The 56,817-nt window shown below is 63.5% G+C and carries 53 protein-coding genes, 1 rRNA gene and 1 pseudogene (1 of these 55 running past the window's edge); 34 read left to right on the forward strand and 21 right to left on the reverse strand.

The window, feature by feature from the left end; genetic code table 11:
* Window positions 1-647: the 3' portion of a right-handed parallel beta-helix repeat-containing protein gene (locus L6D64_RS23275; RefSeq protein WP_176508616.1), read on the forward strand. It extends 808 nt beyond the left edge of the window; only the last 647 of its 1,455 coding nucleotides appear in the window; the start codon falls outside the window, past its left edge; it ends in the stop codon at window positions 645-647.
* Between the two features lie 126 nt (window positions 648-773).
* Here L6D64_RS23275 and L6D64_RS23280 read toward each other — a convergent pair whose 3' ends face one another.
* Together L6D64_RS23280 and L6D64_RS23285 are read right to left on the reverse strand one after the other, a co-directional pair.
* Window positions 774-1,205, reverse strand: a complete 432-nt coding sequence (locus L6D64_RS23280) for a GNAT family N-acetyltransferase (RefSeq protein ID WP_176508617.1) — start codon at window positions 1,203-1,205, stop codon at window positions 774-776.
* Window positions 1,195-1,581 (reverse strand): DUF488 domain-containing protein, encoded by a 387-nt coding sequence (locus L6D64_RS23285; RefSeq protein WP_176508618.1) that lies wholly within the window; start codon window positions 1,579-1,581, stop codon window positions 1,195-1,197. The genes L6D64_RS23280 and L6D64_RS23285 overlap by 11 nt, the downstream gene beginning before the upstream one ends.
* 121 nt (window positions 1,582-1,702) lie before the next feature.
* Here L6D64_RS23285 and L6D64_RS23290 point away from each other — a divergent pair, with 121 nt between their 5' ends.
* A complete protein-coding gene (locus tag L6D64_RS23290; protein ID WP_176508619.1) occupies window positions 1,703-3,319 on the forward strand; it encodes an inorganic phosphate transporter in 1,617 nt (538 codons plus the stop codon).
* Here the strand turns inward: L6D64_RS23290 and L6D64_RS23295 are convergent, their stop codons facing one another.
* A complete protein-coding gene (locus tag L6D64_RS23295; RefSeq protein WP_176508620.1) occupies window positions 3,320-4,015 on the reverse strand; it encodes a glutathione S-transferase N-terminal domain-containing protein in 696 nt (231 codons plus the stop codon).
* Between the two features lie 163 nt (window positions 4,016-4,178).
* On the opposite strand from L6D64_RS23295, the gene L6D64_RS23300 reads away from it, so the two are divergent.
* Window positions 4,179-4,604, forward strand: a complete 426-nt coding sequence (locus tag L6D64_RS23300) for a hypothetical protein (RefSeq protein ID WP_176508621.1) — start codon at window positions 4,179-4,181, stop codon at window positions 4,602-4,604.
* Here the strand turns inward: L6D64_RS23300 and L6D64_RS23305 are convergent.
* Entirely contained in the window at window positions 4,582-5,079 is a 498-nt protein-coding gene (locus tag L6D64_RS23305; protein WP_176508622.1) for a PaaI family thioesterase, read from the reverse strand. The two genes, L6D64_RS23300 and L6D64_RS23305, sit on opposite strands and share 23 nt — an antisense overlap.
* Window positions 5,080-5,137: 58 nt before the next feature.
* Entirely contained in the window at window positions 5,138-6,520 is a 1,383-nt protein-coding gene (locus L6D64_RS23310; protein WP_176508623.1) for an amino acid permease, read from the reverse strand.
* A 269-nt stretch (window positions 6,521-6,789) separates the two neighbouring features.
* Between L6D64_RS23310 and gcvA the strand changes: the two genes are divergently transcribed.
* Both gcvA and L6D64_RS23320 read left to right on the forward strand, forming a co-directional pair.
* Window positions 6,790-7,686, forward strand: a complete 897-nt coding sequence (gcvA, locus tag L6D64_RS23315) for a transcriptional regulator GcvA (RefSeq protein WP_176508624.1) — start codon at window positions 6,790-6,792, stop codon at window positions 7,684-7,686.
* Between the two features lie 127 nt (window positions 7,687-7,813).
* Complete coding sequence (locus L6D64_RS23320; protein ID WP_176508625.1) at window positions 7,814-9,064, forward strand: 2-aminoadipate transaminase; 1,251 nt, start codon at window positions 7,814-7,816, stop codon at window positions 9,062-9,064.
* Window positions 9,065-9,067: 3 nt separating this feature from the next.
* On the opposite strand, the gene L6D64_RS23325 is transcribed toward L6D64_RS23320, so the two are convergent.
* Window positions 9,068-9,370: a hypothetical protein gene (locus L6D64_RS23325; RefSeq protein ID WP_176508626.1), complete on the reverse strand. Its 303-nt coding sequence runs from the start codon at window positions 9,368-9,370 to the stop codon at window positions 9,068-9,070.
* A gap of 131 nt (window positions 9,371-9,501) precedes the next feature.
* Here L6D64_RS23325 and L6D64_RS23330 point away from each other — a divergent pair, with 131 nt between their 5' ends.
* Both L6D64_RS23330 and fusA read left to right on the forward strand, forming a co-directional pair.
* On the forward strand, window positions 9,502-9,927 hold the full coding sequence (locus tag L6D64_RS23330) for a hypothetical protein (RefSeq protein ID WP_176508627.1): 426 nt from the start codon (window positions 9,502-9,504) through the stop codon (window positions 9,925-9,927).
* Between the two features lie 73 nt (window positions 9,928-10,000).
* Window positions 10,001-12,112, forward strand: a complete 2,112-nt coding sequence (gene fusA, locus L6D64_RS23335) for an elongation factor G (RefSeq protein ID WP_176508628.1) — start codon at window positions 10,001-10,003, stop codon at window positions 12,110-12,112.
* Window positions 12,113-12,223: 111 nt separating this feature from the next.
* Here the strand turns inward: fusA and L6D64_RS23340 are convergent, their stop codons facing one another.
* On the reverse strand, window positions 12,224-13,666 hold the full coding sequence (locus L6D64_RS23340) for a SulP family inorganic anion transporter (protein WP_176508629.1): 1,443 nt from the start codon (window positions 13,664-13,666) through the stop codon (window positions 12,224-12,226).
* A 93-nt stretch (window positions 13,667-13,759) separates the two neighbouring features.
* Complete coding sequence (locus L6D64_RS23345; protein WP_176508630.1) at window positions 13,760-14,920, reverse strand: ATP-binding protein; 1,161 nt, start codon at window positions 14,918-14,920, stop codon at window positions 13,760-13,762.
* Between the two features lie 143 nt (window positions 14,921-15,063).
* Between L6D64_RS23345 and L6D64_RS23350 the strand changes: the two genes are divergently transcribed.
* The 17 genes from L6D64_RS23350 to L6D64_RS23430 all read left to right on the forward strand — a co-directional run bounded on the left by L6D64_RS23350 (window position 15,064) and on the right by L6D64_RS23430 (window position 36,048).
* Entirely contained in the window at window positions 15,064-15,828 is a 765-nt protein-coding gene (locus L6D64_RS23350) for a secretin N-terminal domain-containing protein (protein ID WP_176508631.1), read from the forward strand.
* Between the two features lie 490 nt (window positions 15,829-16,318).
* The gene (aceA, locus tag L6D64_RS23355) at window positions 16,319-17,644 is read left to right on the forward strand and encodes an isocitrate lyase (RefSeq protein ID WP_176508632.1); all 1,326 of its coding nucleotides are present in this window, start codon (window positions 16,319-16,321) and stop codon (window positions 17,642-17,644) included.
* Window positions 17,645-17,857: 213 nt separating this feature from the next.
* A complete protein-coding gene (locus L6D64_RS23360) occupies window positions 17,858-18,520 on the forward strand; it encodes a lysoplasmalogenase (RefSeq protein ID WP_176508633.1) in 663 nt (220 codons plus the stop codon).
* 381 nt (window positions 18,521-18,901) lie between these two features.
* Window positions 18,902-19,315 carry an NADH-quinone oxidoreductase subunit A gene (locus L6D64_RS23365; RefSeq protein WP_011534614.1) on the forward strand — a complete coding sequence of 138 codons (414 nt, stop codon included), beginning with the start codon at window positions 18,902-18,904 and terminating at the stop codon, window positions 19,313-19,315.
* A gap of 10 nt (window positions 19,316-19,325) precedes the next feature.
* Entirely contained in the window at window positions 19,326-20,003 is a 678-nt protein-coding gene (locus L6D64_RS23370) for a NuoB/complex I 20 kDa subunit family protein (protein ID WP_027920598.1), read from the forward strand.
* A 79-nt stretch (window positions 20,004-20,082) separates the two neighbouring features.
* The gene (gene nuoC / locus L6D64_RS23375) at window positions 20,083-21,864 is read left to right on the forward strand and encodes an NADH-quinone oxidoreductase subunit C/D (protein ID WP_054884885.1); all 1,782 of its coding nucleotides are present in this window, start codon (window positions 20,083-20,085) and stop codon (window positions 21,862-21,864) included.
* A 2-nt stretch (window positions 21,865-21,866) separates the two neighbouring features.
* Window positions 21,867-22,364, forward strand: coding sequence for an NADH-quinone oxidoreductase subunit NuoE (gene nuoE, locus L6D64_RS23380; protein WP_003251433.1), 498 nt, complete (start codon window positions 21,867-21,869; stop codon window positions 22,362-22,364).
* Window positions 22,361-23,725, forward strand: coding sequence for an NADH-quinone oxidoreductase subunit NuoF (gene nuoF, locus L6D64_RS23385; RefSeq protein WP_176508634.1), 1,365 nt, complete (start codon window positions 22,361-22,363; stop codon window positions 23,723-23,725). Before nuoE ends, nuoF begins: the two co-directional genes overlap by 4 nt.
* 129 nt (window positions 23,726-23,854) lie before the next feature.
* The gene (gene nuoG, locus L6D64_RS23390) at window positions 23,855-26,569 is read left to right on the forward strand and encodes an NADH-quinone oxidoreductase subunit NuoG (RefSeq protein ID WP_176508635.1); all 2,715 of its coding nucleotides are present in this window, start codon (window positions 23,855-23,857) and stop codon (window positions 26,567-26,569) included.
* A complete protein-coding gene (nuoH, locus tag L6D64_RS23395) occupies window positions 26,566-27,573 on the forward strand; it encodes an NADH-quinone oxidoreductase subunit NuoH (protein WP_176508636.1) in 1,008 nt (335 codons plus the stop codon). Before nuoG ends, nuoH begins: the two co-directional genes overlap by 4 nt.
* Window positions 27,574-27,584: 11 nt before the next feature.
* Window positions 27,585-28,133 carry an NADH-quinone oxidoreductase subunit NuoI gene (nuoI, locus tag L6D64_RS23400; RefSeq protein ID WP_016488223.1) on the forward strand — a complete coding sequence of 183 codons (549 nt, stop codon included), beginning with the start codon at window positions 27,585-27,587 and terminating at the stop codon, window positions 28,131-28,133.
* A gap of 10 nt (window positions 28,134-28,143) precedes the next feature.
* Entirely contained in the window at window positions 28,144-28,644 is a 501-nt protein-coding gene (nuoJ, locus tag L6D64_RS23405) for an NADH-quinone oxidoreductase subunit J (RefSeq protein WP_176508637.1), read from the forward strand.
* A gap of 3 nt (window positions 28,645-28,647) precedes the next feature.
* Complete coding sequence (gene nuoK / locus L6D64_RS23410; RefSeq protein WP_008096201.1) at window positions 28,648-28,956, forward strand: NADH-quinone oxidoreductase subunit NuoK; 309 nt, start codon at window positions 28,648-28,650, stop codon at window positions 28,954-28,956.
* Window positions 28,953-30,806, forward strand: coding sequence for an NADH-quinone oxidoreductase subunit L (nuoL, locus tag L6D64_RS23415; protein ID WP_099815219.1), 1,854 nt, complete (start codon window positions 28,953-28,955; stop codon window positions 30,804-30,806). The genes nuoK and nuoL overlap by 4 nt, the downstream gene beginning before the upstream one ends.
* Before the next feature lie 49 nt (window positions 30,807-30,855).
* Complete coding sequence (nuoM, locus tag L6D64_RS23420) at window positions 30,856-32,388, forward strand: NADH-quinone oxidoreductase subunit M (protein WP_176508638.1); 1,533 nt, start codon at window positions 30,856-30,858, stop codon at window positions 32,386-32,388.
* 7 nt (window positions 32,389-32,395) lie between these two features.
* The gene (nuoN, locus tag L6D64_RS23425; RefSeq protein WP_176508639.1) at window positions 32,396-33,865 is read left to right on the forward strand and encodes an NADH-quinone oxidoreductase subunit NuoN; all 1,470 of its coding nucleotides are present in this window, start codon (window positions 32,396-32,398) and stop codon (window positions 33,863-33,865) included.
* Between the two features lie 125 nt (window positions 33,866-33,990).
* Window positions 33,991-36,048 carry a TonB-dependent receptor family protein gene (locus L6D64_RS23430; protein WP_176508640.1) on the forward strand — a complete coding sequence of 686 codons (2,058 nt, stop codon included), beginning with the start codon at window positions 33,991-33,993 and terminating at the stop codon, window positions 36,046-36,048.
* A 7-nt stretch (window positions 36,049-36,055) separates the two neighbouring features.
* Here the strand turns inward: L6D64_RS23430 and L6D64_RS23435 are convergent, their stop codons facing one another.
* Window positions 36,056-37,120 carry an AI-2E family transporter gene (locus tag L6D64_RS23435; protein ID WP_176508641.1) on the reverse strand — a complete coding sequence of 355 codons (1,065 nt, stop codon included), beginning with the start codon at window positions 37,118-37,120 and terminating at the stop codon, window positions 36,056-36,058.
* Between the two features lie 129 nt (window positions 37,121-37,249).
* Here L6D64_RS23435 and trhP point away from each other — a divergent pair, with 129 nt between their 5' ends.
* The 6 genes from trhP to L6D64_RS23465 all read left to right on the forward strand — a co-directional run bounded on the left by trhP (window position 37,250) and on the right by L6D64_RS23465 (window position 43,168).
* The gene (gene trhP / locus L6D64_RS23440) at window positions 37,250-38,584 is read left to right on the forward strand and encodes a prephenate-dependent tRNA uridine(34) hydroxylase TrhP (protein ID WP_176508642.1); all 1,335 of its coding nucleotides are present in this window, start codon (window positions 37,250-37,252) and stop codon (window positions 38,582-38,584) included.
* A 79-nt stretch (window positions 38,585-38,663) separates the two neighbouring features.
* The gene (locus L6D64_RS23445; RefSeq protein WP_176508643.1) at window positions 38,664-40,355 is read left to right on the forward strand and encodes a copper resistance system multicopper oxidase; all 1,692 of its coding nucleotides are present in this window, start codon (window positions 38,664-38,666) and stop codon (window positions 40,353-40,355) included.
* A complete protein-coding gene (locus L6D64_RS23450; protein ID WP_176508644.1) occupies window positions 40,348-41,214 on the forward strand; it encodes a copper resistance protein B in 867 nt (288 codons plus the stop codon). The genes L6D64_RS23445 and L6D64_RS23450 overlap by 8 nt, the downstream gene beginning before the upstream one ends.
* 14 nt (window positions 41,215-41,228) lie before the next feature.
* Window positions 41,229-41,657 carry a DUF411 domain-containing protein gene (locus L6D64_RS23455; protein WP_176508645.1) on the forward strand — a complete coding sequence of 143 codons (429 nt, stop codon included), beginning with the start codon at window positions 41,229-41,231 and terminating at the stop codon, window positions 41,655-41,657.
* Complete coding sequence (locus L6D64_RS23460; RefSeq protein ID WP_176508646.1) at window positions 41,657-42,094, forward strand: YqaA family protein; 438 nt, start codon at window positions 41,657-41,659, stop codon at window positions 42,092-42,094. Before L6D64_RS23455 ends, L6D64_RS23460 begins: the two co-directional genes overlap by 1 nt.
* Window positions 42,095-42,169: 75 nt before the next feature.
* Window positions 42,170-43,168: an alpha/beta fold hydrolase gene (locus L6D64_RS23465; RefSeq protein WP_176508647.1), complete on the forward strand. Its 999-nt coding sequence runs from the start codon at window positions 42,170-42,172 to the stop codon at window positions 43,166-43,168.
* Here L6D64_RS23465 and L6D64_RS23470 read toward each other — a convergent pair.
* From L6D64_RS23470 to L6D64_RS23495, 6 genes are all read right to left on the reverse strand, one after another.
* On the reverse strand, window positions 43,165-43,746 hold the full coding sequence (locus L6D64_RS23470; protein WP_176508648.1) for a DinB family protein: 582 nt from the start codon (window positions 43,744-43,746) through the stop codon (window positions 43,165-43,167). The genes L6D64_RS23465 and L6D64_RS23470 overlap by 4 nt on opposite strands.
* Before the next feature lie 12 nt (window positions 43,747-43,758).
* Window positions 43,759-44,868, reverse strand: coding sequence for a cell division protein ZapE (zapE, locus tag L6D64_RS23475; RefSeq protein WP_176508649.1), 1,110 nt, complete (start codon window positions 44,866-44,868; stop codon window positions 43,759-43,761).
* A 91-nt stretch (window positions 44,869-44,959) separates the two neighbouring features.
* A complete protein-coding gene (locus tag L6D64_RS23480) occupies window positions 44,960-46,108 on the reverse strand; it encodes a PQQ-dependent sugar dehydrogenase (RefSeq protein WP_176508650.1) in 1,149 nt (382 codons plus the stop codon).
* 32 nt (window positions 46,109-46,140) lie between these two features.
* Window positions 46,141-46,458 (reverse strand): hypothetical protein, encoded by a 318-nt coding sequence (locus L6D64_RS23485; protein ID WP_176508651.1) that lies wholly within the window; start codon window positions 46,456-46,458, stop codon window positions 46,141-46,143.
* 135 nt (window positions 46,459-46,593) lie between these two features.
* Window positions 46,594-47,556 carry an agmatinase gene (gene speB / locus L6D64_RS23490; RefSeq protein WP_176508652.1) on the reverse strand — a complete coding sequence of 321 codons (963 nt, stop codon included), beginning with the start codon at window positions 47,554-47,556 and terminating at the stop codon, window positions 46,594-46,596.
* 25 nt (window positions 47,557-47,581) lie between these two features.
* Complete coding sequence (locus L6D64_RS23495) at window positions 47,582-48,661, reverse strand: polyamine ABC transporter substrate-binding protein (protein WP_176508653.1); 1,080 nt, start codon at window positions 48,659-48,661, stop codon at window positions 47,582-47,584.
* Window positions 48,662-48,763: 102 nt separating this feature from the next.
* Here L6D64_RS23495 and L6D64_RS23500 point away from each other — a divergent pair, with 102 nt between their 5' ends.
* Window positions 48,764-49,654: a LysR family transcriptional regulator gene (locus tag L6D64_RS23500; RefSeq protein WP_176508654.1), complete on the forward strand. Its 891-nt coding sequence runs from the start codon at window positions 48,764-48,766 to the stop codon at window positions 49,652-49,654.
* A gap of 96 nt (window positions 49,655-49,750) precedes the next feature.
* On the opposite strand, the gene L6D64_RS23505 is transcribed toward L6D64_RS23500, so the two are convergent.
* The 3 genes and pseudogenes from L6D64_RS23505 to L6D64_RS23515 form a co-directional block, all read right to left on the reverse strand.
* Entirely contained in the window at window positions 49,751-52,174 is a 2,424-nt protein-coding gene (locus tag L6D64_RS23505) for a TonB-dependent receptor (protein WP_176508660.1), read from the reverse strand.
* Between the two features lie 129 nt (window positions 52,175-52,303).
* Window positions 52,304-53,179, reverse strand: a complete 876-nt coding sequence (locus L6D64_RS23510; RefSeq protein WP_236192592.1) for a FecR family protein — start codon at window positions 53,177-53,179, stop codon at window positions 52,304-52,306.
* 4 nt (window positions 53,180-53,183) lie between these two features.
* A pseudogene (locus L6D64_RS23515) lies at window positions 53,184-53,690 on the reverse strand (RNA polymerase sigma factor); the annotation flags it as partial.
* A gap of 133 nt (window positions 53,691-53,823) precedes the next feature.
* On the opposite strand from L6D64_RS23515, the gene L6D64_RS23520 reads away from it, so the two are divergent.
* The gene (locus tag L6D64_RS23520) at window positions 53,824-54,309 is read left to right on the forward strand and encodes an LEA/WHy family protein (protein ID WP_176508656.1); all 486 of its coding nucleotides are present in this window, start codon (window positions 53,824-53,826) and stop codon (window positions 54,307-54,309) included.
* Window positions 54,310-54,321: 12 nt separating this feature from the next.
* On the opposite strand, the gene L6D64_RS23525 is transcribed toward L6D64_RS23520, so the two are convergent.
* A complete protein-coding gene (locus tag L6D64_RS23525) occupies window positions 54,322-54,585 on the reverse strand; it encodes a hypothetical protein (protein ID WP_054884860.1) in 264 nt (87 codons plus the stop codon).
* 129 nt (window positions 54,586-54,714) lie between these two features.
* Here L6D64_RS23525 and L6D64_RS23530 point away from each other — a divergent pair, with 129 nt between their 5' ends.
* Window positions 54,715-55,035 carry an ElaB/YgaM/YqjD family protein gene (locus L6D64_RS23530; RefSeq protein WP_176508657.1) on the forward strand — a complete coding sequence of 107 codons (321 nt, stop codon included), beginning with the start codon at window positions 54,715-54,717 and terminating at the stop codon, window positions 55,033-55,035.
* Between the two features lie 3 nt (window positions 55,036-55,038).
* Here L6D64_RS23530 and L6D64_RS23535 read toward each other — a convergent pair whose 3' ends face one another.
* Entirely contained in the window at window positions 55,039-55,656 is a 618-nt protein-coding gene (locus L6D64_RS23535) for a MiaE family protein (RefSeq protein WP_054884858.1), read from the reverse strand.
* 154 nt (window positions 55,657-55,810) lie between these two features.
* On the opposite strand from L6D64_RS23535, the gene L6D64_RS23540 reads away from it, so the two are divergent.
* A complete protein-coding gene (locus L6D64_RS23540) occupies window positions 55,811-56,674 on the forward strand; it encodes a universal stress protein (RefSeq protein ID WP_176508658.1) in 864 nt (287 codons plus the stop codon).
* A gap of 66 nt (window positions 56,675-56,740) precedes the next feature.
* Here the strand turns inward: L6D64_RS23540 and rrf are convergent.
* Window positions 56,741-56,817, reverse strand: a 5S ribosomal RNA gene (rrf, locus tag L6D64_RS28660); the annotation flags it as partial.

Consider the following 56,817-nt stretch of genomic DNA (forward strand, 5'->3'; position numbering starts at 1 on the left):
CCATCACCGGCAGCCAGTTCGGGCAGTCGCAGCAGTACGCCATCGACGTGCAGAACAGCCAGGTCAGGCTGCAGGGCAACCAGCTGCGCGGCATCGACAACAACAGTGGCGTGCGCCTGCGTGGCCAGACCCGCGCCCTGGTCGAAGGCAACCTGATCCTCGGCGCGACCAAGGCCGCCATCGAAGTCAGCGAGCAACAAGGCGCAGTGCTGCTGGCCGGCAACCGCATCGGTGACAGCCGGGGCAATGCCATCCAGCTGCGCAACCTGGCACCCACCGTGGCGGCGCCGCTGGTGATCGACGACAACCTGCTGGCCAGCAGCCAGGGCAGCGCGGTGGATGCCAGCGAGGTCGGCGCGGTGGCGCTGCTCGACAACCGCATCGGTAATACCGCGGAATATGCCATCAGCCTGCGCAATGCCACGCCGCTGGCCGGGCCCTTGCTGCTCAGCGGCAATCGCCTGGGCCGGGTCGGCAAGGCGCTGGTGCGGGTGGAGGGAATGCGCGATGTGGTGCTCGGAGGCAACCGCTTCGAGGGCAAGCCGTTGCTGCAGAACCTGTTGATCGGGGATTTGTTGCCGTTGCAGGGCCAGTTGCTCGAGGCCACAGTTCGCCAGGGTGAGACTGTGCGGGTGAGGCAGCAATGATCCAGCATTTGCTTTAACTGCACCGGCCTCCTCGCGGGTAAACCCGCTCCCACATGAACCTCACAGCATTCAAACCTGTGGTGAACCCTGTGGGAGCGGGTTTACCCGCGAAGAGGCCGGCACAGGTCAACCGATCACCCGCTGCATCCTCACAAAACAGTCATCCTCACCCATCTCGACGAACCCATGGTGCAGGTAGAGCTGCCGCGCCGGGTTGCTCTTGAACACCATCAGCCTCAACAGCGGCAGCCGCCGCTGCGCCGCCCAGTCAGCCAGCGTCTCCAGCACCTGACTGCCCACCCCGCGCCCCCGATGTTCCGGCACCAGGTGCAACTCACGAATGAACAACGCCTGCCGGTCCTGGCTGAGGCTGCAGAATCCCAGCACGGTCTCCCCTTCCATCACCAGCCACTGCTCGCGCCAGCCCCAGGCTTCGTCGAACGCTTCCTCGATCCACAGCAGACTGAACTCGCGGTAATAGGGCAGCATCGCCCGCCGCGTGAGGTCGCGGGCAAAGGTGCGCCAAGCGTCGCTCGCGGCGATTAGCTCAACGGGCATAACACACCGGCGAGCTGCCCGGGCCACGCCGCTCCAGTTCGTCTTCCAGCCAGGCCGCGAGCACCTGGGCATTGTTGTGCTCGCTGTCCTTGCCGGCATACAGCAAGGTCAGGTTGCCTTTGCCCGCAAGATCGAGCAGCGGGTACCAGTGCTCCGGGTGTGCCGCCAGCTCCTGCCGATAACGCTCGGTAAACCCGGCGAAATCCACCTCGCCCTGGTGGAACGCTTTGCGCAATTGCGTGGATGGCGCCACGTCGCGGAACCACTCGCCATGCAGTTCGTCCTTGCGCTTGTTGCGCGGCCACAGGCGGTCGACCAGCACGCGCTGGCCATCTTCCGTCTCTGGCGCGTCGTAGACGCGCTTGCAGCGAATCATAGGGTTCTCCTGCCATGACCGTCTGTCTTGAGCCTAGGTAATTCATTGACCGAGGTCACGCCCAGCCGGGGAATTGTTTCTATGCTCAGAGCCACCCTCGCCGACGCCAATCGGAGCCCCCATGGCAACCCCGTCCCTGGCCAGCCAGCCGCCACTGGCCCACCGCGACTCTCGCCCGCAACTTTCCCATAAACCCGGGCGCGCCACCCCTTTACTGTTCTTCGGCTTGCTGCTGGCCGGCATCGCCTATACCGCCTGGAGCCTCAAGCAGGACGTGACTGCCAGTGGTACGGCGATCACTACCGTCACGCCGTTCCTGCTGCTCGGCCTGGCGCTGCTGATTGCCCTGGGCTTCGAATTCGTCAACGGTTTCCATGACACCGCCAACGCGGTGGCCACGGTGATCTACACCCACTCGCTGCCGGCACCGGTGGCGGTGGTCTGGTCCGGCTTGTGCAACTTTCTCGGCGTGTTGCTTTCCAGTGGCGCGGTGGCGTTCGGCATCATCGCCCTGTTGCCGGCAGAGCTGATTCTACAGGTTGGTTCCTCGGCTGGCTTCGCCATGGTCTTTGCCTTGCTGCTGGCGGCGATCATCTGGAACCTCGGCACCTGGTGGCTGGGGCTGCCGGCGTCCTCTTCGCACACACTGATCGGCTCGATCATCGGCGTCGGCGTGGCCAACGCGCTGATGCATGGGCGTGACGGCACCAGCGGGGTCGACTGGGTGCAGGCCAGCAAGGTCGGCTATGCCCTGCTGTTCTCGCCGCTGATCGGCTTTGCCTGTGCTGCCGTGCTGCTGCTGGCACTGCGCGCGCTGGTCAAGCGCAAGGCGTTGTACCAGGCGCCGGAAGGCCGCACGCCGCCACCGTGGTGGATCCGCGGGGTGCTGATCCTGACGTGCACCGGCGTGTCGTTCGCCCATGGCTCCAACGACGGGCAGAAGGGCATGGGCCTGATCATGCTGATTCTGGTCGGCACCCTGCCGATGGCTTATGCCCTGAACAAGACCATGCCCAGCGAGCAGGCCCTGCAGTTCTTTGCCGTTGCCGAAGTCACCCGCCAGGCGCTGGTCGACACCACGCCCATGCCGGCCTCCGGCGACCCGCGCCAGGCATTGACCGCCTTCATCGCCGAACCCAAGGCCACCCCGCAACTGGTACCGGCACTGGCCGCGCTCACCGGCCAGATCGGTGACCAGGTCAAAGGCTACGGTTCACTGAAGCGCGTGCCAGCCGAAGCCATGGCCAACGTGCGCAACGACATGTACCTGGCCAGCGAAACCATCCGCCTGATCGAAAAGAAACAGCTGGTGGCATTTGACGCCGACACTCGCAGCCAGGTGCTGGCGTTCAAGACGCAACTGGACGACGCAACCCGCTACATCCCGCTGTGGGTCAAGGTGGCGGTGGCCATCGCCCTGGGCTTGGGGACCATGGTCGGCTGGAGACGTATCGTGGTGACGGTGGGCGAGAAGATCGGCAAGACCCACCTGAGCTATGCCCAGGGGGCTTCGGCGGAAGTGGTCGCCATGTGCACCATCGGTGCGGCGGACATGTTCGGGCTGCCGGTGTCGACCACCCACGTGCTGAGTTCGGGGGTGGCCGGGACCATGGTCGCCAACGGCTCGGGGATTCAGCAGCGCACGCTGATCAACCTGCTGATGGCCTGGGTGCTGACCCTGCCGGCGGCAATGCTGTTGGCCGGCAGCCTGTACTGGCTGCTGAGCCAGGTTTTCTGATCAGCCAGGAATTTTCAGGCCACGCTGCACCGCTGGCCGCTCGAGGAACTTCGCCAGCACCCGCTGCACGTCCTTGAATTCATCGAAGCCCACCAGCTCGCGGGCGTTGTAGCGTTCCACCAGGTTGCGCACCCAAGGGAAGATGGCAATGTCGGCGATGCTGTATTCATCGACCATCCACTCACGCCCTTTCAAGTGGCGGTCCAACACACCCAGCAGGCGCTTCGATTCGTTGACGTAACGGTCACGCGGGCGCTTGTCTTCGTATTCCTTACCGGCAAAGAAATGGAAGAAGCCGACCTGGCCGAACATCGGCCCGATGCCGCCCATCTGGAACATCAGCCACTGCAGGGTCTGGTAGCGCTGGGCCGGATCCGGGCTCAGCAACTTGCCGCTCTTTTCTGCCAGGTACTGCAGGATCGCCCCCGACTCGAACAGCGGCAACGGTTGGTCGCCTGGGCCATTGGGGTCGAGGATCGCCGGGATCTTGTTGTTGGCACTGAGCGAAATGAACTCGGGGCTCAGTTGATCATCGTTGTCGAAGCTGACCTTGTGCGGCTCGTAGGCCAGGCCGATCTCCTCCAGCATGATCGACACCTTGACGCCGTTGGGCGTGGGCAGCGAGTACAGTTGCAGGCGCTCAGGATGCTTCGCAGGCCATTTGTGGGTGATGGGGAAAGCGCTCAGATCGGTCATGCTCGGTTCCTGCAGGAGTGAAATTCATCACTCTAAGCGCAAGTCTGAGCAGAATCGAGTACTCCTCTACCTGGCATTACTACCAGTAGACACCCCTATGCTCTGGTCATACCGTCCAGCTGTGAGCACCGCGCAATCTGTGCGGGCCCCAGAGGAACGGACCATGCCCAAGACACTCGAAATCAACCTGATGCTCAATGGACGGACAGGAACCTCGCCAGCGCAATTTACAGTTTATCGGCAAGACTGGTGGGAGGATGGCTTCGATATCGAAGCCATCACTGAAGAGCACAATCAGCGACCTCAATACTGGCTGCGCTTGACGGGAAACAATGCACCGAAGAAAGGCACATACCGACTTGATGGCGACGATGATCGTGAAGATCGTCTGCTAATCGAATTCGGCCTCTACAATCGTGATGTCCAGCCGATTGAAAACGGTGAGTTCACTCTCGAATCGATCGAGTTTAACCAACGCTCGTTAAAAGGAGAGTTCAAGTTCACCTGGGAACATGATGATGAGAAAGTCCAGGTGCAGTGCTGGGACCTTGAAGTGTTATCTCCATCTACGCCTGACCATGCGCCTTGAGCTTGAGTTTTTCGGTGTCCACCCGCACGAACACCGAGTCGGCGCTGACCGTCAACACATCGCCTGCCCAGACCTCGCAGACGACCCGGGTCTTGCGCCCGACTTCACCTTCCACACGCGCCTTGAGCAGTAGCTCTACGCCCATGGGCGTGGGCTTGAGGTAATTGAGCCCGAGGCTGCCGGTGACACAATCGATGCGCGGCAGGCTGCCCGCTTCGCGGCCTTCGGCGCGGTAGTGGTAGGCCATGGCGGTCCAGTTCGAATGGCAGTCGACCAGCATCGCCAGCAGGCCGCCATAGACCAGGCCGGGCCAGCCGATGTAGGTGCTGTCGGGTGAGTGCCGGCACAGCAGGTGAATACCGTCGGCATCCCAGTGGCTCTGCAGGTGCAGGCCGGAGGGGTGGGAACAACCGCAACCGAAGCAGGTGCCTTCGGGGGCAGCGAGGGCTTGGAGGGAAAGGGGATATTCGTTCATGCGCAGCCTGTGCTTGTTGGAATTGGGGGCGCGAAACGCCCCCATTTAAACACAAAGCTCAGGCCGGCTGGGCAACCACCTTGGCGCCCTTCTGGGTCAGCGACACCAGCACGATGAACAGGGTCACGCCCGCGGTCATCAGTGTCTCGTAGCGGTAGGCGTCGCTGAACAGCATGTAGCCCAGGACCATGACGATGGTGCCGATCACCAGCCAGGTCAGCCACGGGAACAGCCACATCTTCAACTCCAGCGGGCGCCCTTCCCGCTCGGCGCGGGCGCGCATGCGCAGCTGCGACACGGCGATCACCAGGTACACCAGCAAGGCGATGGCGCCGGTGGTGGACAGCAGGAAGCCAAAGACCTTGCCCGGCAGCACATAGTTGACGAAGCAACCGACGAAGCCTGCCAGGGTCGAGAGAAGCACCGCCACGGTCGGCACGCCAGCACCGGAGATGCGCTTGGTCATGCTCAGCGCCTGGCCGCGGGCACCCAGCGAATAGAGCATCCGCGAAGCCGTGTAGAGGCCGGAGTTCATGCAGCTGGTCACCGCCACCAGCACTACCAGGTCGACCAGCAGCTTGGCGCCCGGCACGTTGAGCACTTCCAGCACGCGCTGGAACGAGCCCACCGCTTTCAGGCCAGGGTCGTTCCAGGCCACCAGCGACACCACCAGGAAAATCGACGCCAGGTAGAAGATTGCGATGCGGTACACCACCAGGTTGGTGGCACGGCGGATCTTGTCTTTCGGGTTGGCGGTTTCGTCGGCAGCAATGGTGACGATCTCGGCGCCGAAGAACGAGAAGATGGTGATCAGCACGCCACCCAGCACGGTACCGAAGCCGTTGGGCATGAACCCACCGCTGGCCCACAGGCGACTGATGCCGGACACCTCGGCCAACGGCCAGAAGCCGAACACGGCCAGGCTGCAGACCGCGATGAAGGCGATGATCGCGACCACCTTGATCAGCGCGAACCAGTACTCGAACGCGCCGAAGTTCTTCACGCTGACCAGGTTGCTGCCCGACAGCACGAGCATGATCAGGAAGGCGAACAGCCAGGACGGCACGCCTGGGAAGTAGGCATGCAGGATATCGGCGCCGGCGATGGCCTCGACCGGGATGATCAGCACCCAGAACCACCAGTACAGCCAGCCGATGGTGAAACCGGCCCATGGGCCGATGGCCTCGGAGGCATAAGTGGAGAACGAGCCGCTATTGGGGTTGGCGATGGCCATTTCACCCAGCATGCGCATGACCAGCAGCACCAGCAGGCCGGTCATGGCGTAGGAGATGAGAATGGCCGGGCCGGCAGTGGCGATGGCGTTGGAAGAACCGATGAACAGGCCGGCACCGATGATGCCGGCGATGGAAATCATGGACACCTGACGCGAGGTCAGGCCGTGCTGCAAGGAACGCTGTTTGTTGTTGTGTAGCGAAGCCATGGAGAACCCTCGAATGGGTCGGCCGGCAGGCAGCTGAAGTGCCGCAGTCGGCTGAAAAAGTTGGAGCAGAATTCGGGTAGTCGTTGTGCTGCTTTTTTTGTTGTTGTCGGTCGCCGGTCGCGCAATTACCTCCTCTTCGCTGTACCGGTTGTCATCGTTGATCGAGGTCAGTATTAATCTATAGGGCGAGGTCAACAAACGACCTTTTCGAAGCACATGATTCCAATACGGAATGAACTTCATCCTTTTTTGCTCGGTACGCGCCTGCCATGTCCAAACGCCTGATGCCCTCGACCACCGCCCTGCAGTGCTTCGAAGCCGCCGCCCGCCACCTGAGTTTCACCCGTGCGGCACAGGAGCTGCACCTGACCCAGAGCGCTGTCAGCAAGCAGGTCGCGCAGCTCGAGGACATGCTCTCGCACTCGCTGTTCCAGCGTATTCGCCGGCGCCTGCACCTGACCCCGGCCGGCGCGCTGTACCTCGCCGAAGTGAACAAGATCCTCAACCAGATCGACATCTCCAGCCGCTACATCCTCAGCTACGGCGACGAGACCGAGGTGCTGCGCATCGCTACCCAGCCGACCTTTGGCGCGCGCTGGCTGGTGCCCAGGCTCAAGGGTTTCGGCGACCGCCACCCGCGCATCCACCTGGACATCCGCAACGAACTGGAGCCGTTCGACCTGGTGCAGGCCAAGGCCGATATTGCGTTCTTCTTCGGCCAGGGCACCTGGCCGGGGGCCACCTGCATCGAGCTGTTCAGCGAGGAAGTGGTGCCGGTGTGTGCGCCCGAGCTGCTGGCCCGGCACCGTTTCGACAGCGCCGAGGCGCTCACCGCACATCGGTTGTTGCAGTGCGCGTCCCGGCCGGAGGCTTGGCACGAGTGGTTCCTTGGGTTGGGCTTGCACAGCCAGAACAGCTACCACGGGCCGCGTTTCGACACGTTCTACCTGTGCATCCGCGCGGCCATCGCCGGCTGTGGCATTGCCCTGATTCCGCGCTACCTGGTGGCTGAAGAACTGAGCGAAGGCAAGCTGGTAGTGGCCTGGGACCACCCGGTGGCGAGCAATGGCCGGCATTTCATCGCCCATGCCGAACATGCTGCCGAAGTGCCAAAGGTGAAGGCCTTCGTGCAGTGGATTCGCGAGCGGGTTGCCGAGGGAGACTGACGTTGCCTGCACTCGCGAAGGGGTAACTTCATGAATCAAAGGAATGACCGCAATCGAATAATTCGTTTGCGGAATAATGCTGCGGCGCGCTTGGATATTAAGAAACTTGAACAAGGTCCGCGTGCCCATGAAACTGGAAAGTATCAGTCAATCCATTGCCATCGTTCATCCGATCACACTTTCCCATGGCCGTAATGCCGAAGTCTGGGATACGGACGGCAAACGCTACATCGACTTTGTCGGCGGTATCGGCGTGCTCAACCTGGGCCACTGCAACCCGGCAGTGGTCGAGGCGATCCAGGCCCAGGCCAGCCGCCTGACCCACTACGCGTTCAACGCCGCGCCCCATGGCACGTACCTGGAGCTGATGGACCGCCTGCGCCAGTTCGTCCCGGTCGGCTACCCGCTGGCCGGCATGCTCACCAACAGCGGTGCGGAAGCGGCGGAAAATGCCCTGAAGGTCGCCCGCGGTGCCACCGGCAAACGCGCCATCATCGCCTTCGACGGCGGCTTCCATGGCCGCACCCTGGCCACCCTGAACCTCAACGGCAAGGTCGCGCCCTACAAGCAGCGGGTCGGCGAATTGCCGGGGCCGGTGTACCACCTGCCCTACCCCAGCGCCGATACCGGCGTCAGCTGCGAGCAGGCACTCAAGGCCATGGACCGCCTGTTCAGCGTCGAATTGGCGGTGGAGGACGTGGCGGCGTTCATCTTCGAACCGGTGCAGGGCGAAGGCGGCTTCCTCGCCCTGGACCCAGCGTTCGCCCAGGCGCTGCGGCGGTTCTGCGATAACCACGGGATCCTGATCATCATCGACGAGATCCAGTCCGGCTTTGGCCGTACCGGCCAGCGCTTCGCCTTCCCGCGCCTGGGGATCGAACCGGACCTGCTATTGCTGGCAAAGAGCATCGCCGGCGGCATGCCGCTGGGCGCCGTGGTGGGGCGTCAGGACGTGATGGCAGCACTGCCCAAGGGTGGCCTGGGGGGCACCTATTCGGGCAACCCGATCGCCTGCGCGGCAGCACTGGCAAGCCTGGCACAGATGACCGACGAGAACGTCGCCACCTGGGGTGAGCGCCAGGAACAGGCGATCGTTGGCCGCCATGCCCGCTGGAAGGCCTCGAACCTGAGCCCGTACATCGGCCGCCTGACCGGTACGGGCGCGATGCGCGGCATCGAGTTGGTCAATGCCGACGGCAGCCCGGCGCCCGTGCAGTTGGCCAAGGTGATCGAAGCGGCGCGAGCCAAGGGGCTGCTGCTGATGCCCAGCGGCAAGGCGCGGCACATTATTCGCCTGCTGGCGCCGCTGACCATCGAGGCCGAGGTGCTCGAGGAAGGGCTGGATATCCTCGAGCAGTGCCTGGCTGAACTGAGCTGAGGGTTACAGGCCCAGTTCTTCAGGGGTGAGCATGTCGGACTCGAAGGCGATCCAGCCGCCTTCGAGTTCGGCGTGGCCGTTGACGATCGGGCCGTAGTAAGTCAGGCCATTCTCCAAGGTCACGCAGATGTGCGTGGCGGATTTTTCCGGGGCCGCGAGCGTACCGACGAAATGCACCTTCTTCAGGGTTTCGGTCACCGCTTCCAGCCCGACGCGCATGCCCGGGTTTTCCGAGGCTTCGGTGTCACCCCCGCGGTCTTCGGCGCTGATGGTCACGGTGGCGGTGTAAGGGTACTTGATGCTCAAGCGGGGTTACCTCAAAAGGGTGTCTGGGTAGATGGGCGCGTAGAGTACGCGGAAGAGGCCGGGCCTGCAAAAGATGCCCCGATCTGTTAGGGTGCCCGCCGATGCACGCCACACCACACGAGGACACCTGAGTGAGCGCCGAAGAACCCCTGATCGCCGACCTGTTCGAGGTCGACAAACGCCTGACCCTCAAGCCCGTCGTGGATTTCAACAGCTTCCTGCGCAACGCCTTTGGCGAAGGCCCGTGCCGCTGCCACCGCTGCGCCGAAGGCAGCGACCCAAGCAGCTACAGCCACGCCCACACGTTCACCTTCGAAGGCCGCCCGTGGCATCGCCGCTTCGCCAGCACCGCCGGCAGCGACGTCGCCCAGGTACTGAAAAAGGCCTGGCTGTCGTACACCAAGGCCGACCTCACCCTGCTCGGCGCGCTGGACCTCACCACCCTCAAGACGTTCACTGAGGTCACCCTGCACGAGCGCCTGCTGGCCCTGCTGCCGGCCAGCGGCCTGGCCCGCGAAATCGACGGCCAGTGGATGCTGCAAGCCCAGGCTGACTGACGGCCCGGCGGTCAGGCAGGATTCCCCCGCTCTGCTACCGTGGGGGAATCCGCCCATCTGCAGGTAGTCCGTCATGGCCCGTACAACGCCCATCGAGCTGTACCGCAATATCGGCATCGTCGCCCACGTGGACGCCGGCAAGACCACGACCACCGAGCGCATCCTGTTCTACACCGGGGTCAACCACAAAATGGGCGAGGTGCACGATGGCGCCGCAACCATGGACTGGATGGCGCAGGAACAGGAGCGCGGCATCACCATCACCTCGGCGGCGACCACGGCCTTCTGGCAGGGCTCGACCAAGCAGTTCGCCGACAAGTACCGCTTCAATATCATCGACACCCCCGGCCACGTCGACTTCACCATCGAGGTGGAGCGTTCGCTGCGCGTACTGGATGGCGCGGTGGTGGTGTTCAGCGGCGCCGACGGGGTCGAGCCACAGTCCGAGACGGTCTGGCGCCAGGCCAACAAGTACCACGTGCCGCGCCTGGCCTATATCAACAAGATGGACCGCCAGGGCGCCGACTTCCTGCGTGTGGTCAAACAGATCGATCAGCGCCTGGGTCATCACCCGGTGCCGATCCAGCTGGCCATCGGCAGCGAAGAGAACTTCATCGGCCAGATCGACCTGGTGAAGATGAAGGCGATCTATTGGAACGACAACGACCAGGGCACCAGCTACCGCGAAGAAGAGATTCCCGCCGAACTGCAGGCGCTTGCCGACGAATGGCGCGCGCACATGATCGAGGCCGCGGCCGAAGCCAATGATGAACTGACCATGAAGTTTCTCGAGGGCGAGGAGCTGAGCGTCGATGAAATCAAGGCAGCCTTGCGCCAGCGCACCATCGCCAATGAAATCGTACCGACCATTCTCGGCTCGTCGTTCAAGAACAAGGGTGTGCCGCTGATGCTCGACGCGGTGATCGACTACCTGCCCGCGCCCTCGGAAATCCCGGCGATCAAGGGCACCGACCCGGACGACGAAGAAAAGCACCTGGAACGTCACGCTGACGATAAAGAACCCTTCTCCGCCCTCGCCTTCAAGATCGCCACCGACCCCTTCGTCGGTACCCTGACCTTCGCCCGGGTGTACTCCGGTGTGCTCAGTTCAGGCAACGCCGTGCTCAACTCGGTCAAAGGCAAGAAGGAACGCATCGGCCGCATGGTGCAGATGCACGCCAACCAGCGCGCCGAGATCAAGGACGTGTGCGCCGGCGACATCGCCGCACTGATCGGCATGAAGGACGTCACCACGGGCGACACCCTGTGCGACATCGACAAGCCGATCATCCTCGAACGCATGGACTTCCCTGACCCGGTGATCTCGGTGGCGGTGGAACCGAAGACCAAGGGCGACCAGGAGAAGATGGGCATCGCCCTGGGCAAGCTGGCCCAGGAAGACCCGTCGTTCCGTGTGCGCACCGATGAAGAAACCGGCCAGACCATCATTTCCGGCATGGGCGAACTGCACCTGGACATCATCGTCGACCGCATGAAGCGCGAGTTCAACGTCGACGCCAACATCGGCAAGCCGCAGGTGGCCTACCGCGAGAAGATCCGCAACACCTGCGAAATCGAAGGCCGCTTCGTTCGCCAGTCCGGCGGGCGCGGGCAGTATGGCCACTGCTGGATCCGCTTCGCCCCTGGCGATGAAGGCAAGGAAGGCCTGGAATTCATCAACGAGATTGTCGGCGGCGTGGTGCCACGCGAGTACATCCCGGCGATCCAGAAAGGCATCGAGGAGCAGATGAAGAACGGCGTGCTGGCCGGCTACCCGCTGATCAACCTGAAGGCAGCGGTGTACGACGGCTCCTACCACGACGTCGACTCCAACGAGATGGCCTACAAGATCGCGGCGTCCATGGCCACCAAGCAACTGTCGCAGAAAGGCGGTGCGGTGTTGCTGGAGCCGGTGATGAAAGTCGAGGTAGTGACACCGGAGGAGTACCAGGGCGATATCCTTGGCGACCTGAGCCGACGTCGGGGGATGATCCAGGATGGCGACGAGACACCCGCCGGCAAGGTCATCCGCGCCGAAGTGCCGTTGGGCGAGATGTTCGGCTATGCCACCTCGATGCGCTCGATGACCCAGGGGCGGGCGAGCTTTTCGATGGAGTTCACGCGGTATGCCGAGGCACCGGCTAGCATTGCCGATGCCATCGTCAAGAAGAACCGCGGGGAATGACGGTCTCCTGTGCTGGCCTCATCGCGGCTAAAGCCGCTTCTGCAAGGGTTATGCAATCCTTGTAGGAGCAGCTTTAGCCGCGATAAGGCCGGCACATTTCAGCACACCTGTTCAGTGCTGCTCCCCGGCCCGCTTCAGCAGCTTCTTGCAGCGCTCGGAAAGGTGCACCACGCGCAGATGCTTGCCCGCCTTGGCATAACGCTCACGCAGGGTCTTCAACGCGGCAATCGCCGAATAATCGACAAAGCTCAAATGCTGGCAATCCAGAGTGACCTTGGCCGGGTCACTGGCCGCATCGAACTGATTGAGGAACTGCGTGGTGGAGGCAAAGAACAGCGTGCCATGCACCTGGTAATGCTTGCCCCCTTCCCCGTCCTCGTGGCTGTCAGCGTACAGCTCACGGGCATGCTGCCAGGCAAAGTTGACCGCCGCGATCACGATACCGAACAGCACCGCCACGGCCAGGTCGGTGAACACCGTCACCACGGTCACGGCGATGATCGCCAGCACGTCGCTCACCGGTACCTTGTGCAGCACCCGCAGCGAGGCCCAGGCAAAGGTCTGCTGGGCCACCACGAACATCACCCCGACCAGCGCCGCCAGCGGAATGCGCTCGATCAGCGGCGACAGGAACAGGACGAACAGCAGGATCATCAGCCCCGCTACCACGCCTGACAACCGGCCTCGGCCATTGGAGCTGAGGTTGATCACGGTCTGGCCGATCATCGCGCAGCCACCCATGCCACCGCACAGGCCGGAGACCATGTTGGCCGCCCCCAACGCCACGCATTCGCGGTCCGGGTAGCCACGGCTCTCGGTGATCTCATCGGTGAGGTTGAGGGTCAGCAGGGTTTCCAGCAGGCCGACCATGGCCATCAGCACGGCATAGGGGACGATAATCTTCAGTGTTTCCAGGTTCCAGGGCACCGCCGGCAGGGCCAGCTGCGGCAGGCCACCGGCAATGTGCGCCATGTCACCGAGGGTGCGGGTCGGCAGGCCGAGCAGGTACACCAGCACGCCAACACCGAGAATCGCCACCAGCGCAGGCGGCACCGCACGGGTCAGCTTCGGCAGCACATAGACCACCAGCATGGTCAGCGCCACCAGGCCGATCATCAGGTACAGCGGTGTGCCACTGAGCCAGTGCCCACCAGCCTTGAAATGCTCGAGCTGGGCCAGGGCGATGACGATCGCCAGGCCGTTGACGAAGCCGAGCATCACCGGGTACGGCACCAGCCGCACCAGTTTGCCCAAACGCAGCAGGCCGAACAGGATCATCACCACCCCGCCCAGCAGTACCGTGGCCAGCAGGTATTGCACACCGTGCTGCACCACCAGGGCGACGATCACCACCGCCATGGAGCCAGCAGCACCGGAGATCATCCCTGGGCGGCCGCCGAACAGCGCCGTCAGGGTGCAGATGATGAAGGCGCCATACAGGCCCATCAACGGATTGAGGTGCGCCACCAGGGCGAAAGCGATGCACTCGGGCACCAAGGCGAACGAAGTGGTCAGGCCGGCGAGCAGGTCGGCACGTAGTCGGGCGGGTTTCATGGGCATCCTGTGGTGCGGTCCGGGCGGACGGTACGAAAAAACAAGGGGCGCGATGTTACGGAATTTGTCTGACAGCGGCCACCGCAAGGCGTGTCATCGGCCTGTGCGGGTCAGCCACTGCGCCATGGACGCGTCCTCCAGGGCATACTCGCCACGGTTGGCCTTCCATACCAGCTCCTTGTCGCGCAGGGCATCCAGGGCCTTCTGCACATTGGGCGTGCTGGCGTTGACGTCGGCCCCGGCCTGCTCCAGCTTGCGCGCGACATCGATCAAGGTCTGCTCGGTGAACGGCGAGAACGGCTGGCGACCCTGTGCACGCTCGGCCATGACTTCGAGCACCGCCTGTTGCAAGGGCGACAGCTCGTTCCAGGCACTCTCGTAGTCGCTCCACACCCCGGCCTGGTGGTTGAGCGCCCCGGTGCGTAGCAATTGACCCAGATTGGCCGCCTCACCCAAGCCGACGCTGACCTCGGCGAGCAACTTGTTGAGCATTTCCGGGCGCCGGCCCACCAGCTCGAAGGCATATTCCAGATCCTCGGCCTTGAACTGGTTGCTCTCGGCCAGGCGACGGTTCCACAGTTCGGTGATGAAACCGACATACTCGCGACCGAGCAACGGGAACGGCGTGATGCTGGCCCCGAAGAATGGCTGCTTGCTCTTGAGCACCAGGTTGGCGAGCTTGTCACGGCTCGAGCCGGTGAACACCAGGCGCAAGCCGTCCGGGCCGCCCCCCCGATTGAGTTGGTCACGCGCCGCCTTGAGGGCGAACATCGCATTGAGGCCGTCTTCGCTGTTGAGCGCGTGCTGTGCTTCATCGATGATCAATACCACCATCTGCCCTGATACCTGGTGCAGCACCGCCAGCGCCTGGGCCAGCGTGGTGCCGGCGGGCAGTTGCGGGCGGGTGAAGTCCCAGCTGAGGGTGCGCAGCAGGTTGATCTTGTCGATGCCGGCCTTCTTCGCGGCCTTGGCCAGCGCACTCTCGAAACCGCCCAGCGCGCTGCCGATCGCGCCGCTGATCAGGTCGGCCGGGGCGGCATCGCGGTCCGACCACAGGTCGACATACACCGGTAGCCAGCCACGCTGCACGCACTCGGGGATAAAGTCATTATTGAGGAAAGTGCTCTTGCCGGTACGCCGAGGCGCAGCCAGGAACATGCCGGAGCTGTAATCGACCAGCGACTCGCCGGCCAAGTCCTGGGCCAGGGTCTTGGCCAACTGATCGCGACGCAGCAGCGGACGGGAAGGTGACATGCCATTATCCTCAATTATCTTTCCAACTATAATTTATAGCCTACAAGATAAAAGAAGATAAAACACCCTCCTCCCTTCCATGGCAAACAAGCACAAGGGTAGCTGTGATCCAGGCCCGGCAAACTGCTGACAAATTTGCCATCATGTTGATTCCATCTGCGGAGATCATGGACATGCCGCTACGCCCCCTCTTCACTGCCCTGCTGCTGGCCACCAGCCTCACCACCCAGGCCGCCACCGAGGTAGTGCCCCTGCAGCATCGCAGCAGCGCCGAACTGCTGCCCGCCGCCCAGGCCTTCATCGGCCGCGACGGCACGGTCAGCGCCTTCGAGAACAAGCTGATCGTCAACGCCAGCCCCGAGCGCATCGATGACCTGCGCACCCTGCTGCAACAGCTGGATACCGCGCCCAAGCGCCTGCTGATCAGCGTCGACAACAACGACAGCAATTACCAGGACAACCGCGGCAACGGCCAGGTCATCCGCTACGGCACCAGCAACCGCGACGGCGGCTTGCAGCAAATCCAGGCCAGCGAAGGTCAGCCGGCATTGATCCAGATCGGCCAGAGCATCCCGATCACCAGCACCAGCACCGACGGCTATGGGCGCATCCAGAGCAACACCGAATACCGCAATGTGACCCAGGGTTTCTACGTCACGCCGAGCTTGAGCGGAGATACGGTTCGTCTGCAAATAAGCACCAATAATGACCGAATGAGTCAGGAACGTGCGGATGTAGTGAAGGTGCAAAGTACCGACACGACCATCACCGGCAGGCTCGGCGAGTGGATCACCCTGGCCGGCTACAACCAGCAGAGCCAAGCCGACCGCAACCCTTCAAGCCGCACCTACAGCACGCAACGGGGTGAAAACATGACATTGCGCGTCAAAGTCGACCTTCTGGACTGATCCCAGGCAATTCAAGGCCTCGACCAAAGGCCTTGAAACTGACCGCCAAGTCGCATTAGACCAAAGATGTAGTAAGTGAAAAAAACCACTACAAAACATTTGACAGGGTCTTTTTGCCAAGGGCATGATGGCCTCGCTCCCGCTAATCAGGGGCCCTGGCAAGGGCCTTCGAGGCGCCCTCCTCCCACCCCTGGAGGCACCTCGTGTCTATACGGCCCACAAGGCGGTTCGACGGGATTGCGACTGCAACGAAGAAGTTGTCCCGAGGGACGGAAGCGCATCACCGCAGTACTGGCAATCGCGTAGCACCGCAGCAAGGCAACCACGAGCCGACCTGCCGGAGTTCCTTGCGCCTGGCCTGCATCCCCTTCCCCTTCGAGCCTTCACGTTCGCCGCCGCACTTCCACGAACAGGACAGCCGCCAGCTTCCCTGATCGGCCCCGAGCATCAGCACAATTACCCCAAGATCGATGCGACGAGGTTTATTTCCATGGCACTGACACGCGAACAGCAAATTGCAGCCCTCGAGAAAGACTGGGCCGAGAACCCGCGCTGGAAAGGCGTGACCCGTACCTACACCGCCGCTGATGTCGTTCGCCTGCGTGGCTCCCTGCAGCCGGAGCACACCCTGGCCCGCCTGGGTGCAGAAAAACTGTGGAAGCTGGTCACCGAAGGTGCCCACCCGTCCTTCCGCCCAGAAAAAGATTTCGTCAACTGCATGGGCGCCCTGACCGGCGGCCAGGCAGTGCAGCAGGTCAAGGCTGGCATCCAGGCCATCTACCTGTCTGGCTGGCAGGTGGCCGCCGACAACAACTCGGCTGAATCCATGTACCCTGACCAGTCGTTGTACCCGGTCGACTCGGTACCGACCGTGGTCAAGCGCATCAACAACGCATTCCGCCGCGCCGACCAGATCCAGTGGAAAGCTGGCAAGAACCCGGGCGATGAAGGCTACATCGACTACTTCGCGCCGATCGTGGCGGACGCCGAAGCCGGTTTCGGCGGCGTGCTGAACGCCTACGAGCTGATGAAGAACATGATCGAGGCAGGCGCTGCCGGCGTGCACTTCGAAGACCAGCTGGCTTCGGTGAAGAAATGCGGCCACATGGGTGGCAAGGTACTGGTCCCGACCCAGGAAGCCGTACAGAAGCTGGTGGCTGCGCGACTGGCTGCCGACGTATCGGGCGTACCGACCATCATCCTGGCCCGTACCGACGCCAACGCCGCCGACCTGCTGACCAGCGACTGCGACCCGTACGACCAGCCGTTCGTGATCGGCGAGCGCACCCGTGAAGGCTTCTACAAGGTGCGTGCCGGCCTGGACCAGGCCATCGCTCGCGGCCTGGCCTACGCCCCGTACGCCGACCTGATCTGGTGTGAAACCGCCAAGCCGGACCTGGACGAAGCCCGCCGCTTCGCCGAAGCGATCAAGAAGGAGTACCCGGACCAGATCCTGTCGTACAACTGCTCGCCTTCCTTCAACTGGAAGAAGAACCTGGACGACGCGACCATCGCCAAGTTCCAGCGCGAGCTGTCGGCCATGGGTTACAAGCACCAGTTCATCACCCTGGCCGGTATCCACAACATGTGGCACGGCATGTTCAACCTGGCGCACGACTACGCCCGCAACGACATGACCGCCTACGTGAAGCTGCAAGAGCAGGAATTCGCCGACGCCAGCAAGGGCTACACCTTCGTGGCGCACCAGCAGGAAGTCGGCACCGGCTACTTCGACGACATGACCACCGTGATCCAGGGTGGCGCTTCGTCAGTGACCGCACTGACCGGTTCGACCGAGGAAGAGCAGTTCCACTGATCGTGGATTGCTGATTGAGGCCCGGGGCTTGCGAAAGCCCTGGGCTTTTCTTTTTTCCTGTACCGGCCCTTCGCGGCTAAAGCCGCTCCTACAAAAATCAGAAGGCTGTGTAGTACCTGTGGGAGCGGCTTTAGCCGCGAAGGGGCCGGTACAGTCAAAGCAGATTTCGCGATAAGGACTATGCTTGTGGCAGCCCAGCAGCAAGGACCGCCCATGCTCCGTCCACGCCACCTGATGATGCTCGCCCTGGCCGCCGCTGCCTTCTATATATATGCACTGGCCAACGACAACGCCCTGCTCGGCCTGCTGGCCAAGCCGATTCCGGTCATGGCACTGATTGCCTGGCTATACAGCGCCCCAATAACGCCCTACCGCCGCTGGATTATCACCGGCCTGGCGTTCTCGGCACTCGGCGACATTCTCCTGGCCATCCCCACCGACCTGTTCGTGTTCGGTCTGGCCGCTTTCCTCTGCGCCCACGTGGCCTACTTGCGCGCCTACTGCGGCAAGACCCTGCGCCCCGCCCTGCCCGCCTTACTGTTGAGTGCGATCACCGGCATCACCCTGTTCAGCGTGCTTGCCCAGCACGGCCTTGGCCCCCTGCTGCTTCCGGTTTCGGTCTATGCCCTGGCCATCAGCGCCATGCTCTGGCGCGCGCTTGCCTGTGGCGGCGTCGCCGCATTGGGCGCCTGCCTGTTCGTATTCTCCGACAGCCTGATCGGCATCGACCGCTTCGTCAGCCCGTTCGCTGCCGCGCCGTACCTGATCATCCTCGCCTACTGGCTTGGCCAGTGGGCGATCGCTTCGTCAGCCCGTCATGGCTCAACCGATAAAGTATTGACCCAGAGCGGTGCACGTGGTGTCGGAAGCTGCTAGAACACGAGTCTTTCGCATTTACAAGTAGGGGGAATCTGCAGATGAACTTTACAAGGCACAGAAGAGCCAAATTAGAAGGCATCAGGTCAAATGATATTAATTATCATTACGAAGTTTGTCATTCGTTACCAGTCGCAAGAAACATAATTAACAAAACCGCATGCAATGCCCGAATCTCAAGGCTTTCAGCCAGTTAGGCGCGGGATTTGTTCTAAATCCTACGAATAAATTTGCAACGGAAATTTTACTTGCACCGGGTTTACCCATAAAATCAGCCCGATTGATTCAGCTGCGACATTTGGTCACTGCACCTGCGACACCACGTCGCCGCTCTACTTATTTCAGACTGCAGAGCTGGGTCTCTGTATAAGGATTTCTAGCATGTCCGATTCGGCAGGACTCATCGCCCACAACTGGGGCTTTGCCATCTTCCTCCTGGGTGTCGTCGGCCTGTGTGCCTTCATGCTCGGCCTGTCCAGCCTGCTCGGTAGCAAGGCCTGGGGCCGCGCCAAGAACGAGCCCTTCGAATCCGGCATGCTGCCCGTCGGCAGCGCCCGCCTGCGCCTGTCCGCCAAATTCTATCTGGTCGCGATGCTGTTCGTGATCTTCGATATCGAAGCCCTCTTCCTGTATGCATGGTCTGTGTCCGTCCGCGAAAGTGGCTGGACCGGATTCGTCGAAGCACTCGTTTTCATAGCAATTCTGTTGGCTGGTCTTGTCTACCTATGGCGCGTCGGAGCCCTTGACTGGGCACCCGAAGGTCGCCGCAAGCGGCAAGCGAAGCTGAAACAATGAGGCTTTGGCAATGCAATACAATCTCACCAGAATCGATCCGGATGCGCCCAACGAGCAATACCCGGTAGGTGATCGGGAAACCGTCACCGACCAGCTGCTCGAGGACCAAGTCCACAAGAACATCTTCATGGGCAAGCTTGAAGATGTGATGCGTGGCGCGGTCAACTGGGGTCGCAAGAACTCCCTCTGGCCGTACAACTTCGGCCTGTCCTGCTGCTACGTGGAAATGACCACGGCCTTCACGGCGCCCCACGACATCGCCCGCTTCGGCGCCGAAGTCATCCGGGCCTCGCCGCGTCAGGCCGACTTCATGGTCATCGCCGGTACCTGCTTCGTCAAAATGGCGCCGATCATCCAGCGCCTGTATGAGCAGATGCTCGAACCGAAGTGGGTCATCTCCATGGGTTCGTGCGCCAACTCCGGTGGCATGTACGACATCTACTCGGTCGTTCAGGGGGTCGACAAGTTCCTCCCCGTGGACGTCTACGTGCCTGGCTGCCCGCCGCGCCCTGAGGCTTTCCTGCAAGGCTTGATGCTGCTGCAGGAGTCGATTGGCCAAGAACGACGCCCGCTTTCCTGGGTGGTTGGTGATCAAGGCATCTACCGTGCCGAGATGCCAGCCCAGAAGGACCTGCGTCGTGAACAGCGCATTGCGGTAACCAACCTGCGCAGCCCCGACGAAGTCTGATCCAGCGACCTGCCGCCCGCTCCCGAAAGAGCCGGCGGCCTGGCTTCATTCTTAACGCTGACCCAAAGCGACCGAGACCATGACAGCGGACAACGCTATTTTCATTCCGCCCTACAAGGCAGACGACCAGGATGTGGTCGTCGAACTGCACAACCGTTTTGGCGCCGACGCATTCGTCGCCCAGGAAACCCGCACCGGCATGCCAGTGCTGTGGGTAAAGCGCGCCCAGCTCAAGGAGGTGCTGAGCTTCCTGCGCGGCGTCGCCAAGCCGTACAGCATGCTGTACGACCTGCACGGCGTCGACGAGCGCCTGCGCACCCAGCGCCGCGGCCTGCCCGCTGCCGACTTCAGCGTGTTCTACCACTTGCTGTCGATCGAACGTAACAGCGACGTGATGATCAAGGTGTCGCTCAGCGAAGGCGACCTGAACCTGCCGACCGTGACCGGCATCTGGCCCAACGCCAACTGGTACGAGCGCGAAGTCTGGGACATGTTCGGCATCGACTTTGCCGGCCACCCGCACCTGAGCCGCATCATGATGCCGCCGACCTGGGAAGGTCACCCGCTGCGCAAGGACTACCCTGCCCGCGCCACCGAGTTCGACCCATACAGCCTGACCCTGGCCAAGCAGCAGCTTGAAGAGGAATCGGCGCGTTTCAACCCGGAAGCCTGGGGCATGAAGCGTCAGGGCGCCAACGAGGACTACATGTTCCTCAACCTCGGCCCGAACCACCCTTCGGCCCACGGTGCCTTCCGTATCGTCCTGCAGCTGGACGGTGAAGAAATCGTCGACTGCGTGCCGGACATCGGTTACCACCACCGTGGTGCCGAAAAAATGGCCGAGCGCCAGTCCTGGCACAGCTTCATTCCCTACACCGACCGTATCGACTACCTCGGCGGGGTGATGAACAACCTGCCGTACGTGCTCGCGGTCGAGAAGCTGGCCGGCATCAAGGTGCCACAGAAGGTCGACACCATCCGCGTGATGCTGGCCGAGTTCTTCCGTATCACCAGCCACCTGCTGTTCCTGGGTACCTACATCCAGGACGTCGGTGCCATGACCCCGGTATTCTTCACCTTCACCGACCGCCAGCGCGCCTACACCGTGATCGAGGCGATCACCGGCTTCCGCCTGCACCCGGCCTGGTACCGCATCGGTGGCGTCGCCCACGACCTGCCACGCGGCTGGGACAAGCTGGTCAAGGACTTCGTCGAATGGCTGCCCAAGCGCCTCGACGAGTACGAGAAGGCCGCCCTGCGCAACAGCATCCTCAAGGGCCGTACCATTGGCGTTGCCGCGTACAACACCAAGGAAGCCCTGGCCTGGGGTACCACCGGTGCCGGCCTGCGTGCCACCGGCTGCGACTTCGACCTGCGCAAAGCACGCCCCTACTCCGGCTACGAGAACTTCGAGTTCGAAGTACCGCTGGCCCACAACGGCGATGCCTATGACCGCTGCATGGTCCGTGTCGAAGAGATGCGCCAGAGTATCCGCATCATCGACCAGTGCCTGCGCAACATGCCGGAAGGCCCGTACAAGGCGGACCACCCGCTGACCACGCCGCCGCCGAAAGAGCGCACCCTGCAGCACATCGAAACCCTGATCACGCACTTCCTGCAAGTCTCGTGGGGCCCGGTCATGCCGGCCAACGAGTCGTTCCAGATGATCGAGGCGACCAAGGGCATCAACAGTTACTACCTGACGAGCGATGGCGGCACCATGAGCTACCGCACCCGGATCCGTACCCCGAGCTACCCGCACCTGCAGCAGATCCCTTCGGTGATCAAAGGCAGCATGGTCGCCGACCTCATTGCGTACCTGGGCAGTATCGACTTCGTTATGGCTGACGTGGACCGCTAAGCATGAACAGCACGCTTATCCAGACAGACCGTTTCGCCCTGAGCGAAACCGAGCGCTCGGCCATCGAGCACGAAATGCATCACTACGAGGACCCGCGCGCGGCGTCCATCGAAGCCCTGAAGATCGTCCAGAAGGAACGTGGCTGGGTGCCGGACGGCGCCATCCACGCCATCGGCGAAGTGCTGGGCATCCCGGCCAGCGACGTCGAGGGTGTGGCCACCTTCTACAGCCAGATCTTCCGCCAGCCGGTGGGCCGCCACATCATCCGCGTGTGCGACAGCATGGTCTGCTACATCGGTGGCCACGAATCGGTGGTCAGCCAGATCCAGAGCGAACTGGGCATCGGCCTCGGCCAGACCACCGCGGACGGGCGCTTCACCCTGCTGCCGGTGTGCTGCCTGGGCAACTGTGACAAGGCCCCGGCGCTGATGATCGACGACGACACCTTCGGTGACGTGCAGCCGGCTGGCGTTTCCAAACTGCTGGAGGGTTACGTATGACCATGACTTCCTTCGGCCCGGCCAACCGCATCGCGCGCTCGGCCGAAACCCACCCGCTGACCTGGCGCCTGCGTGATGACGGCGAGCCGGTCTGGCTGGCCGAGTACCAGTCGAAGAACGGCTACGCCGCCGCGCGCAAGGCGCTGGCCGACATGTCCGCCGACGACATCGTTCAAAGCGTCAAGGACTCCGGCCTCAAGGGCCGCGGTGGCGCGGGCTTCCCCACTGGCGTGAAGTGGGGCCTGATGCCCAAAGACGAATCCATGAACATCCGCTACCTGCTGTGCAACGCGGACGAAATGGAACCGAACACCTGGAAGGACCGCATGCTGATGGAGCAACAGCCCCATCTGCTGGTCGAGGGCATGCTGATCAGCGCCCGGGCGCTGAAGGCCTACCGTGGCTACATCTTCCTGCGTGGCGAATACACCACCGCGGCGAAGAACCTCAACCGCGCCATCGACGAAGCCAAGGCCGCCGGCCTGCTGGGCAAGAACATCCTCGGCAGCGGTTTCGATTTCGAACTGTTCGTGCACACCGGCGCCGGGCGCTACATCTGCGGTGAAGAAACCGCACTGATCAACTCCCTCGAAGGCCGCCGCGCCAACCCGCGCTCCAAGCCGCCCTTCCCTGCCGCCGTTGGCGTCTGGGGCAAGCCGACGTGCGTGAACAACGTCGAGACCCTGTGCAACGTCCCGGCCATCGTCGCCAACGGCAACGACTGGTACAAGTCGCTGGCCCGTGAAGGCAGCGAAGACCACGGCACCAAGCTGATGGGCTTCTCCGGCAAGGTGAAGAACCCAGGCCTGTGGGAACTGCCGTTCGGCGTTACCGCCCGCGAGCTGTTCGAAGACTACGCCGGTGGCATGCGCGACGGCTACAAGCTCAAGTGCTGGCAGCCAGGCGGCGCCGGTACCGGCTTCCTGCTGCCCGAGCACCTCGACGCCCAGATGTATGCCGGTGGCATCGCCAAGGTTGGCACCCGGATGGGTACCGGCTTGGCCATGGCGGTCGACGACAGCATCAACATGGTCTCGCTGCTGCGCAACATGGAAGAGTTCTTTGCCCGCGAGTCGTGCGGCTGGTGCACCCCGTGCCGTGACGGCCTGCCGTGGAGCGTGAAGATGCTGCGCGCACTGGAGAAAGGCCAGGGCCGCGCCGAAGACATCGAGACGCTGCTGGGCCTGGTCAACTTCCTCGGCCCGGGCCGTACCTTCTGTGCTCACGCACCGGGTGCCGTCGAGCCGTTGGGCAGTGCTATCAAATACTTCCGGTCCGAGTTCGAGGCTGGTGTCGCGCCAGCGTCGGCTGCAGGCACCCTGCGCCCTGACCTGGCCAAACCGATCGTGGTCGGCGCATAACAAGATGACAAGGCGGGTGGCCCGTGCCGCTCGCCAGCTGACAGGCCCGAGTCGATCGTGGCGTGTCGCAAGCTCACCGATTTCCATTAGCCACGCCCGCTCACGCGGGCCAACGAAGAACTTTGAACAATGGCCACTATCCACGTAGACGGCAAAGCGCTCGAAGTCAACGGTGCAGACAACCTGTTACAGGCGTGTCTGTCGCTCGGCCTCGACATCCCTTATTTCTGCTGGCACCCGGCGCTTGGTAGCGTCGGCGCCTGCCGGCAGTGTGCGGTCAAGCAGTACACCGACGAGAACGACACCCGTGGTCGTATCGTCATGTCCTGCATGACCCCTGCCTCCGACGGCACCTGGATTTCCATCGACGATGACGAGTCAAAGGCGTTCCGCGCCAGCGTCGTCGAATGGCTGATGACCAACCACCCGCACGACTGCCCGGTGTGCGAGGAAGGCGGTCACTGCCACCTGCAAGACATGACGGTGATGACCGGCCACAACGAGCGCCGCTACCGTTTCACCAAGCGTACCCACCAGAACCAGGACCTTGGCCCGTTCATCGCCCATGAGATGAACCGCTGCATCGCCTGCTACCGCTGCGTGCGCTACTACAAGGACTATGCCGGTGGTACCGACCTGGGCGTTTACGGCGCCCACGACAACGTGTACTTCGGCCGCGTCGAAGACGGCGTGCTGGAAAGCGAGTTCTCCGGCAACCTGACCGAGGTCTGCCCGACCGGCGTATTCACCGACAAGACCCACTCCGAGCGCTACAACCGCAAGTGGGACATGCAGTTCGCCCCAAGCATCTGCCATGGCTGCTCCAGCGGCTGCAACATCAGCCCGGGCGAGCGCTACGGCGAACTGCGTCGCATCGAGAACCGCTTCAACGGTTCGGTCAACCAGTACTTCCTGTGCGACCGCGGCCGCTTCGGCTATGGCTATGTCAACCGCAAGGACCGCCCGCGCCAGCCACACCTGGCCGACGGCACCAAGCTGGGCCTGGACGCTGCCCTGGACAAGGCCGCCGACCTGCTGCGCGGCCGCACCATCGTCGGTATCGGCTCGCCACGCGCCAGCCTCGAAAGCAACTACGGCCTGCGTGAACTGGTCGGCGCCGACTACTTCTACTCCGGCATGGAAGCAGGCGAACTGGCCCGCGTGCGCCTGGTCCTGGACGTGCTGAACAACAGCCCGCTGCCAGTGCCGACCCTGCGCGACATCGAAGACCACGACGCCGTGTTCGTGCTCGGTGAAGACCTGACCCAGACCGCTGCCCGGGTTGCCCTGGCCGTACGCCAGGCCACCAAGGGCAAGGCCGAGGCCATGGCCGAGGCGATGAAGGTTCAGCCGTGGCTCGACGCTGCCGTGAAGAACATCGGCCAGCACGCGCTGTACCCGCTGTTCATTGCCTCGCTGGCGGAAACCAAGCTGGACGACGTCGCTGAAGAATGCGTGCACGCCGCCCCGGCCGACCTGGCCCGCATCGGTTTCGCCGTGGCCCATGCCATCGACCCGAGCGCACCGGCAGTCGCCGGCCTGGACGACGAAGCCAAGGCCCTGGCCCAGCGCATCGCCGACGCCCTGGTCGCCGCCAAACGCCCACTGGTGATCGCCGGTACCTCGCTGGCCGACCCGGCACTGATCGAAGCCGCCGCCAACATCGCCAAGGCCCTCAAGCTGCGCGAGAAGAACGGTTCGCTGAGCCTGGTAGTGCCTGAGGCCAACAGCCTCGGCATGGCCATGCTGGGTGGCGAGTCGGTCGATGCCGCACTGGATGCCGTCATCAGCGGCAAGGCCGACGCCATTGTCGTGCTCGAGAACGACCTGTACGCCCGCGTACCGGCCGCCAAGGTCGACGCAGCCCTGGCTGCGGCCAAGGTGGTGATCGTCGCCGACCATTCCAAGACGGCCACTGTCGACCGCGCCCACCTGGTGCTGCCGGCCGCATCCTTCGCCGAAGGCGACGGTACCCTGGTCAGCCAGGAAGGCCGCGCCCAGCGCTTCTTCCAGGTGTTCGACCCGCAGTACCTGGACAGCAGCATCCTGGTGCACGAAGGCTGGCGCTGGATGCACGCCCTGCGTGCCACCCTGCTCAACAAGCCGGTCGACTGGACCCAACTGGACCATGTCACCAGCGCCTGCGCCGAAGCTGCCCCGCAACTGGCTGGCATCGTCAACGCCGCGCCAAGCGCCGCGTTCCGCATCAAGGGCATGAAGCTGGCCCGTGAGCCGCTGCGCTACTCCGGCCGTACCGCCATGCGCGCCAACATCAGCGTGCACGAGCCTCGTACCCCGCAGGACAAGGACACCGCATTCGCCTTCTCCATGGAAGGTTACTCGGGTTCGGCCGAACCGCGTCAGCAGGTGCCGTTCGCCTGGTCGCCAGGCTGGAACTCGCCGCAAGCCTGGAACAAGTTCCAGGACGAGGTCGGTGGTCACCTGCGTGCCGGTGACCCGGGCGTACGCCTGATCGAATCGCAAGGCGATCGCCTGAACTGGTTCACCGCCATCCCCGGCGCGTTCAACCCGGCCCGTGGGACCTGGACTGCGGTACCGTTCTTCCATCTGTTCGGCAGCGAAGAGAGTTCTTCGCGCGCCGCCCCGGTGCAAGAGCGCATCCCGGCCGCCTACGTGGCGCTGGCCAAGTCCGAAGCCGACCGCCTGGGGGTCAACGACGGCGCCCTGCTGAGCCTGAACGTCGCGGGCGTGGCCCTGCGCCTGCCGCTGCGCATCAATGAAGAACTGGGCGCTGGCCTGGTTGCCCTGCCCAAAGGCCTGGCCGGCATCCCGCCTGCCATCTTCGGTGCATCCGTCGAAGGTCTGCAGGAGGCAGCACAATGAGCTGGTTCACCCCCGAAGTGATCGATGTGATCCTCACCGTGGTCCGGGCCATCGTGGTCCTGCTCGCGGTGGTGGTCTGCGGCGCGCTGCTCAGCTTCGTCGAGCGGCGCCTGCTGGGTTGGTGGCAGGACCGTTACGGTCCGAACCGCGTCGGCCCGTTCGGCATGTTCCAGATCGCTGCCGACATGCTGAAGATGTTCTTCAAGGAAGACTGGAACCCGCCCTTCGTCGATCGGATGATCTTCACCCTGGCGCCAGTGGTGGCCATGAGTGCCCTGCTGATCGCCTTCTGCGTGATCCCGATCACCCCGCTGTGGGGCGTCGCCGACCTGAACATCGGCCTGCTGTTCTTCTTCGCCATGGCCGGCCTGTCGGTCTACGCAGTGCTGTTCGCCGGCTGGTCGTCGAACAACAAGTACGCCCTGCTGGGCAGCTTGCGTGCCTCGGCCCAGACCGTGTCGTACGAAGTGTTCCTGGGCCTGGCGCTGATGGGCGTGGTGGTGCAGGTGGGCTCGTTCAACATGCGCGACATCGTTGAATACCAGGCTCAGAACCTGTGGTTCATCATTCCGCAGTTCTTCGGCTTCTGCACCTTCTTCATCGCTGGCGTCGCCGTGACCCACCGTCACCCGTTCGACCAGCCGGAAGCGGAACAGGAACTGGCCGACGGCTACCACATCGAGTATGCCGGCATGAAATGGGGCATGTTCTTCGTCGGTGAGTACATCGGCATCATCCTCATCTCGGCGCTGCTGGTGACCCTGTTCTTCGGCGGCTGGCACGGCCCGTTCGGCATCCTGCCGCAACTGCCGTTCCTGTGGTTCGCCCTGAAGACCGCGTTCTTCATCATGCTGTTCATCCTGCTGCGCGCCTCGATCCCGCGCCCACGCTATGACCAGGTGATGGACTTCAGCTGGAAGTTCTGCCTGCCGCTGACCCTGATCAATTTGCTGGTGACCGCTGCGATCGTGCTCTACAACACGCCAGCCGTCGCGGCCCAGTGAGGATTTGACCCATGTTCAAGTATATCGGCGACATCGTTAAGGGCACCGGCACCCAGCTGCGCAGCCTGGCAATGGTGTTCTCCCACGGGTTCCGCAAGCGCGACACCCTGCAGTACCCCGAAGAACCCGTGTACCTGCCGCCGCGCTACCGCGGCCGCATCGTCCTCACCCGCGACCCCGATGGCGAGGAGCGCTGCGTAGCGTGCAACCTCTGCGCGGTGGCCTGCCCGGTCGGCTGCATTTCGCTGCAGAAGGCCGAGACCGAGGACGGCCGCTGGTACCCGGAGTTCTTCCGCATCAACTTCTCGCGCTGCATCTTCTGCGGCCTGTGTGAAGAAGCATGCCCGACCACCGCGATCCAGCTGACTCCGGATTTCGAAATGGCCGAGTTCAAGCGTCAGGACCTGGTGTACGAGAAAGAAGATCTGCTGATCTCCGGCCCCGGCAAGAACCCTGACTACAACTTCTACCGTGTTGCGGGTATGGCGATCGCTGGCAAGCCGAAGGGCGCTGCGCAGAACGAAGCCGAGCCGATCAACGTGAAGAGCTTGCTCCCATAAGGACAGAAAGATGGAATTCGCTTTCTACTTCGCATCCGGGATCGCCGTGGTCTCCACCCTCCGGGTGGTGACGGGCACCAACCCCGTGCACGCCTTGCTTTACCTGATCATCTCGCTGATTTCCGTCGCGATGATCTTCTTCGCCCTGGGCGCGCCGTTTGCCGGCGCCCTGGAAGTGATCGCCTACGCCGGCGCCATCATGGTGCTGTTCGTCTTCGTGGTGATGATGCTCAACCTCGGGCCGGCTTCGGTCGCCCAGGAACGGGGCTGGCTCAAGCCCGGCATCTGGGCCGGGCCGGTGATCCTGGCCGCCCTGCTGCTGCTGGAGCTGCTGTACGTGCTGTTCGTCGCACCGAGTGGCGCGGCCATCAGCGGTACCACCGTCGGCGCGAAAGCAGTGGGTATCAGCCTGTTCGGCCCGTACCTGCTGGTGGTCGAACTGGCCTCGATGCTGCTGCTCGCTGCAGCCGTCACCGCCTTCCACCTGGGCCGCAACGAGGCGAAGGAGTAAATCATGGGTGCTATCCCTCTCGAGCATGGTCTGGCAGTCGCCGGCATCCTGTTCTGCTTAGGTCTGGTTGGCCTGATGGTCCGCCGCAACATCCTCTTCGTGCTCATGAGCCTGGAAGTCATGATGAACGCCTCTGCCCTGGCGTTCATCGTCGCCGGTGCCCGTTGGGTCCAGCCCGACGGCCAGGTGATGTTCATTCTGGTGATCAGCCTGGCAGCCGCCGAGGCCAGCATTGGCCTGGCGATCCTGCTGCAGCTGTATCGCCGCTTCCACACTCTCGACATCGATGCTGCCAGTGAGATGCGCGGATGAACCTTCTCTTCCTGACTTTCGTCTTCCCCCTCGTCGGCTTCCTGCTGCTGTCGTTCTCGCGCGGGCGGTTCTCGGAGAACCTGTCCGCCCTGATCGGCGTCGGCTCGGTGGGCCTGTCGGCCGCCACCGCCGCCTACGTCATCTGGCAGTTCAACGTCGCCCCGCCTGAGGGTGGCGCCTACAGCCAGCTGCTGTGGCAGTGGATGTCGGTGGACGGCTTCGCGCCGAACTTCACCCTGTACCTGGACGGCCTGTCGGTCACCATGCTCGGCGTGGTCACCGGTGTCGGCTTCCTGATCCACTTGTTCGCCTCCTGGTACATGCGTGGCGAAGCCGGTTACTCGCGCTTCTTCTCGTACACCAACCTGTTCATCGCCAGCATGCTGTTCCTGATCCTCGGCGATAACCTGCTGTTCATCTACTTCGGCTGGGAAGGCGTGGGCCTGTGCTCGTACCTGTTGATCGGTTTCTACTACAGCAACCGCAACAACGGTAACGCGGCACTCAAGGCGTTCATCGTCACCCGTATCGGCGACGTGTTCATGGCCATCGGCCTGTTCATCCTGTTCGCCCAGCTGGGTACCCTGAATGTGCAGGAACTGCTGGTGCTGGCACCGCAGAAGTTCCAGGCTGGCGACACCTGGATGGTCCTGGCGACCCTGATGCTGCTGGGTGGCGCGGTCGGTAAATCGGCCCAGCTGCCGCTGCAGACCTGGCTGGCCGACGCGATGGCGGGCCCGACTCCGGTTTCGGCACTGATCCACGCGGCGACCATGGTGACTGCGGGCGTGTACCTGATCGCCCGTACCAACGGCCTGTTCCTGCTGGCGCCGGACATCCTGCACCTGGTAGGCGTGGTCGGTGGCGTGACCCTGGTACTGGCCGGCTTCGCCGCGCTGGTGCAAACCGACATCAAGCGTATCCTCGCCTACTCGACCATGAGCCAGATCGGCTACATGTTCCTGGCCCTGGGCGTAGGTGCCTGGGACGCGGCGATCTTCCACCTGATGACCCACGCCTTCTTCAAGGCCCTGCTGTTCCTGGCCTCCGGTGCGGTGATCGTTGCCTGCCACCACGAGCAGAACATCTTCAAGATGGGCGGCCTGTGGAAGAAACTGCCACTGGCCTACGCCAGCTTCGTGGTCGGTGGTGCTGCCCTGGCAGCCTTGCCGATCGTGACCGTGGGCTTCTACTCCAAGGACGAGATCCTCTGGGAAGCCTTCGCCAGCGGCAACACCGGCCTGCTGTACGCCGGCCTGGTCGGTGCGTTCATGACCTCGCTGTACACCTTCCGCCTGATCTTCATCGCCTTCCACGGTGAAGCCAAGACCGAAGCCCACGCTGGCCACGGCATCAGCCACTGGCTGCCGCTGGGCGTGCTGATCGTGCTGTCGACCTTCGTCGGCGCCTGGATCACCCCGCCGCTGGCCGGTGTACTGCCGGAAAGCGCCGGCCATGCCGGTGGCGAAGCCAAGCACGCGCTGGAGATCACCTCGGGTGCCATCGCCATCGCCGGCATCCTGCTGTCGGCCCTGCTGTTCCTGGGCAAGCGCAGCTTCGTCAGCGCGGTCGCCAACAGCGGCATCGGCCGTGTGCTGTCGGCCTGGTGGTTCGCTGCCTGGGGCTTCGACTGGATCTACGACAAGCTGTTCGTCAAACCTTACCTGCTGATCAGCCACGTCCTGCGCAAGGATCCGGTTGACCGCAGCATCGGCCTGATCCCGCGCCTGGCTCGCGGCGGCAACGTCGCCATGAGCAAGACCGAGACCGGCCAGCTGCGCTGGTACACCGCTTCGATCGCCGTTGGCGCAGTGCTGGTACTCGGCGCTGTGGTAGTGGCAGCGGTATGACCATGAACTTTGCGAACCTTGCGACTCTGCGAAAGGAAACCAACCCGTCATGATTTTGCCTTGGCTGATCCTGATCCCCTTCATCGGCGGCCTCCTGTGCTGGCTGGGTGAGCGCTTCGGCGCCACCCTGCCGCGCTGGATCGCGCTGCTGACCATGTCCCTGCTGCTCGGCATCGGCCTGTACCTGTGGGCCAACGGCGACTACACCCTGGCGCCCGCTCCGGGTGGCGAGCCTGCCTGGGCCCTGGAATACAAAGTCCAGTGGATCCAGCGCTTCGGCATCAGCATCCACCTGGCCCTCGATGGCCTGTCGCTGCTGATGATCCTGCTCACCGGCCTGCTCGGTGTGCTGTCGGTACTGTGCTCCTGGAAAGAGATCCAGCGCCACGTCGGCTTCTTCCACCTCAACCTGATGTGGATCCTCGGCGGCGTGGTCGGTGTGTTCCTGGCCCTGGACCTATTCCTGTTCTTCTTCTTCTGGGAAATGATGCTGGTGCCGATGTACTTCCTCATCGCGCTCTGGGGTCACAGCTCGGCAGATGGCAAGAAGACCCGGATCTACGCGGCGACCAAGTTCTTCATCTTCACCCAGGCCAGCGGCCTGATCATGTTGGTGGCGATCCTGGGCCTGGTGCTGGTCAACTACAGCAACACTGGTGTGATCACCTTCAATTACAGCGACCTGCTCAAGGCCGAGCTACCGGCCGGTACCGAGTACCTGCTGATGCTGGGCTTCTTCATCGCCTTCGCGGTGAAGCTACCGGTGGTGCCGTTCCACTCCTGGCTGCCTGACGCTCACGCCCAGGCGCCGACCGCAGGTTCCGTGGACCTGGCCGGTATCCTGCTGAAGACCGCGGCCTATGGCCTGCTGCGCTTCGCCCTGCCGCTGTTCCCGAACGCCTCGGCCGAGTTTGCCCCCATCGCCATGACCCTGGGCCTGATCGGTATCTTCTACGGCGCCTTCCTGGCCTTCGCGCAGACCGACATCAAGCGCCTGATCGCCTTCTCCAGCGTTTCGCACATGGGCTTCGTGCTGATCGGTATCTACTCCGGCAGCCAGCAGGCCCTGCAAGGCGCGGTGATCCAGATGCTGGCCCACGGCCTGTCGGCTGCCGCGCTGTTCATCCTGTCGGGCCAGCTGTACGAGCGCCTGCACACCCGTGACATGCGTCAGATGGGCGGCCTGTGGCACCACATTGCCTACCTGCCAGCCATCAGCCTGTTCTTCGCCGCCGCGTCGCTGGGCCTGCCAGGCACCGGCAACTTCGTCGGCGAGTTCCTGATCCTGATCGGCAGCTTCGTGCATGTACCGTGGATCACCGTGATCGCCACCACCGGCCTGGTATTCGGTTCGGTGTACTCGCTGATCATGATCCACCGCGCCTACTTCGGCCCGGCCAAGGCCGACACCGTGCTGGCCGGCATGGACGGTCGCGAGCTGGTCATGGTGCTGGGCCTGGCGGTACTGCTGATCCTGCTGGGCGTGTATCCGCAGCCGTTCCTCGACACCTCTGCCGCCACCATGACCGGCGTGCAGCAGTGGCTCGGTTCCGCTTTCACTCAACTCGCTTCGGCCCGGTAAGAGCGCTATGGAATTCACCACTCAACACTTCATCGCATTGGCGCCGATGCTGATCACCACCGTCACCACCGTGGTGGTGATGCTGGCGATCGCCTGGAAGCGCAACCACTCGCAGACCTTCCTGCTATCCACCGTGGGCCTGAACCTCGCCCTGCTGTCGATCCTGCCAGCACTGAAAGTCGCGCCCTTGGCGGTGACCTCCCTGGTCACCATCGACAAGTTCGCCTGCCTGTACATGGCGATCATCCTGGTGGCCACGCTGGCTTGCGTCACCCTCGCCCACGCCTACCTCGGCGAAGGGTCCAAGGGTTTCCCGGGCAACCGTGAAGAGCTGTACCTGCTGCTGCTGATGTCTGCCCTCGGTGGCCTGGTGCTGGTCAGCGCCAACCACCTGGCCGGCCTGTTCATCGGCCTGGAGCTGCTGTCGGTACCGGTCTATGGCCTGGTGGCATACGCCTTCTTCAACAAGCGCTCGCTGGAAGCCGGCATCAAGTACATGGTGCTGTCGGCCGCAGGCTCCGCCTTCCTGCTGTTCGGCATGGCCCTGCTGTACGCCGACGCTGGCAGCCTGACCTTCGACCAGCTGGGCAAGGCCCTGGCCGCGACCAGCATGCCTAGCCTGCTGGCCCAGCTGGGCCTGGGCATGATGCTGGTCGGCCTGGCCTTCAAGCTGTCGCTGGTACCGTTCCACCTGTGGACCCCGGACGTGTACGAAGGCGCACCGGCGCCGGTCGCCGCGTTCCTGGCCACCGCCAGCAAGGTTGCGGTATTCGCCGTGGTCGTGCGCCTGTTCATGCTCTCCCCCGCTGCCAGCAGCGGCGTGCTGAGCACCGTCCTGGCAGTGATCGCGGTAGCATCGATCCTGATCGGTAACCTGCTGGCACTGACCCAGAGCAACCTCAAGCGCCTGCTCGGTTACTCGTCCATCGCCCACTTCGGCTACCTGGTCATCGCCCTGGTCGCCAGCAAAGGCCTGGCCCTGGAAGCCATGGGCGTGTACCTGGTCACCTACGTGATCACCAGCCTCGGTGCGTTCGGTGTCATCACCTTGATGTCGTCGCCTTACGCCGGCCGTGACGCCGACGCCCTGTACGAGTACCGCGGCCTGTTCTGGCGCCGCCCGTACCTGACCGCAGTGCTGACCGTGATGATGCTGTCGCTGGCGGGCATCCCGCTGACCGCTGGCTTCATCGGCAAGTTCTACATCATCGCCACCGGCGTCGAATCGCAGCTGTGGTGGCTGGTCGGTGCGCTGGTGATCGGTAGCGCCATCGGTGTCTACTACTATCTGCGCGTCATGGTCACCCTGTACCTGGTCGAGCCGAACCTGCGTCGCCACGACGCCCCGCTGAAGTGGGAACAGCGCACCGGTGGCGTGATGCTGCTGGCCATCGCCATCCTCGCCTTCGTCCTCGGTGTATACCCGCAGCCTCTGCTGGACATGGTCCAGCACGCCGGCCTGCAACTACTGGGCTGATCACTCGGCAATACGCAAAACCCCGCCTCGGCGGGGTTTTTCTTTTTCCGGTTCCACAACGAAAGCTGTGCTTCGTCTGACACTTGCAGCGTCAGAATCCCGCTTATCGATCTGGAACCTCTGAAATGCGCCCCACCCTCCCCCTTTCGCTGCTGGCCCTGCTGGTCACCAGCGCCGCCCAGGCCGCTGGCAGTATCGAACTCGACCAGGTACTGATCGAAGATCAGCAACAGACCGAACTGGAGACTGCCGCCGAGCGTCTGCGTGAGATCCCGGGCGCCAGCAACCTGGTCGACATGGACAAGGTGGGGCAAGGACGGGTGGCCAGCAATCAGGACGTGCTGGCCTATCAACCTGGCGTGTTCGCCCAGTCCGCGGGTAATGACGGCATCAAGTTGTCGATCCGCGGCTCGGGCATCAACCGTGCGCCTGGTGCCCATGGCTCCGGGGTCTACACCCTGTTCGACGGCTTGCCGCTGACAGGCCCGGGCGGAACGCCCTACGAGCTGTTCGAACCCCTGTGGCTGAGCCGTGCCGAAGTACTGCGCGGGGCCAACGGTTTCGATCAAGGCTCGCTGGCCCTGGGCGGGGCCATCAACTACGTGACCCATACCGGCTACGACGCCGCGCCACTGCAGGTGCGCTACGAAGCCGGCAGCCGCGGCTACCGGCACCGTCAGATCAGTTCCGGGCAAGTACTGGGCAACCTCGATTATTACGTGGCCCTGACCGACTCGGAGTACGACGGCTATCAGGACCACAGTAGCGGCAGCTCGAAAGGCATTGCCGCCAACGTCGGCTACCGTTTCAACCCGAACCTGGAAACGCGCTTCTACCTGCGTTATCGGGAAACCGAAAACGAACTGGCCGGGCGCCTGACCAAGGACCAGATCAAGCATGACCCTCGCGCCGCCAACCCGCGCTACCTGTCACGCAACGACAGTCGCCCGCAACCCGGCAGCACCTGGGTGGGTAACAAAACCACGTTCTTCCTCGACGATGATTCGCGCCTGGAGGCCGGACTGGTCTATCACGACTACCCGATGGACCTGCGCGAGGGTGACATGCGCCTGAAGGTGGCCTACACCGATGTCAGCGGCACGCTGAACTACTCCCGGCGTGACACCCTGCTCGGCCATGAAAGCAAGACCACCCTTGGCTGGCGCACCACCAAGCACCTGCCCAACAGTGGCGCCTCGCAGTTCTCGCGGATCAACGACGTGGTCGGCGCGCGCAAGCGTGACTTCACCTACCAGGGTTCGGACACCGTGCTGCACCTTGGCAATGATCTGGAACTGGTCCCCAACCTGTGGCTGACCACGGGCCTTGCGATGATCTATACCCGCCGTGAAAGCGATGTGACTTACCCCGCCGATGGCGGCAAAGTCAGCCAGCACGCCTGGGATTACGCCCCGCGTGTGGGCCTGCGTTACGACATTCGCCCGGACCTGCAGGTTTACGGCAATCTCAGCCGCTCGGTCGAACCGCCTCACCCATGGTCGCTGATCTGGAGCGCACCGACCATCAACGGCAAGCAGATACAGCCCATCGAGATGCAGAACCAGACAGCCACCACGCTGGAACTCGGTGCCCGCGGTGAATCACTGCTTGGCCGCTGGGACCTGGCCTGGTACTACGCCCAGGTGCGTCACGAACTGCTGGCAGTGGAGCTGGCCCCAGGCATCACAGGCGAATACAACGCCAGCCCCACCGTCCACCAAGGCGTCGAAGCCGGCCTGGACAGCCTCCTCTGGGAGCAACCCGGCACTGGCAAGCTGAGCCTGCGCCAGGCTTACACCTTCAGCGACTTCCACTACCGTGACGACGACAAATTCGGCGACAACCGCCTGCCCGGCATCCCCATGCACTACTACCAGGCCGAACTGCGCTACGACTGGCCGAGCGGGTTCTACGCCGGGGTCAACACGCAGATGGCGTCGAAGGTGCAGGTCGACTACGCCAACAGCTACCACGCCGACGCCTACGCCGTGCTCGGCGCGCGGCTGGGCTGGGATTCGCCGAAGCAGGACTGGCAGACCTGGCTCGACCTGCGCAACCTGACCAACCAGCGCTACGCGGCGACCGTTACGCCAGGGTACAACGATGCCGACAAGGACGTTGCCCGCTCGACACCGGGCGAAGGCTTCGGCGTGTATGCCGGGGTTTCGTACAGCTTCCGCTGATACCGTCTCAGGACGGTAACTGCACCTGCGGCTTGGCCGCCGCGAAGATCGCCCAGCTGGAAACGAACAACGCCGCAATCAACGGCCCGATCACGAAGCCGTTGAGCCCGAATACCGCCAGCCCGCCCAGGGTGGACACCAGGATCAGGTAATCGGGCATCCGCGTGTCCTTGCCCACCAGGATCGGCCGCAGCAGGTTGTCCACCAGGCCGATCACCAGCACGCCGAACGCGGTCAGGATCACCCCTGGCAGAATCGCCCCGGTCAACAGGAAGTAGGCTGCCACCGGCGCCCAGACAATCCCCGCGCCGACCGCCGGCAATAGCGACAGGAACGCCATCAGTACCGCCCAGACCAACGCACTGGGGATATCCAGCACCCAGAAGATCAAACCACCCAGCGCACCCTGGGTGATGGCTACCAGCACATTGCCCTTGACCGTGGCCCTTACCACCCGGTTGAACTTCAACTGCAGGCGGCGCTTCTGGTGTTCCGGCAACGGCACGGCCAGGCGCACCCGGCGCGCCACATCGGCCCCCTCGCGCAGGAAGAAGAACAACAGGTACATCATGATGCCGAAGCTCACCACAAACTCGAAGGTGCCCTGGCCAAAGTTGAATGCCTGGCTGGCCAGCACCTGGCTGCCCTGGGTGGCCCATTTGGTGATCTTGTCGCGCAGCCCGTCCAGGTTGCCCATGCCCATGCGGTCAAGACCGTGTTGGGCAAAGGCCGGGAGCATGTCCTTACCGCGCTCGACGTAGCCGGCGATGTCCAGCTGGCCACTCTCGATTCGCTGGTACAGCGTGGCGCCTTCCTGCACCAGCAAGGCGCTGGTGATGATCACTGGCAGCACGGCCACCAGCAGGCACACCAGCACGGTACAGGCCGCCGCCAGGTTGCGGCGGCGGCCGAAGCGGATCAGCAGGTGACGCTGCAACGGCGCGAACAGGATGCCGAGAATCACTGCCCAGAAGATGGCGCCGTAATACGGCAGCAGGATCCACACGAAGGCGATGGTCACCAGGGTCAGGAGTACGGCCATGGCTTTGTTCTGCAGGGCGTCTTGGTTCATGGCAACTCCTCAGGGGTCATGGTCATTAGTGCACGCCACCTGGGCAAAAGTGCCATCCTGCCGTTGATTCAAATCAATACCACGGCCCCGGCCAGCCGCTAGCATCCGCGCCTTTGCCCCGGTGCGACCATGACCCTACCTGCCAAGCCCGAACTGCTTGCCCCCGCCGGCAGCCTCAAGACCCTGCGCTATGCCTTCGCCTACGGTGCCGACGCGGTCTACGCCGGCCAGCCGCGTTACAGCCTGAGGGTGCGCAACAACGAATTCGACCACGCCAACCTGGCGCTGGGCATCAACGAGGCACATGCCCTGGGCAAGCGCTTCTACGTGGTGGTCAACATCGCGCCGCACAATGCCAAGTTGAAGACCTTCCTCAAGGACCTGGCACCGGTGATCGAGATGGCGCCCGATGCGCTGATCATGTCCGACCCCGGGCTGATCATGCTGGTGCGCCAGCAATTTCCGCAGATGCCGGTGCATCTGTCGGTGCAGGCCAATACGGTCAACTGGGCCAGCGTGCAGTTCTGGCAACAGATGGGCCTGAGCCGGGTGATCCTGTCGCGTGAACTGTCGCTGGACGAGATCGAGGAAATCCGCCAGCAGGTACCGGCCATGGAGCTGGAAGTGTTCGTTCACGGCGCGTTGTGCATGGCTTACTCCGGCCGTTGCCTGCTGTCGGGTTACCTGAACAGGCGCGATGCCAACCAGGGCACTTGCACCAATGCCTGCCGCTGGAAATACCAGGCCACCCCAGCAACGGAAAACGCCACCGGCGACATCGTCCGTGAGGTCGAGCCGACCCTGGGCCTGGGCGCGCCCACCCAGCAGGTGTTCCTGTTGCAGGAGAGCAATCGCCCAGGCAGCGAGATGCCCGCCTTCGAGGACGAGCATGGCACCTACATCATGAATGCCAAGGACCTGCGCGCCATCCAGCACGTCGAGCGCCTGGCGGCCATGGGTGTGCACTCGCTGAAGATCGAAGGGCGGACCAAGAGTCACTTCTACTGCGCCCGGGCCGTGCAGTCCTACCGCAAGGCCATCGACGACGCCGCAGCCGGAAGGCCGTTCGACATGGGCTTGATGGACAACCTCGAATCGCTGGCCCAGCGCGGCTATACCGAAGGCTTCCTGCGCCGCCATGTGCACGACGAATACCAGAACTACCTGCGTGGCAACTCGCTGTCGGAGCGCCAGCAGTTCGTCGGCGAGCTGACGGGATTGCGCGTCGATGGCCTGGCCGAGGTCAAGGTCAAGAACCGCTTCGCCCTGGGTGACCACCTGGAGTTGATGACCCCGCGTGGCAACTACCACTTCGACCTGCACCGCCTGTTCGACCGCCAACAGCACGCGATCGATGTCGCGCCCGGCGACGGCCATGTGGTGTACCTGCCGATTCCCGAGCAGGTTGCGCTGGAGTACGGCCTGCTGATGCGCGACCTGGGCGATGCCGAACAAGCTGCCTGACAAGGCTGTAATCTGCGCCTCAGCCAGCTGACAGGCGCAACCGGCGAGGATCGTGGCTCCCCACGCATGAGGCCACGCCATGTTGCGCAACCCCACACGCCGCACCTTCGTCAAAGGCCTGGGCGCCGCCGCCACACTGGCCGGCCTGGGCCTGTGGCGGCCGCTGGCCCAGGCCAGCGATGGCCGCGAGCTGGCCGGCCAGCACTTCGAGTTGTTGATTGGCCAGACGCCGGTCAACATCACCGGCCGGCCACGCACCGCGCTGACCATCAATGGCAGCCTGCCCGGCCCGCTGCTGCGCTGGCGCGAAGGCGACACGGTGACCCTGCGCGTACGCAACCGCCTCGAACAGGACACCTCGATCCACTGGCACGGCATCCTCCTGCCGGCCAACATGGACGGCGTACCGGGCTTGAGCTTCGCCGGCATCGCCCCGGGTGGCGAGTACCTGTACCAGTTCACCCTGCGCCAGAGCGGTACCTACTGGTACCACAGCCATTCCGGCCTGCAGGAGCAGGCCGGGGTGTATGGCGCGATCGTCATCGAGCCACGCGCGCCCGAGCCGCATGCCTACCAGCGCGACCATGTGCTGCTGTTCAGCGACTGGTCCGACCAGGCACCCGAAGCGTTGCTGGCGACCCTGAAGAAACAGTCCGACGCCTTCAACTACCACAAGCGCACACTCGGCGACTTTGTCACCGACGTTGCCGACAACGGTTGGGGCGCTACCGTCGACGAACGCCTGGCCTGGGCGCGCATGCGCATGAGCCCGACCGATCTGGCCGACATCAGCGCCGCCAGCTACACCTACCTGCTCAACGGCCAACCCCCGGGCGGCAACTTCACCTGCCTGTTCCAGCCCGGCGAAACCGTGCGCCTGCGCCTGATCAATGCCTCGGCCATGACCTACTTCGACTTTCGCATTCCGGGCCTTACGCTGACCGTGATCGCCGCCGACGGCCTGCCGGTGACACCGGTGACCGTGGACGAGCTGCGTATCGCGGTGGCCGAAACCTACGACGTGCTGGTGACCGTCGGCGACCTGCCTGCCTACACCCTGTTCGCCCAAAGCATGGACCGCAGCGGCTACGCCCGCGGCACCCTGGCCCGTGCCAACGGTCTGCAGGCAGCGGTGCCTGAGCCTGACCCGCGCCCCGTGCTGAGCATGGCCGACATGGGCCACGGCAACATGGCTGCGATGGATCACGGCAACATGGCCGGCATGGACCACGCCAGCATGAGCAGCATGCAAGGCCACCCCGCCAGCGAGTCCGGTAACCCGCTGGTGGATATGCAGACCATGGCCCCTCGCGCCAACCTGGCCGACCCCGGCATCGGTCTGCGGGGCAACGGCCGCCGGGTGCTGACCTATGCCGACCTGCGCAGCCCCTACCCGGACCCGGATGGCCGCGAACCTTCACGGGATATCGAGCTGCACCTGACCGGGCACATGGAGCGCTTCGCCTGGTCGTTCGACGGCGTCAAGTTCAGCGATGCCGCACCGTTGCGCCTGGCCTACGGCGAGCGGGTGCGCATCACCCTGGTCAACGACACGATGATGACCCACCCCATCCACCTGCACGGCATGTGGAGCGATCTGGAGGACGAACACGGGCGCTTCCTGGTGCGCAAGCACACCGTCGACATGCCGCCTGGCAGTCGCCGCAGCTACCGGGTCACCGCCGACGCCCTGGGTCGCTGGGCCTACCACTGCCACCTGCTCTACCACATGGAGACCGGCATGTTCCGCGAGGTACGGGTCGATGAATGAGATCAGCAACCGGCGCCTGATCACGGGCGTCGCCCTGGCCGCGTTGCTGGCCAGCGAACGGGCCACGGCCACCAGCATGGGGCACATGGACCATGGCGCCATGCCGATGGACCATAGCCAAATGAACCACGGCACAGCCCCAAGCCAACCCCGCACACCGCTCCCCGTGCTGACCGACGCCGACCGCCAGGCCGCCTTCCCGCCCCTGCCCGGCCATCAGGTGCATGACCGCGCCGTCAATTGGGCGGTGATCGTCGATCAGCTGGAATACCAGAACTTCGAAAGCAGCAACGCCCTCAAGTGGAACGCCACGGCCTGGGTCGGGGGCGACATCGACCGCCTGTGGCTACGCACCGAGGGTGAACGGCAACAAGGCAAGACCCACAAGGCAGAGTGGCAGGCGCTGTGGGGCCACGCGATCAGCCCCTGGTGGGAGCTGGTCGGCGGCCTGCGCGAGGACTTCAAGCCGGCCAACGGCCAGACCTGGGCCGCCTTCGGCATCCAGGGCACCCCGCTGTATGGCCTGGAGCTGGAAGCCACCGCCTATGCCGGCGAGCGACAACAGAGCGCACTGCGCCTGGAGGCCGCTTACGCTATCCTGCTGACCAACCGCTGGATCCTCGAGCCGAACCTGGAAGCCAACTTCTACGGCCGCAACGATGCCGGCCGCGAACAGGGCGCGGGGCTTGCCGACAGCGAAGTCGGCCTGCGCCTGCGGTACGAAATCAGCCGAGGCTTCGCGCCCTATGTCGGGGTAAGCTTCGAGCGCCTGCACGGCAACCGCGCCAGCCAGGCCCGCGAGGACGGCGAAGACCTTGGCCAGACCCGTCTGGTGGCAGGCATTCGCCTGCGTTTCTAAGGAGTTGTTCGACCATGCTGCGTAAACACCTGTTCACCTTCGGCCTGCTGGCCATCACCGGCCTGGCGCAGGCCGCCGAAACCATCGATGTCTATCGCGACCCCAACTGCGGCTGCTGCAAGGCCTGGATCAGCCACCTTCGCGACAATGGCTTCACCGTCAACGACCACGTCGAGCCGAACATGAGCGCTGTCAAGCAGCGCCTGGGCGTGGCGCCGCGCCTGGCGTCGTGCCACACCGGGGTGATCGATGGCAAGTTCGTCGAAGGCCATGTGCCCGCCGCGCAGGTGCGCCTGCTGGCCAAGCGCAACGACCTCAAGGGCCTGGCCGTGCCGGGCATGCCCATGGGTTCGCCCGGCATGGAAATGGGTGACCACAAGGACGCCTACCAGGTCATCGGCGTGACCCAGGATGGCCAGGACACCGTGGTCGCCCGCTACTGATGCTAAGCCTTTGGGCGCTGTTTCTCAGCGCCTTCGGTGCCGCCACCCTGCTGCCGCTGCAATCGGAGGCGGTGCTGGTCGGCTTGTTGCTGCGCGAGCCCGATGCCTGGATGACCTTGCTGCTGGTAGCCACCTTGGGCAACGTGCTCGGTTCGCTGGTCAACTGGCTGCTCGGCCGGGCCATCGAGCACCTGCGCGAGCGGCGCTGGTTCCCGTTCAGCGCCAGCCAGCTGCAACGCGCGCAACAGCGCTACCAGCGTTGGGGGCAGTGGTCGTTGCTGCTGAGCTGGATGCCGGTGATCGGCGATCCGCTGACGCTGATTGCCGGCATCATGCGTGAACCGTTCTGGCGTTTTCTGCTGCTGGTGACCCTGGCCAAGGGCGGGCGCTATATCGTCGTGACGATGATTACCCTGGGTTGGTTTCATGCCTGGTAACACCTTTAACGTTTAAGGTGGTCCACTGGCTGCTACAGTCGCCAATTCCTACATGGTCCTACATGGAGTGCCCCCATGCTGCGCGCAACCGCCCTGGCCCTGGCCTGCCTCGTCGGCGCCCCGGCCATCGCTGCCGAATCGCCCACCTACGGCAAACAGCTCGAAGGCTTCACCTACCCTCACCCCCTCCAGCATTTCGACTTCCAATCCCAGGGGCAGTCCCTGCAGATGGGCTACATGGATGTGCCAGCCAAGGGCCAGGCCAATGGCCGCAGTGTGGTGCTGATGCATGGCAAGAACTTCTGCGCGGCCACCTGGGAGACCACCGTCGACGCCTTGAGCCAGGCTGGCTACCGGGTCATCGCGCCAGACCAGATCGGCTTCTGCACTTCAAGCAAGCCGGCGCAGTACCAGTACAGTTTCCAGCAGCTGGCAGTGAACACCCATGCCCTGCTCGAACAACTGGGCATCAAGCAGGCCATCGTGCTCGGCCACTCCACCGGCGGCATGCTCGCCACTCGCTATGCGCTGACGTATCCGCAGCAGGTCGAGCGCCTGGCGATGGTCAACCCGATCGGCCTCGAGGACTGGAAAGCCCTCGGCGTGCCCTACCGCACGGTGGATCAGTGGTATGCCCGCGAGCTCAAGCTCGATGCCGAAGGCGTGCGCGAATATGAACGCAAGACCTACTACGCGGGGCGCTGGAAGCCTGATTACGAGCGTTGGGTGCAGATGCTGGTGGGCCTGAACAAGGGGCCGGGGCATGAGGCGGTGGCGTGGAACTCGGCGCTGATCTACGACATGATCTTCACCCAACCGGTGTATCACGAATTCAAGGACCTGAAGATGCCGACCCTGCTACTGATCGGTGACCAGGACACCACGGCGATCGGCAGCGACATCGCCCCGCCTGACGTAAAGGCCAGGCTGGGCAAGTACAAGGAACTGGGGCCGCAAGTGGCCAAGCTGATTCCACACGGCGAGCTGGTGACCTTCGAGGGCATGGGGCATGCGCCGCAGATCGAGGAGCCGCGGCGCTTCAACCGGACACTGGTGGAGTGGCTCGGGCGCTAGCCCTTCCAGACCTGCGCTTCGCTCCAGCCGAGTTCGGCGAAGTCCAGGGCGCGCAGGTCGGGCTCCTCTTCACAGAAAAACTCATCCAGCTGCGGCGGCCGCACCGCTGTGTCACTGAGCATCGCATGCACCTGCCCACGGTGATGGATCTGGTGCTCGAACACATGCGCCAGCAGGCGCAAGCGCTGTTCGCGCTGGATCCGCCCAGGCCGCACGATGCTCACGTAGCGCGCCAGCTGATCGTCCTGCAACTGCCTGCAATAGGCGATCAGCCGGTGGTCGGCCTGGGCCTGCTCGGCATGCAGGTCGGTACAGGTGGCAAACGGTTGCTCCGGCTCGAAAAAGCGCTCGCCGTCAGGGTTCGGCGTTTCACCGCGCTGTTCGCACTCGAGCATGTCCAGATAGAACCAGTCCACCGTCAGCAGGTGGTTGAGGGTGGCCTTGATCGACGGGAAGAAGCTGCAACGGGGGGCGACGAACTCATCAAAGGTCAGTTGCAGGCAGGCTTTGTACAGGCGGTGGTTGGCCCAGCCATTGTTGTAGGCCTGGGTCAGCAGATGATGCGACAGCGGCTGCATGATTCGGCTCCTTCAGACGAAGCGTTGCAGTTGCATCTCCCGTAACCGGCTCAGGGTGCGTTGGTACGGGAACGCCAGATACCCTTGAGTGTAGAGCGCATCGAGCGGCACCTGCGCCTCCAGGTACAGGGCCACACGCCGATCGTAGCATTCGTCGACCAAAGCAATGAAACGGCGCACGGCGTCATCCCTGGGTGACAGCATCGGCAATTCCCGGTCGCCTGCCACGACACGCGCGGCGCCATCTTCGGTGCCGCGGGCAATGCGCCCGGCCCGCTGTTCACCGCCCAAGGCCGGAATACCCTCGACCAGGATCGCCGGAAATTGGTCGCACAAGGCCATGAACTCCATGGCAGCCAAGGGCCGTTCACAAAGTTCGGTAAAGTGGCACCAGACCGCCTGGTTGCTGCGCCGGATCACCTCGACCTGCCGCGAGCCAATCAGCAAAGGCGCAGTGCTAGCGGGCTCACCCGCGCTGAGCTGGAGGAAAACGGCTTCAAGCGCGCCGCCTTTGTTCCCCGCTTCGGCCACCCAGTAACGCTGGCACTGTGCGCCGGGATGCAAGCGATGGTCCTGCTCGCCGGCCACCGACAGCACCTGCATGTGCCGCTCGATGGCGCTGATGGCCGGCAGGAAGCGCTCGCGATTGAAACCGTCGCGGTACAGCTGTTGCGGTGGCTGGTTGGAGGTAGCGACCACCACCACGCCGTGGTCGAACAGCACCTGGAACAGCCGGCCGAGAATGATCGCATCGCCGATGTCGCTGACGAACAGTTCGTCGAAGCACAACACACGGATCTGCCCGGCCAGCTCCCGCGCCAATGCCTTCAAAGGGTCGGCAGTGCCGTTGAGCTGGAACAGGCGCTGGTGGACCCAGGCCATGAAGTGGTGGAAGTGCTGGCGCCGGGACGGGACGCTGAGGCAGCGGTGGAAAAGGTCCATGAGCCAGGTCTTGCCGCGGCCGACCGGGCCCCAGAGGTACAGGCCCTTGGCAGCATGGCCACTTGCCAGGGCTTCGAAACAGCTTTGCAGGGCCGTGACCGCCTGGGCTTGAGCAGGGTCATGGGCGAAGCCTTGCTCGGCGAGCGCCTGAAGATAGAGGGACTGCGGATCGAGAGGCATAGTCGGTGGCTTGGACAGTTAGCGCTCCATTGTCTGCACAGACCCTTACGCGGGCAAGCCCGCGAAAAGGCCTGTTCAGGAAAAAGCGGTTTCAGCCTTCGCTCAGGCCGACCTTCAGCAGTGCCCCATCCTTGGCATCGGTGAGCACATACAGGTAGCCGTCCGGCCCTACCCGCACATCACGGATGCGCGCCTTCAAGTCGCCGAGCAAGCGCTCTTCATGAACGATCTTGTCACCGTCGAGCTGCAGGCGGATCAATTCCTGAGCCGCCAGCGCGCCAACGAACAGGTTGTGATCCCAGGCCTTGAAGGTCGGGTTGTCATAGAACGCCATGCCGCTGATGCCAGGCGACTTCTCCCAGACATGGTGCGGGTCGACCATGCCGTCGACATGCTTGCCCTTGGCTTCAGGGATCGGCATGAGCGAATAGTTGATACCGTGCGTAGCGATCGGCCAGCCATAGTTCTTGCCCGGCTCCGGGATGTTGATCTCGTCGCCGCCACGCGGGCCGTGTTCATGGGTCCAGAGTTTGCCGGTCCACGGGTTGAGCGCTGCGCCCTGCTGGTTACGATGGCCAAACGACCAGATTTCCGGGCGCACGTCCCGCTTGCCGACGAAGGGGTTGTCCTTTGGCACTTCGCCGTCCGGCAGGATCCGCACCACCTTGCCCTGCAGCTTGTCCAGGTCCTGCGCTGTCGGGCGCTGGTTGTTCTCGCCCAGGGCAATGAACAGGAAACCGTCGCGGTCGAATACCAGCCGCGCGCCAAAGTGATTGCCTTCGGAAAGTTTGGGCTGCTGGCGGAAGATCACAGTGAAGTCTTCCAGCCGCGCGCGGTCCTCGGACAGCTGGCCACGGCCCACTGCCGTGCCGGCCTTGCCATCACTGCCCTCCTCGGCATACGACAGGTACACCGTGCGGTCCTTGGCAAACTCAGGCGACAGCACCACATCAAGCAGGCCACCCTGGCCTTCGGCCCAGACCTTGGGCACGCCGCTGATGGGTGGGCCGACCTTGCCCTCGGCGCTTACCACCCGCAGGTTGCCGGGGCGCTCGGTGACCAGCATGTCCTTGCCACCCGGCAGGAAAGCCAGCGCCCAGGGGTTACGCAGGCCATCGGCCACCGTGCTGACGGTAAGTTGGCCCTCTTCGCTGGGAAATTGCTGCTCAGGGGCGGCGTGGGCCAGCAGTGGCAACAGCGCCGCAGCGGTCAGGGTGGTCAGCCAGTTGATTCGGGTCATGCAGGATTCCTTTCTGAGGATCAGGCGATGGATCAGGGCACACGCTGGCCATCACGCGCTGGCCGCGTCGGCTCCAGATTGGGGGCCTGCTGTTGGCGGCGCAGGTTGTCGCCATTGCCGATACCGCGGTTGTCCAGGCTTGGCGTACGGTAGATGGGCTGGGTGGACGGGCCGCGAACGGGCGGTGTGGCCGGCATGCTGCCCTGGCGACTGTTGGGGTTGGCACGCTGGATCGGGCTGTTGTAGGGGTTGTTGTTGCTGGCGGCGAGCTGCAATGCCTGCGCAGGTGCAGCCGGTACCGACAGGCTTAGCGTCAAGCCGAAGAACAAGGCTGGCACCCTGAGTTTCATGCTTCACCTCCTGTACGAAAAGCGCGCCATGTGGGTTTGGATAGCCTAAGGCGCGAAGGGTTCGCCGCAAAAGTGTGAATGCGATTCCTGATGTTTCAGTATGGGCCTGATGGCACGGTGCATCAGGCCCGCCGATCACCGGGCGGCGCCGACCTTGTGCCGTGCCGCGTACAGGCACAGCATCTCCATGGCCAGGGTAGCCCCGGCCAGCGCAGTGATATCGGCGTGGTCATAGGCTGGCGCCACTTCCACCAGATCCATCCCTACCAGGTTGATACCGCGCAGGCCGCCGAGGATCTCCAGCGCCTGCAGCGTGCTCAACCCCCCGCATACCGGGGTGCCGGTGCCTGGCGCATAGGCCGGGTCGAGGCAATCGATGTCGAAGGTCAGGTACACCGGCCGGTCGCCGACCCGCTGGCGGATCGCCGCGATGATCGCCTCGGTGCCCTGGCGATGAACCTGCCGGGCATCGAGGATGGCGAAGCCCTGGCTGTCGTCATTGGTGGTGCGCAGGCCGACCTGCACCGAGCAGGATGGATCGACCAGGCCCTCGCGGGCGGCATGCCAGAACATGGTGCCATGGTCGATGCGGCCCTCTTCGTCCGGCCAGGTGTCGCTGTGCGCATCGAAATGGATCAGCGCCAGCGGGCCGTGGCGGCGGGCATGGGCCTTGAGCAGCGGGTAACTGATGAAATGGTCACCGCCCAGGGTGAGCATGGCGCAACCGGCTTCAAGTATGTGCTCGGCGTGGGCCTGGATACTCGCCGGGACCGACTGCGGGGCGCCACTGTCGAAAGCGCAGTCGCCGTAGTCGATCACTGCCAAATGGTCGAACGGGTCGAAGGCCCAGGGCCAGTGGCGCGCCCAGGCCTGCTGCACCGAGGCGGCACGGATTGCGCGCGGCCCGAAACGCGCCCCGGGGCGGTTGCTGGTGGCGGTGTCGAAAGGCACACCGCTGACCACCACATCCACTCCACGCAGGTCGCGGCTGTAGCGACGACGGGAGAAACTGGTGATACCGGCGTAGGTACTTTCCGCTGCAGTACCGTACAGGCTGTCACGGGTCATGGCCTGGTCGTTGTTCTGGGCTTGTTCCACGGTTGGGCTCCTTTGTGTTTATCGGTCACTGGCGGCTACGGAAGGCCGTCCACAGCCGGTTGCGCTGACGCAGGTCGGACAGCGCCATGCTGCGGTCGGCATACAAGCGCTCACGCACGTCGGCAGGCGGGTAGATATCCGGGTCATTGCGCACGGCGTCATCGACCAGAGCCGTCGCGGCCTGGTTGGCATTGGCAAAGAACAGCGTATTGGTGAGCGCAGCCACCGACTCCGGTTTCAACATGAACGCGATGAATGCCCGGGCAGCTTCCGGGTGCGGGGCGTCCTTGGGGATGACCAGGTTGTCCTGCCACACCAGCGTGCCTTCACGGGGAATGCGGTAGATCAGCTCGAACGGCTTGCCGGCGCGGCGCGCCTGGTCGGCGGCCATGGCCGCGTCGCCGTTGTAGGTCAGCGCCAGGCACACGCTGCCGTTGGCCAGGTCACTGATCTGTCGGCCATTGGCGACGTAGCTGATCGACGGCTGCAGCTGGTTGAGCAGGTCCTGCGCCGCCGCGAGGTCGGCCTTGTCCTGGCTGTAAGGGTCCTTGCCGAGGTAGTTGAGGGCTACACCGATCACTTCCTGTGGCGAGTCCGGCATGGCGATGCCACACGCCTTGAGGCGGCTGGCGTACTCCGGCTTGAACAACAGGTCGAGGCTATCCAGCGGTACATCGCCCAGGCGCTGGCGCACCGCCTCGACGTTCACCCCCAGGCCCAAGGTGCCCCAGGTGTAGGGGACCGCGTAGCGGTTGCCTGGGTCGGTCTCGGCCAGCTTGGCCAGCAGGTCCTTGTCAAGGTTGACGTAGCCGGGCATGCCTTGCGCATCGAGCGGTTGCAGGGCATTGGCCTTCAGCGCCCGGGCCAGCACGGTGGCTGACGGCACCACCACGTCGTAGCCGCTGCCGCCAGTGAGCAGCTTGGTCTCCAGGACTTCGGTGGTGTCAAAGGTGTCGTAACGCACCTTGTAGCCGGTTTCCTTTTCGAAGCGCTGAAGGGTTTGCGGCGCGACGTAGTCGGCCCAGCTGTAGAGGTTGACGACCTTTTCTTCGGCCTGCAGCGGCAGAGCCAGGATCAAGGACAACAGGCACAGCGATCGACGCATGACGGGCACCTCGGCAAGTGGGTGGATGCCGCCAGCATGCCACCCGGGTAACATTGCAAGAATGGCAAGTTTGCAAAGCTGACATTCATCAGGAGCAATGTGATGCTCGGACAACTGCACGACCCCGACCTGCACCTGCTGCGGCTGTTCGTCACTGTAGTAGAGGCCGGCGGCTTCAGTGCCGCCCAGGGCGTACTGGGGCTGAGCCAGCCCACCATCAGCCAGCGCATGGCGCAGCTGGAAACGCGCCTGGGTTACCGCCTGTGCAGCCGCGGCAAAGGCGGTTTTCGGCTGACCGACAAGGGCGAGTTGCTGCTGGAAGCGGCACGCGGGCTGTTGCTGAACGTCGAGTTATTCCGTCAGCAGGCCAACGGCGTCGCCGGGCGCTTGCTGGGGACGGTGCGGGTGGGCATGGCCGAGAACCAGGATGCGGCCGTGAGCCTGCGCCTGGCCACGGCCATCTCACGCTTTCGCCAGCGCGAAGAAGCCGTGCAGCTGGAGCTGATCAGCGCACCACCGGCGGAGCTTGAGCGACTGCTGCTGGAACAACGGCTCGACGTTGCCATCAGCTATTTTTCCGGCAACCAGGCGGCGTTCGACTATCAGCCTTTGTTCGAAGAGCGCCAGCGCTTGTACTGCAGCAAGGGGCATGTGCTGTTCGACAAGGCCGAGGTGACGCACGAGCAGTTGCTGGAGGCGGACCAGGTGCGCCACCCGTACCGCTTTCTCAAAGGCGGCGAGCCGTTCCAGAGCCGACGCAGCATGGCGGTGGCGGAACAGATCGAGAGCGTGCTGACGTTCATTTTGTCGGGGCAGCATATTGGCTACCTGCCCTGTCACTGCGCGGCAAGCTGGGAAGACCAGGGAATGTTGCGGGCGCTGGATACGGGGCTGGATTTCGTGGTGCCGTTCACCCTGGCTCGGCATCGGGCACAGGCACCTGGCGAGGCGCAGGCGGCATTTGTGGAGGATCTGCTGGCCGCGTTCTCCTGACATGGCCTCTTCGCGGGCACGCCCGCTCCGTCAGCTTGGGCGCTATCCCTGTGGGAGCGGGCGTGCCCGCGAAGAGGCCGGCTCAGGCAACGACAATCAGTAAGCCATGCTCCAGGTCAGGGTGTAGGTGCGGCCCCGGCCCTGGTAGTCATACAGATAGGCCGGCCCGTAGGTCGGCGAGTAGAACAGCGTCGCCCGCTGCCCCCACACGGTGCTGTACTGCTTGTCCAGCAGGTTCTGGATCCCCGCGCTGAACGTGCCGAAACCGCTGTCCTGGCTGGCCAGCAAGTCAAAGGTGGTGTAGCCGTCGATTTCATGATCGGCATCGTCCTTCAGACTGAAGGCGTGGTTGGCCTGCAGCCGCGCACTGCGGCCATCGCCCTTCCAGCCGACGAACGCGGTGGCCTTGGACAATGAGGCATAGCGGGCGTCGCGCTTGATCCAGTCGCCGTCGGCATCTTCTTCCTCGGAACGGGTCAGGTGCAGGGTTCCACCCGCCTCCCAGCCCGCCAGGAAGTGCCGGGTCAATGCGCCCTCAAAGCCGAAATCGCGGCTTTTCTGATCCTCGACGTCGATGGTCAGCGTCTGCGAGTCGACGTTGATGATCTTGTCCGACCAGATGTAGTACAGCGCGGCCTGCGCGTCCCAGTCGAGGTCGGCATAGCGCCAGCCCAGTTCGACCTGGCGGCTCTTGATACCGGCCAGCGGGTTGTCCGCCACGCTCAGGCCAGGCTTGCCGTAGTACTTGGCCGGGTCTGGCAGGTCGAAACCTTCACCATAGTTGGCCCACAGCTGATGACCGTTCTTGAAGTCGTAGATGGCGCCGACGTTGTACAGGTTGACCTCATAGTCGTTACTTCCACCGGGCACGCCCTTGAAGTCGCTGACATCCACATCCATCTGCTGGCGCCGGGCGCCGCCGGACAAGGTCAGGTTGTCGCTGGCATGCCAGTCGAGCTGGGCGTAGACCGAAACGCCATCGACCCGATAGCTGGGGTAACGCTCGGCCTTGCTTTGCTTATCCAGGTCCAGCCCACCGCTCTGGGAGGACGTCAGCGCATCGAACGTGGTCTGGTCGGCGTTGAAACGCTCGCGATCCAGGTCGACGCCGTAGGTCAGCTTGAGGCTGTCCCATTGCTTGGCGAACAGCCCCTTGAGGCTGGTGACTTCGAAGTTCTGTTGCGAGGCAGCGAAATACACGCCACGCGACCCGCTCGGAGTGGCACGGTTGTAGTACGGGAACGGATAGAAATTGTCGTCTTCCTTGCGGTACGAGGCCTGCAAGTAGAAGTCCTGGCCCAGCACGTCGGTGTGATGGTAATTGGCGTTGAGCAACAGGCGCCGGGTGCGTGGCTCAAGGTCAGAGGAATAACCGCTGCGCAGTTCGGCGTCCTCCAGGTCCGAGGGGGCGTTGTAGTTGAGGTTGGGGAAGTAGATGCCGGTACTGCCGTGGTTGCCGGAATCGTAGTACTGGGCCAGCAGGTCGAGGCTTTGCTCGTCGGTGAATTTCAGGCCGAGGGTGCCCAGCACATCCACAGTGCGGTTGTACTGCAGGTCGGTCTGGGTGTTATCGATGAAGATCTGCTCGCCCGCGCCATCGTAGAAGGCTTCGTTCTGCTCCCCGGAGATCCCCAGGCGCGCGTTGACCCGGTCGTTGCCGCCACTGATCGACTGGGCGAAACGAGTGGCCAGGTCATCACTGTTGTTGAAACCGCTGCTGGCACCGAGCTGGGTCTCGAAGCGTGCCGGGCCCGCTTCGCCCTTTTTAGTGACGATATTGATGATGCCGCCCGTGGCGCCACCGCCGTAGATGGCGCTGGCGCCAGACAGCACCTCGACGCGTTCGACGTTGAACGGCGAAATGCTGTCGAACTGGCGCGACAGGCCGCGCGAGCTGTTCTGGCTGACACCGTCGATCATCACCAGCACATTGCGCCCGCGCATGTTCTGGCCATAGTTGGTGCGCCCTTCGGGCGCCAGGTCGAGGCCCGGCACCAGCTTGCCGATCGCCTCCTTGAGGCTGACGCCGCTGTCGATCTGTTCACGCAGCTGCTGCTGGTCAACCACCCACACCGTGCCGGGGATTTCGCTGATGGCGGTGCTGGTGCGCGAGGCGACGCTGACTTCGATGGGCTTGAGGTTGACCGCCTGCGGCGCGGGCACGGTCTTGCGCAGGGTGACCGTGCCGGCATCGCTGAACTGCCAGGCCATGTCACTGCCTGCCAGCAGCAGCTGCAGCGCCTGCTCGATACTGTAGCTGCCCTGCAGCGCCGGGCTGCTCAGGCCGGCCACATCCCCGGTGGTGTACAGCAGGTGCAGGCCCGCCTGGTCGGCAAATGCGGTCAGGGCTTGATCCAGCGTTTGTGCTGGCAGGTCCAGTCGAACCTGGCGCGCCTGAACCTGCGCTGCCACGTCTGTGGCGGCCCACGCCTGCAAGGAGCCGGCGAACATGGCCAGGGCACTGCAGGACATCAGGGCATGGTGAAGGCGACCGCTGCGACGGTAGTTGGGCTTGGGCAAGAGAGGCACGAATGAGCTTCCAGACAAGTCGTGAATGAGAATGGGTTGCTGATCAGTCCCACTACGACGTTCTGGCTTGCACGAACTTGCAGCGCCAAATGAAAAAAATTTCGATTATTTTTTACAGGCTTAGTGCACGACGGCCAGCCAGGGCAGATAGGTGACTTTCAGACCATAACGCTGCTCCAGAGTGCGCAGCAGGCCCTGCGGCTCGTTCAAATCGAACACACCGCTGACTTCGAGTGCCGAGAGCGTATGGTCGGAAAGCAGAATGCGGCCATGCTGGTAACGCTCGAGTTCGGCCAGTACCTGCCCAAGCGGTTTGCCATTGAAGATCAGCTTGCCACGCTGCCAGGCCGTCTGCGCGCTGGCGTCGACGGCGATGGCCAGGTTGCGATCGCCGAGCCGGGCTGCCCCTTTGGCCAGCACCACGTGGCCGTCACGGCGCACACTGAAGGTGGCCGCACTGCCCCGCACGGCCTCACCGGCGGTTTCGACGACGAAGGGCCTTGGGTCATCGGTGGTTTCGAACAATGCCTCGCCAGCTTGCAGCGTCACCCGGCGTTCGTTGGCGCTGAAGGCCACATCGAGGGCGCTGGCGCTGTTGAGCAGTACCCGCGAACCGTCTGCGAGGGTGATACGCTGCCGCTCGCCCATGCCCGTGTGATAGTCCGCCAGCCACACCGGCACCTGTTGCCAGCTGCCGTAACCTGCCATCAGCAGCACCAGCGCGGCAGCGGTGCCTGCCGCCCAGTGGCGCTTGCTGCTGCGCCTGGGCGCGGCTTCCAACGCTTGGGCGGCCTGTGTATGCCCCAGATCCTGCCACAGCGCTTCGGCCTCATGTGCCGCCTCGGCATGCGCCGGGCTGAGCTGGCACCAGCGCCGATAGCGTGCCCGATCGGTCGCACTGGCCTGGCCCGAGTGCAGCAGTACCTGCCAGTCGAGGGCATCGTCGGACAAGTCACTGATCGGCTGCGGAGCGTGCATGGTCGAAGTTTCAGTCATGGTTGTGCTTGAGCCAGTCGCGGCAATGGCGCAGGGCCTGGCCGATGTATTTTGCCACCATGCTCTCGGAAACGCCCAACCGTTGTGCGATCTGCGCCTGGGTCAGACCTTCGACACGGTTCAGCAGCAGCGCCTGGCGAGCATTGCTGGATAACTGCAGCAGTGCTTCGTCGAGTATCTGCAGGCGCTCCCGGGCCAACAGCGTCGCCTCCGGCGCCGGCGCCGGGCAGGCCACCTCCCCTGCGCCATCGCTGCCCTCATGGCTGGCGGCGATACGCTGTTCGCGGCGCAGCGCATCGATGGCCAGATTGCCAGCCACGCGGAAGATGAAGCTGCGCGCATGCAGCACCGGCATCGCCTGCTCGTCGATCTTGACCAGTTTCAGGTAAGTCTCCTGCGCCACGTCGGCGGCACGCTGCCGATCGCTCATGCGCCGGGTGAGGAACTGCAGCAGGTCGTCGTAGTGCTCCTGGAAACTTGCCAGCAGAGCGGACACGGGAGACGTCAGCATGGGGTAAAGCACTGCCAGTAGGAGAAATTATCGGGCGTTAATGAGAAACAGTATCTTTCATAACGCCCTGTGCTTTCAACGCTGTCGTGCTTTTGCCACACTGCAGGCACCACTTCGTCGGTAAGGACCTTCCATGGCTGCCCATTTGCGCCGTTCCCTTCGCCTGCTGCTGGTGCTGATGCTGGCTGGCGGGCTCAACGCCTGCGCACTGTTCCAGGCCCGCGACCCGCTCACTATCAGCGTGATCGGCATCGAGCCGCTGCCGGGGCAGGAGCTGGAAATGCGCATGGCGGTGAAAATGAGAGTGCAGAACCCCAACGAGTCGCCCATCGACTATAACGGTGTTGCGTTGAGCCTGGAGGTGAACGGCCAGCCGCTGGCGTCTGGGGTCAGTGATCAGCAAGGGCGCATTGGCCGTTACGACGAAGCCGTGATCGTGGTGCCAGTGAGCATCACGGCGTTCGCGTTCCTGCGCCAGGCCTATGGCCTGGGCAAGCTCGATTCACTGCAAGGGATGCCTTACAAACTGCGTGGCAAGCTGGCCAGCGGGCCGTTTGGCACCGTGCGCTTCACCGATGAAGGCAAGCTGGACCTGCCCAAGGAGGGCAGCCTGTATTGATAGGGCAAGGGATCAGCGACTGGCGCTGGCGGCAGCCATCATCTTGTTGACCTCGCTGCGGACCATACTGGCGAATTCTGGCGGCGACATCGCGTCCAGCTCGCCACGCACCCACTCAGCCCACTTGCCTTTGCGGCGCGGCTTTTCAGCGATCAGCCGCGCAGCTTCACCCTTGGCCTTGCCCAGGTTGTTCTGCCACAGCTCGAACAGCCGGGCCTTTTCCGCCTCGATCTGTGCCCGTTCCTCGAAGCTCATGTTGGCCAGATTGAAAGTCATGAAGGTACCTGCCTGTTGTAAATGGCCGCTATCTTACACTCAGGCGCCGGATCATCGGCAAAGCCTTCGCAACTTTCCCGCCGCGCAGGCATCCATTGTTCTAACAATCCCATCGACGAGGACGTGTTCATGGCCCGGAAAACCGCCGCACTGGCAGACAGTGATCAGATCAAGGACCAAGTGTTCAGTGAACTGCAGGCATTGATCGAAGAATCGGAAAAACTGCTGAACGACAGCGCCGCACTGGTTGGCGAAGAAGCCGAGACGCTGCGTGCCCAGGTCAGCCTGAAACTGCGCCAGGCTCGCCAGGCCGCCGGCCAGGTGCGCGCCAAGGCGCAACCGGTGGTGGACGCCACTCAGGACTACATCGGTGGCCATCCATGGCAGACCGTGGCAGTGTCTGCAGGCTTTGGCCTGGTGGTCGGCCTGCTGCTGGGGCGCCGCTACTGAGCGTCAGGCCGCTAGCGCCATCGGGATGCCGCTGTGAAAACGTAGCTCCTGGTCCGGTGACAGGATCAGTTCGGCTTCCGCTTCGCGCACCAGGGTGACGCGGCGGGCGATATCCGCCTCGTCACCGTACTGCTGGGCCAGTTTCAGGTAACCCTGATAGTGGCGTGCTTCGCTTTTCAACAAGCCGTGATAGAAGGTACCGAGCTCTTCATCGAGGTGCGGCACCAAGGCAGCAAAGCGTTCGCAACTACGGGCTTCGATGAATGCCCCGACCACCAGCGTATCCACCAGCTTCACCGGCTCGTGAGCGCGCACCAGACGGCGCAGGCCAGACGCATAGCGCCCTGCCGAGACCGGCCGCAATGGCACGCCACGACGCTTCATCAGCCGCAGTACCTGTTCGTGATGCACCAGCTCTTCGCGGGCCAGGCGCGACATCATGTTGATCAGGTCCAGGTGAGTGTTGTACTTGGCGATCAGGCTCAGGGCAGTGCTGGCCGCCTTGAACTCGCAATTCTTGTGATCGATCAGTAGGGTTTCCTGGTCGGCGAGTGCCGCTTCGATCCAGGCATCTGGGGTCGGGCAGCCGAGAAAGGCATCGATTTCTGGGATCAGCGACATAAGCGAACAACCACACTGGACAGGCAAGACCGGCGATTATACCGAGGGCGGCGGGTATCGCCAGTGACTATGCTTGATGTACATCAAACGGCGACGCGGGAAGCGCCGACTATAGTCAGGCATTGGTCGCAACCTTTGAACGGAGTTCAAGCCCATGCAAGCGGTCCGCAGCATCCTCGTTGTCCTCGACCCGGAACATGCCCATAGCCGTGCACTGACCCGGGCCAAGCTGATTGCCAGCGTAACGGGTGCTCGCCTGCATCTGCTGATGTGTGACAAGAAGCATGACCACAGTGCGTTGCTCAGCTTGCTCAGCAGCCAATTGCATGATGATGGCTACGACAATGTCAGCCATGAGCAGAACTGGCACGAGAGCTTGCATGAATCGATCATCGCCGTGCAGCAGGCCGAGGGTTGCGAGCTGGTGATCAAAGAGCACCGGCCGGACAGCCCGCTGAAAAAGGCCCTGCTGACGCCTACCGACTGGAAGCTGTTGCGCCAGTGCCCCTGTGCGGTCCTGATGGTCAAGAGCGAACGACCCTGGGCCGGTGGCGTGATTCTGGCAGCGGTGGATGTCGGCAACCAGGACGAGGATCATCGTCGCCTGCATGCCAGCATTATCGACCACGGTTATGCGATTGCCGGGTTGGCCAAGGGCGACCTGCATGTCGTCAGTGCGCACCCCTCCCCCATGCTGTCGGCGTCAGACCCGGTTTATCAGCTGAGTGAAACCATCGAGAAGCGCTATCGCGAGGCCTGCAGTGCGTTCCAGGCCGAATACGATATCAGTGAAGACCGCCTGCATGTCGCGGAAGGGCCAGCTGATGTGTTGATTCCCCATTTGCAGAAGCAGCTCGATGCCGTGGTCACGGTGATCGGCACTGTCGCCCGCACAGGGATTTCCGGGGCCCTTATCGGCAATACCGCTGAAGTGGTGCTCGATTCGCTGGAAAGCGATGTGCTGGTGCTCAAGAGCGAAGAAGCGACGGCACACCTGGCGGAACTGGCCCGGGGCTGAACGCTTCCTGGGCCAGAAAGACAAAACCCCTACCTGCATGTGCAGATAGGGGTTTTGCGAAATGAATCTTGACGATGACCTACTCTCACATGGGGAAACCCCACACTACCATCGGCGATGCATCGTTTCACTACTGAGTTCGG

The organism is Pseudomonas urethralis (genome assembly GCF_021602465.1).
Taxonomy (GTDB): Bacteria; Pseudomonadota; Gammaproteobacteria; order Pseudomonadales; family Pseudomonadaceae; genus Aquipseudomonas; species Aquipseudomonas vlassakiae.

Coding starts and splice junctions, on each gene's coding strand:
- L6D64_RS23280 (WP_176508617.1), bottom strand. CDS start 1,205: ATGCCCGTTGAGCTAATCGCCGCGAGCGACGCTTGGCGCACCTTTGCC.
- L6D64_RS23285 (WP_176508618.1), bottom strand. CDS start 1,581: ATGATTCGCTGCAAGCGCGTCTACGACGCGCCAGAGACGGAAGATGGC.
- L6D64_RS23290 (WP_176508619.1), top strand. CDS start 1,703: ATGGCAACCCCGTCCCTGGCCAGCCAGCCGCCACTGGCCCACCGCGAC.
- L6D64_RS23295 (WP_176508620.1), bottom strand. CDS start 4,015: ATGACCGATCTGAGCGCTTTCCCCATCACCCACAAATGGCCTGCGAAG.
- L6D64_RS23300 (WP_176508621.1), top strand. CDS start 4,179: ATGCCCAAGACACTCGAAATCAACCTGATGCTCAATGGACGGACAGGA.
- L6D64_RS23305 (WP_176508622.1), bottom strand. CDS start 5,079: ATGAACGAATATCCCCTTTCCCTCCAAGCCCTCGCTGCCCCCGAAGGC.
- L6D64_RS23310 (WP_176508623.1), bottom strand. CDS start 6,520: ATGGCTTCGCTACACAACAACAAACAGCGTTCCTTGCAGCACGGCCTG.
- gcvA (WP_176508624.1), top strand. CDS start 6,790: ATGTCCAAACGCCTGATGCCCTCGACCACCGCCCTGCAGTGCTTCGAA.
- L6D64_RS23320 (WP_176508625.1), top strand. CDS start 7,814: ATGAAACTGGAAAGTATCAGTCAATCCATTGCCATCGTTCATCCGATC.
- fusA (WP_176508628.1), top strand. CDS start 10,001: ATGGCCCGTACAACGCCCATCGAGCTGTACCGCAATATCGGCATCGTC.
- L6D64_RS23340 (WP_176508629.1), bottom strand. CDS start 13,666: ATGAAACCCGCCCGACTACGTGCCGACCTGCTCGCCGGCCTGACCACT.
- L6D64_RS23345 (WP_176508630.1), bottom strand. CDS start 14,920: ATGTCACCTTCCCGTCCGCTGCTGCGTCGCGATCAGTTGGCCAAGACC.
- L6D64_RS23350 (WP_176508631.1), top strand. CDS start 15,064: ATGTTGATTCCATCTGCGGAGATCATGGACATGCCGCTACGCCCCCTC.
- aceA (WP_176508632.1), top strand. CDS start 16,319: ATGGCACTGACACGCGAACAGCAAATTGCAGCCCTCGAGAAAGACTGG.
- L6D64_RS23360 (WP_176508633.1), top strand. CDS start 17,858: ATGCTCCGTCCACGCCACCTGATGATGCTCGCCCTGGCCGCCGCTGCC.
- L6D64_RS23365 (WP_011534614.1), top strand. CDS start 18,902: ATGTCCGATTCGGCAGGACTCATCGCCCACAACTGGGGCTTTGCCATC.
- L6D64_RS23370 (WP_027920598.1), top strand. CDS start 19,326: ATGCAATACAATCTCACCAGAATCGATCCGGATGCGCCCAACGAGCAA.
- nuoC (WP_054884885.1), top strand. CDS start 20,083: ATGACAGCGGACAACGCTATTTTCATTCCGCCCTACAAGGCAGACGAC.
- nuoE (WP_003251433.1), top strand. CDS start 21,867: ATGAACAGCACGCTTATCCAGACAGACCGTTTCGCCCTGAGCGAAACC.
- nuoF (WP_176508634.1), top strand. CDS start 22,361: ATGACCATGACTTCCTTCGGCCCGGCCAACCGCATCGCGCGCTCGGCC.
- nuoG (WP_176508635.1), top strand. CDS start 23,855: ATGGCCACTATCCACGTAGACGGCAAAGCGCTCGAAGTCAACGGTGCA.
- nuoH (WP_176508636.1), top strand. CDS start 26,566: ATGAGCTGGTTCACCCCCGAAGTGATCGATGTGATCCTCACCGTGGTC.
- nuoI (WP_016488223.1), top strand. CDS start 27,585: ATGTTCAAGTATATCGGCGACATCGTTAAGGGCACCGGCACCCAGCTG.
- nuoJ (WP_176508637.1), top strand. CDS start 28,144: ATGGAATTCGCTTTCTACTTCGCATCCGGGATCGCCGTGGTCTCCACC.
- nuoK (WP_008096201.1), top strand. CDS start 28,648: ATGGGTGCTATCCCTCTCGAGCATGGTCTGGCAGTCGCCGGCATCCTG.
- nuoL (WP_099815219.1), top strand. CDS start 28,953: ATGAACCTTCTCTTCCTGACTTTCGTCTTCCCCCTCGTCGGCTTCCTG.
- nuoM (WP_176508638.1), top strand. CDS start 30,856: ATGATTTTGCCTTGGCTGATCCTGATCCCCTTCATCGGCGGCCTCCTG.
- nuoN (WP_176508639.1), top strand. CDS start 32,396: ATGGAATTCACCACTCAACACTTCATCGCATTGGCGCCGATGCTGATC.
- L6D64_RS23430 (WP_176508640.1), top strand. CDS start 33,991: ATGCGCCCCACCCTCCCCCTTTCGCTGCTGGCCCTGCTGGTCACCAGC.
- L6D64_RS23435 (WP_176508641.1), bottom strand. CDS start 37,120: ATGAACCAAGACGCCCTGCAGAACAAAGCCATGGCCGTACTCCTGACC.
- trhP (WP_176508642.1), top strand. CDS start 37,250: ATGACCCTACCTGCCAAGCCCGAACTGCTTGCCCCCGCCGGCAGCCTC.
- L6D64_RS23445 (WP_176508643.1), top strand. CDS start 38,664: ATGTTGCGCAACCCCACACGCCGCACCTTCGTCAAAGGCCTGGGCGCC.
- L6D64_RS23450 (WP_176508644.1), top strand. CDS start 40,348: ATGAATGAGATCAGCAACCGGCGCCTGATCACGGGCGTCGCCCTGGCC.
- L6D64_RS23455 (WP_176508645.1), top strand. CDS start 41,229: ATGCTGCGTAAACACCTGTTCACCTTCGGCCTGCTGGCCATCACCGGC.
- L6D64_RS23460 (WP_176508646.1), top strand. CDS start 41,657: ATGCTAAGCCTTTGGGCGCTGTTTCTCAGCGCCTTCGGTGCCGCCACC.
- L6D64_RS23465 (WP_176508647.1), top strand. CDS start 42,170: ATGCTGCGCGCAACCGCCCTGGCCCTGGCCTGCCTCGTCGGCGCCCCG.
- L6D64_RS23470 (WP_176508648.1), bottom strand. CDS start 43,746: ATGCAGCCGCTGTCGCATCATCTGCTGACCCAGGCCTACAACAATGGC.
- zapE (WP_176508649.1), bottom strand. CDS start 44,868: ATGCCTCTCGATCCGCAGTCCCTCTATCTTCAGGCGCTCGCCGAGCAA.
- L6D64_RS23480 (WP_176508650.1), bottom strand. CDS start 46,108: ATGACCCGAATCAACTGGCTGACCACCCTGACCGCTGCGGCGCTGTTG.
- L6D64_RS23485 (WP_176508651.1), bottom strand. CDS start 46,458: ATGAAACTCAGGGTGCCAGCCTTGTTCTTCGGCTTGACGCTAAGCCTG.
- L6D64_RS23495 (WP_176508653.1), bottom strand. CDS start 48,661: ATGCGTCGATCGCTGTGCCTGTTGTCCTTGATCCTGGCTCTGCCGCTG.
- L6D64_RS23500 (WP_176508654.1), top strand. CDS start 48,764: ATGCTCGGACAACTGCACGACCCCGACCTGCACCTGCTGCGGCTGTTC.
- L6D64_RS23510 (WP_236192592.1), bottom strand. CDS start 53,179: ATGACTGAAACTTCGACCATGCACGCTCCGCAGCCGATCAGTGACTTG.
- L6D64_RS23520 (WP_176508656.1), top strand. CDS start 53,824: ATGGCTGCCCATTTGCGCCGTTCCCTTCGCCTGCTGCTGGTGCTGATG.
- L6D64_RS23525 (WP_054884860.1), bottom strand. CDS start 54,585: ATGACTTTCAATCTGGCCAACATGAGCTTCGAGGAACGGGCACAGATC.
- L6D64_RS23530 (WP_176508657.1), top strand. CDS start 54,715: ATGGCCCGGAAAACCGCCGCACTGGCAGACAGTGATCAGATCAAGGAC.
- L6D64_RS23535 (WP_054884858.1), bottom strand. CDS start 55,656: ATGTCGCTGATCCCAGAAATCGATGCCTTTCTCGGCTGCCCGACCCCA.
- L6D64_RS23540 (WP_176508658.1), top strand. CDS start 55,811: ATGCAAGCGGTCCGCAGCATCCTCGTTGTCCTCGACCCGGAACATGCC.